A 46,902-nucleotide genomic window follows, 5' to 3' on the forward strand; every position below is an offset into this window, starting at 1 on the left:
CCCTGGGCCGCATGGCGTCGGCGTCGAGAGCGGCGATGAGGCGCTCGCGGAGGTCGGGCGGGGTGGTCACCGGCCGGCCCCGGCGACGACGATCGCGTCGAGGATCTGCTCGCGGGTCGCGGCGATCGGCTCGCCGTACTGGGCGGGGGGCAGGGCGGCGACGCGGGCGTGCGCCTCGGCGAGCACCTCGGCCCGGTAGGCGTCGAGCAGCTGGGTGGCGTTGGCGCGGTGTTCGAGCTGGGACTCAAGGTCCTGGCGGGCGGTTGCCATGGCGGGGCTCCTGGGGGTCGTGGGCGGGTCGTGGCGGGTGTGCGTGGCCGTCGGCCGGGTCGGTCGCTGCGGGGCGCGTGGTGGGCCGGTTCTGGCGCGCGGCCGGTGCCGGACCGGTCCGCGCGCCTGGGCCGTCGTGGGCTACAGGCGGCCGGGGACGGACGGAATGCCGAGCGGGTTGCGGCCGCCCGGCTCGGCGTCGGCCTCGGCCATCGTCTGGAGCTGGAAGTCGACCGGGGCGGTGACGCCGGCGGTCTGGGCGATCAGGTCCGACAGGGCGATGTTGATCAGCAGCCGCATCGGCTCGGTGAAGACCACCGCGTCGTCGTCGGCGAGGATGAGCCGCAGGTCGATGTCCCTGTAGGCGGCCGTCCGCAGGGCTGAGCCGACGAGGTACACCGGGCGGCCGAACGCGGCGGCGACAGGGCGGCAGGCCCAGTCGAGGCGATGGAAGTCGGGCGGGCTGAGGTAGCTCATCACGACTCCTGGTCGGTGGGCTCGTAGCGGGTGATGGTCGGGTAGAGGTCCGAGAAGGCGATGCAGGCGTCCACGACGGTGATCAGGGCCTGCCGGTCGCCGGGGTACTCGGTGTCGTGGTGTCGCATGCCCTGCACCCAGCCCATGACGGCCGCCTCGCGGACGAGCAGACGTTCGCGCTCGGTGAGACGGGCGAGGAGTTCGGCGACGGCGTCGAGGCGGGCGGTCTCCCGCTGGGCGTAGTAGGCGGCCAGTGCGTCGGGGAGGTCGACGTCGTCGGGCTGGGGCTGGCTCATCGGGTGGTCTCCTCGGCGGGCTGGTTGGCGAGTTCGAGCAGGACGTCGGCGTGGCACGGCTGGCCGATCGCGCACCGGCACACCAGGTCGAGGCCGGCGAGTTCGGTGCGGGCGTCGGCGAGGGTCAGCCGCGGGCTGCACCACGACCGCAGCGAGACGTTGGCGGTCGGCGCGACCAGGGCCTGCCGGTACAGGTCGACGGTCTCCTGCCGGGTCATGTACCGGATCTCGTGGTGGGTGATCCGGCCGTCCGCGTGGTGGTAGGGGTGGCTTCGGTCGGCGGAGCTGATGCGGGTCTCCAGCTCCCATGCGGAGCCGTCGAGGGCGGGGACGCGGGCGAGGGCGGTGCGGGTGCGCCAGCGCCAGGGGGTGGCCCAGCGGCTGCTGGGGCCGACGTAGAGGGCCCCTTCGGGGGTGCGCCAGCCGCGGACGGCGGGGCGGTGCAGGCGGACGGGATTCATCGGGCACCCGCCGTCGCGCCGAAGGGGCTGAGCGCGCTGTTCGACAGCGGGTAGGCGTGCCCGTAGTCGGCCGACAACTTCGGGCCCGACAGGCCGTAGTGGTGCTCGCAGACCGCGATCCGCAGGCTCTCCGTGGCGGAGAACAGGGCGAGGGCCGCGAGCTGGAGGTAGAGCACCTGGTCGTCGGGCAGGCCGCCGGCGACGACGTGAGCGCGGAGCTCGCTGTCGAGCTCGTCGAGGGCGTCGTGCCACGTGTCGAGCATCCCGAAGTGCCCGGTGATGAACTTGGCGGCCTCGCTGGCGGGGGTGGTCCAGGGGCGGTCCTGGGCTGCGGTCTGGGCGCACTCGGAGATCTGGGTGGCGGTGAGGTGGTCGAAGCAGTCGGGGATGCCGTTGGTGGCCTTCTCGTAGGTGGCGATCGCGGGGTGCTGGGTGAGGGGCTGGTTCATGGGGTGCTCCTGGTGGTGGTCAGTGGGCGTGGGGTTCGATGAGGACGTCGACCTCGAAGCGGTGGCCGGCCGGGCAGGTGGCGTACATGCGGGGGCCGGTGGTGCCGTAGCGGGTGGTGATCTGGATGTTGTCCATCGCGGCGTCGCAGTCGGGGTGCGGGTAGGCGATCACGGCGGGCTCCTGGTGGGTGGTCAGGCGGTGGTGAGGGCGTTGATGAGGTCGGTGAGGTAGCTGTCGTCGAGGGGCTCGGCCTCGCGGGCCGGCACGTGCAGGGCGCGGGCGAGGCCGCACTCCGCCGCGACGCGGCTGGCGCGGGCCTGCCAGTGCTCGCGGCTGCCCCACTCGGCGGCGGCCTCCAAGGTGGCGGCCGTGTCCCGGTCGTCGAGGAGCTGCTGGATCCGGTGGGGCCAGCCGGTCTGCGGGCCGGGGGTGAGCAGGTGCAGGAGGCCGGCGGCGAGGATCTGGGTGGCGGTCACGGCGATGGTCTCCTCAGGCGGCGGGGCGGGTGGTCTGGTGAACGAGCCAGGCGTCGAGGCGGCTGGCGTGGCTGCCCGCGGTGAGGCGGCGGCCGGTGGGGGTGTGGCAGGTGGTGCCGGGTTTGGCGCGGCAGGTGGGGACGGGGCAGGGGATGGCCCACTCGGGCGGCCGGTCGCGGTGGGGGCGGAGGCCGGGCGGCATCGGGGCGCCCATCACGCGGCCCTGCGACGGTCCGGGCCGGCCATGGCGACGACGTCGGTCATCTCCATGAGGCGGGAGACGATTCGCTCGCCGAGGATGATGTCGAGGCCGGGGCCAAGGGCGCGACCCTGGTCGTCGCGGGGCGCCTGCCCGGGGTAGTTCGACGTGAAGACGGTCGGTCGGCAAGCGTTGTAGCGCTCGTTGATGATTCGGTAGGTGATCTCCTCGACCCACTCGCTCGCCTTGGCGGAGCCGAGGTCGTCGAGGAGGAGGAGCGGGATGCGGGTGAGCCGCCGGAGTTCGTGCTCGGGGCCCGCGTCGGAACCGCCGGGCCGGAGACGGCCGTACATGTCGGCGGCGGTGGTGGCGATCAGCTCGTACCGGGCCGGCCCGGCCTCGGCGATCATCCGCAAGGCGGCCCACGCCTGGTGGGTCTTGCCGGTGCCGGTGGTGCCGGTGAGGAGGAGGGAGCGGGCGTCGGCGGGGGTGGTGGCGACCTGGCGGGCCCAGGCGGCGACGGTGGGGTCGGTGACGATGCGGGCGTTGGTGTAGCGGCGGGGGACGGCGGCCTCCCAGCGGGTGAGGGCGAACTCGGCGCGGGCCTGCCGGTGGTACTCGGGGTGGCCGGGCTGGTCGGGGCTGGGGCCGTCGTCGATGGGGCCGCGGTCGGGGAGGGTGAGGCCGCGGGCGTTGAGGCGGGCCTGGACGGCGGCCATGGACGCGTCGCTGCTGAGGCGCAGGGGCTCGGGCATCGGGTTACCAGCCGTTCTTGTACACGGACGGGTCGGTGGGGTTGGTGTAGGGCTGCCAGCCCGGGGTGCCGCCGGAGACGGCGCGGAGCGGGGGGCGCTCGGCGTCGGCGGCGGGCAGGGGCGACAGCTCACACCAGCCGTTGAGGAAGTACCGGGCGGAGTCGATGTCTCCGCGCTTCCGGTCCCACACGCGCCGGGCGTAATCGACGAGCGCGGGGACGCCGGACTTGTTGATCGCGGCGGAGAGCTTGAACCACTCGGTCTCGTTGAAGGGCCAGCGGACGCTGACTCCGGCGAGGGTGAGTTGGTCGGTGAGAGGTCGGGCGAAGTCGGGAACGCCGCCGCTCTCGTCGATCGCTCTCTCCCCCTTGGGGAGAGTGGGTTGGTAGAGGGGTCCGGTTTCCGGACCCATAGGGGTCCGGTTTCCGTACCCCTGGGGTCCGGTTTCCGGACCAAGAGCCTCATCCGTCTTGGTCCGGTTTCCGGACCGAGAGTCATCGCTAGGGGTCCGGTTTCCGGACCAAGAGGAATCCCCTGTTGGTCCGGTTTCCGGACCAAGAGAGCCGCGCTGAGGCCGCTTGAAACCCACCGCGAACGGCAGCACGTACTCCGCCGCGCGGCTCCCCGCCGCCGGACGAACGATCCTCAACTCGCCCGAATCCAACAGCTTGTCGACCGCAGCCACGACCGACGACTTCGCCGCGTTCGACCACTGGACGAACTCAGCCGTGCTGACCGCCGCCGTGCAGCCCTCGTCGACCACCTTGTTGGCGACCGCGAGCATGCAGTGCCGGCCGGTCCCCTTCGACTGGGAGTGCAGCCACACCCAGTACATGGCGTCGAGGGTCACGAGCGGCCTTTCGTAGTGCGGGTGAGGGTGGTTGGTGGCCTGGGGCGGAGGGAGATGCCACCCCGCCCCAGGCGGTCAGGTGGGTCAGACCTCGGAGCGGGTGAGCGGCCCGTACTCGGCGATGACCTGGCTGAGCAGCCACGGGTCGTCGTCAATGCCGACGAGGTCCATCAGCGGCTCACCGTGCTGGCCGTCCCGGCCGGAGTACTGCCAGGGGTCGCCGTGGCGGTCCCTCCAGATGGCCGTCAGGTCGTAGCGGGCGCCCATCACCATCGCGTCCGTTCGACGGAGCGAGCCGATCCACTTCTCGACGACCTGGTCGCGGTTTTTCTGCTCGCTGTGGGCCGGCATCACGAAGCCGATGAAGCCGCCGCCGTCCTCGGCCAGCACCAGCGGCGAGCGGGGGCCGTTCTGCCACGCGTGCAACGTCGGGCCGACGCCCTTGAACCGGGCCAGGTAGCCGCTGTTGTAGCCGGTGAAGCCTGCGTCCGCCGGGGCCTTCTGGAGGATGTCGCGGGCCAGCTTCCGCCAGTCGGGGAAGTGACGACGATTCGCCGTCTCGTCGTGCATGCGCAGGGACCCGGCCAGCGACTGGAACACGATGATGGTGTCGTCGTTGACGGCCTCGACGCCGAGCTCGACGATGGCGTCGGGGTTGAGGCGCTCCAGCCAGGCCACAACGACGGGGACATCGTCGCGGCGGAGGTGGGCTGCCCACGGGCCGTGGTCGACGGTGTCGGCCCGGCTGATGGCGAAGGTGTACCGGTCGGTGCCGACGGTGAACAGGTAGTTGCCATTGGCCTCGATGCGAATGGCGTTGATGGCGGCGAGCTCGGTGTCCCGCCCGACGTGAGGGCGGACGCGGGTAAGGCTCGCCGCGAGCTCGGCGGCACGGATCGGGGTGCTCATCGTTGGCGCTCCAGGGGTGTGGTGGGTGGTTCGGGGTGGCCGGCCTGCCGGGCCGGGGTGTGGCGCTCGCACCGGGCGCCGCAGGCGTAGGGCCGGGCGGGCTGCCCGCAGTACTCGCGCACCGCGGGCAGCCACTGCCGGCAGGTCACGGCGCCGGCTGGTCGAGGCCGAACGCGGCCAGCAGCAGGGCGGCGTCCTCGGCCTGCTCGACCTGCCGCCTGTGCAACTCGTGACGCTCCGCGGGCGTCAGCCCGCCGAAGACACCCGAGCGGGACTTCGCCGGCGCCGAGCCCTCCGCCCGCAGCGCGAACTGCAGGCACGCCCCCGCCACCGGGCACCGCGCGCACACCTTGATCGCCTCGCGGTACACCGACCGGGCCGCCGTCCCGACGTCTCCGGCCGGAAAGAAGTCGTCCGACTGGAGCTGGCGGCAGAGCGCCCGGTCCTCCCACCTGTCCTTCATGTCGCCACCTCCGGGCGTGTTGTCGATGCGGGCCTGGTCGGTCCGGGTCTGGCCGTTGCGCCAGCGGCACACCGTGCGGTCGGTGATGCCGAGCAGCTCGGCGACGGGCCGGTCCGGGGCCTCGCCCTGGGGGCTGGTGATCAGCTGCCACGCGAGGAAGGCCTCGTCGATCTGGAGCTTCGGCCGGGGCATCTCCCCGCCGAGGGACCGTTCGACGGCGACCATGTCGAGGCCGTTGTCGCTGGTCGGTGCGGCGGTCAGAGCGAAGGGCGACCGGAACCGCAGCGGGATGTCGATCCGCTCGGCGCCCTCGCGCACGGTGATGATCACCGGGTCACCTCCTGTCGGGGGATGAGCGGCCACGAGCCGTCGACGACCGCGGTCGGGTCGGTCTTGCGCAGGCGCCGCTCCCGGGCCGCGGCCCGCTCCAGCGCCCAGCCGACCTGCCGGTCGTGCACCTCCTGGAGGGACATCTGCCGCAACTCCGGGAACCTGCCGACGATCTGGAAGGCCACCGCGGCCGCAGCGGCCGCGTCAGCGTCCGCCCGGTGCGGGCCCTCGTGCTCCACCTCGTAGTGCTCGCACAGGTCGACCAGGCGGCGCCGGCCCTCCCGGTACGGGTCGAGCACCCGGTCCAGCAGCAGCGGGTCCAGGACCCGCAGCGGCGAATGGCCGGAGGACACGGCGAGCGACCACCTACCGTCACGCTCCAGCTCGCGGTCGTGAAGGGTCAGGTCGTACGGGGCGTTCGCCACGACGATCGGCAGGCCGTCGATGACGGCACCGGCCAGCGCCTGCGCCACCATCTCCGCGACGAGACCGGCCGGGCGGCCGTAGCGGTGCGCGTGCCGCTCCGGGATCTTGTGCAGCTTGGTTGCCTCGGCGGGGACCGGCTGCTGGCCGGCGTCCGCCAGCCACGTCCGCTCCTCGACCACCACACCGCAGTTGGTCCACACCAGCGCGGCCTGCACGATCCGGTCCGACTCCACGTCCAGGCCCGTCGTCTCCAGGTCCAGCGCCGCCCACTCGGACAGCCACCACTGGCCGCTCACTCCGCACCCCCGGCCCAGGTGTCGTCGACGAGCTCGCCCTCGATGGCGTCGTCGTCCTCGTCGCCGAGGTCGACGTGCTGCTCGGCCGGCTGCGGCATCGGCTCGGCACCGACCGCCGACTCGGGCTGCTCGGCGGCGACTTCGGCGGCGGCCCGCAGACGCTCCCGCATGTACTCGGCGCTGGTCGGCACCCACTTGGCGAGCCGCCGGGCCCCGGTCTTCAACCACATCGCCTCCTCGCTGGTCTTCCAGGGGGAGTAGTCCGAGTGCGCGCCGTCCGACTTGGCCTTCGCCGCCATGACCTGCGCCCGGTTGAGGACGACGACCTTCGACGTGGCGCCGTCCTTCATCACCGCGTAGGCGTACACGCCGACCAGCGCGCCGCGGTCCTCGGCGAACCAGTCGACCTCGTGGACCGGCCGCTCGTCCCGGCCCGGGTGGTAGCGGAAGACGTCCCGCTCACGGACGGTCTCGACGATCACCGAGGACACGGCGCCGGCCCGGTAGATCAGCTCGACAAGCCCCTGGTAGCCGACGATGCCCTTGATGATGAGCTGGCCGCGGTGGGCCTTGCTCTTGCGCGGGGTGAGGTAGAACTGCTCGGTCCCGGGCTCCAGGCCGAGGCGGGCCGCGGTCCGCAACTCGCGCAGGAACACGCCGACGTCGGTGGTCGCGGCCCGCATCAGCTTCTCGTCGCCGCGGATCGCGCCGACCGCCAGCCGGACCCACTGGTCGGCGTTGACGTGCGACGGCATGAGGGTGGCGTACTCGTCGCGGTACTGCTCGACCATGGCGGCCGGGCTGGTGTCGCGCACGGCGACGGCCTGGCCGATCGTGGTGGTGCTCATCGGGTCCTCCGGGTACGTGCGGGGAGAAGCTGGTAGGTGTGGCCGCCGCGGACGGTGCGGGTGGCGACCCGCTCGCCGGCGGCGAACGCGCGCCGACCGGTGCCGATGGCGTCGAGCAGGCGGGACTTGCACTCCGTCAGCTCGTCCTCGGCGGCCCAGAAGCCGTCCTGCGCCGCGTGGAAGCGGTCCCGCAAGTCCGGCGTGATGTCGATGTTGACGTCCTCCAGGCCCTCCGGGAGAGCCCGAACCGCCTGGTAGGTGGCGGTGTGGCCGTCGATGGCCGGCCGCTCACCATCCCGGACCGACTGCATGAACTCCCGGCCGGCCCGGCGCATCAGCTCGGCGTCCACCGGGTCGTACTCGACGACGTACTCGCGGTAGTCCGAGCCGCCGATCAACACCGCGATCCGGCAGCGACGCAGGCTGAGCGTGTCCAGGTACCAGATGCACTGCGCCCGGTAGTGGACCGGCACCTCGTCGGTACCCTCCTTGCCCCAGCCTTCGTCGTCCCGCGCGGTTTTGACCTCGACCAGCTCCGCCACCGAGGCTGCGGCGGAAGGGCAGGTCGGGCAGGCCGGGCAGCAGGGCCCGCAGTCCGCGAGCCTGCCGGTACCGCGCCCCTCGCAGCACGGGTCACCGTGGAGGCCGCAGCCGCAAGCCGGCACGAGCTCGCCGTCCGGGTTCGCGATCTGCCACGGCCGGCCCGGTCCCGCGTACGTCGGCGCCCGCCGCACCACCCACTCCGGGTGCCGCTCCGCGAACTCCGCCAGGACCACCGGCTCCAGCCGGTTCCCCCAGTACATCTGCGGGTTCTCCTCGACCGGGGCCAGCAGGCCCTGCTTGCGGTGCCACAGGGAGAACCGGGACTCGAACGGGCTCAGGCCCATCACGGCCGCGATCTCGCTGCCGCCGACCCCGTCTGCCCGGGCCGTGTGCCACTCCGGCGAGCCGGGGGCGAAGTAGCCGAGCACCGCTGGCCCGGCGGCCGGGGCGACGCGCCCCGGCAACTCGGTGATCGTCATCGGTCGTACTCCTGGAGGTTCAGGGCGAGGGGGAGGAGGAGCCAGCCCGAGCCGTCCGGGCGCTGGAGCTCCAACGCGCGGTAGGGCCACGTGATGCGGCGGACCCGCAAGGCGGCGGGTCACCGGTCGGCCCCGTCCCGCTGACGCGGCAGACGAAGCGCCAGCACCTGCCCGGCGGGCAACTCCTCGGCCCGGACCGACCGCACCCGGCGACGGGACCGCACCTCACCCACCACCAGCAGCACAGCCAGCACGGCACTCGCGGTCAGGAAGAACAGGTTCATCGGACCGCCTCCGTGGTCACGTTCACCGAGGCGGTCGCGTACCAGGCCTCGTAGTCGGCCAGGCCCATACCGTCCTCCTGGGACGAGCTGAGGGCGGTGGCGGCGGCGAGCGCGAGCGTCGCGTGCGCCTGAGCGGTGACCAGCGCCGGCATCGGGTCGTCACCCCGCAAGAAGTTGCGGCTCGCCTCCGACAGCAGCGCCTCCGCCTCGCGGTAGTGCTCCGGGCCGGTCACAGCGCACCGCCCTCGGCCGGCGCGTCGACCGGCAGGTAGGCGGTGGCGTACACCGGCGCGCCCGCGATCACGGTCGAGTGGCGCAGCGACACCACCAACAGCCGCTGGCCGGCGTTGCTGGTGATCTCCGACTCGTCCGTGTCGACACCAAGCACCGCCGCCAGGGACCGCACCGCGTCCCGGCCCTCCGGGCTCCGGTCGATGAGGTCCACGTGCAGGGCCCCGTTCGGTTCGACCCGCCACGTGACCGGCAGGTCCGCGAGCTCGATGTGCGTGGCCATCAGGACGTGCAGCGCGGTGATCGTCGTCAGGGCGGAGGGCATCATCGGGCACCCCGCACCGGCGAGTGCCTCCGCCAGTCCCCGTTGCAGCCACACGAGCACACCGAGCCGGCCTCCGGCTCCAGCAGCCGCCGGTACCCCTCCGCCTGCACGCTGACGGACTTCAGCTCGCGCACCAGGCCACCGATCACCCCGCGCATCTCACCGATCAACGCGGTCCGCTTCTCCCCGTCCGTCGGCGTCGGCTTCGCGCACACTGCCTCAGCCCGCGCCACGTGCCAGCCCAGCAGGCCCTCCGCCGCCGCATCCTGCAGCGGCATCACCACCGGCGCGCTCACAGGGCACCGCCCCTCCATCGGCCGCACAGCTCCGCACGGAACATCTCCGCGTGGGCTCGCCGCTCGAAGGTCCGCGACAGCTGCTTACCGTCCGCCCGCCAGCGCACCGCCCACTTCCCCGACGTCGTCCGGGAGATCGACGCCGACGGCGCCTTCGGCTCCACCAGCCCACGCAACCGGGCCACCTCGACCCGGCCCTCCGCGAGCTGGGCCTGCAGCGACTCCACCTCGTTCTCCGAGGCGTGAAGCGCGTCGTCCATGGCGTCGACCTCGCCGAGCAACGCGACGATCGCCTTGGCCTCCGGCGAGTCGATGCCCGCGTACGTGGCCCGCAGCTCGTCGAGGTGCTCCTCGCTCAGCGCGCTCACGCCGCACCGCCGATCGCGTTGCGCTCGGTCTGCCGCCGGGCGATCCGCTTCTGGATCAGGTCCACACCCGCCGGCCGCACGTGCAGCGTGTAGTGCGAGCACAGCCCGATCGACCGGTGCTCCACCACGTGCTCCGCCGACCGGAAGTGCCGCTCGTGCCCCGCGTAGAAGTCCCACTGCGTCGACCCGCAGTCCGCCTGCCGCGCGAAGACCAGCCGCTCCGCGATGAGGAACTGCCGCAAGTCCTGCTGCCGCCAGCCGAGGAGCTTCGCCACCTCACGCACCAACCGGTCACCCGAACCGGCGGACAGATACAGGTCGTGCGCGGCCGCCTTCGGCGTCAGCTCGGCCACCCGAGCCTCCGCCGCGTCCGCCCGGTCCGCCTCCGCGATCACCAACGCCGCCAGCTCGCGGGGCGTCGGTACCGCCGGCGTCGACGGCGCCACCGAGAATGCGCCAGTCCGGCGGATCGACGGCAGCACCTCGTGGGTGATCCAGCGCTTGAACCGCTGAGCACCCTCCACCCTGCTCCGGAGGATCGCGCTGTACAGGCCGGGCTCGTTGATGACGGTGAACTGCTGCTCGCCGCCGGGGGTGTGCAGACTCTGCACACCCTTCTCGTCGTCCGCGAGCGTCCTGGTCATCGCCGAGGCGGCGGAGTAGCCGAGGACGGTGGCGACGTCGGCCGCGACGAACCACGGTTCGTCGTCGGTCATCGCGACCCGGACCGGGGTATCGGTCTCCGGGAAGCGGTAGGGCATGATGGACACAGGTCCACCTCTCCTTCTTGGGTAGTTCAGTGCTGGTGGGCCGAGGGCTCTCGTGCGGGCGGCATCCCGGCGGGGGCCCGACCCATGTCAGGGGGAGGCTCAGGCGGCGACGGCGGGCCGCGGCAGGCGGCGCGGGACCGGCTGGGCCGCGACCGCGAGCGCCTCGAAGTAGGCGTCGATGCTGTCCGTGGCGTACATCAGTCGGCCCGCGTGGCGAACCGCGGTCGGGCCGACCTTGCGGTACCGCCACTTGTGGAGCGTGCCGACCTGCACTCCGAGCTGCTTTGCGGCCTCCTCGATCCACAGGAAGCCGGGCGGCGGCGGGGGCGGTGTCTTGGCGGGCATATGCCACTTCCTCTGGCTTGATCGAGCTATCCGGTCGGTTCGTCGAGATTCGTAGACGACGGGAGCAGGAAGAGAACGGCCGGCTCGCAGCCGAGCGCCCTCGCGATGCGCCGAGCAGTCTCCTCCTCGGTCCGCCGATAGCGCCCGGACAGCAGGTGTCCGATCGTTGCCGGTTTGCACCCCGCCTCGACGGCTAGAGCGCGGACCGAGAAGGGGGCTCCGCGTCCGGGATGCCTCATGACCCACCGGAGTGTGGCTGGGGCGTGAAGCGGTACGCGGCTCGACAATGGTCGTCTCCAGACTTGGACGTTCCGTCTCTCGATGTCTCCATGCTTGCACATACTGAGACGTGTCGTCTACCAATCTGGACGATCCCTTGAGAGTGATTTCAGGCCTACCTAGGGGGGTGGTCTCGCTGTATAGCCGGTACGTCTCTAGACTGGGACGCCGAAACGTCCATGGCCTGCGACGATCCAGATCGAACGCGCGAGCCAGAGGCATACAGGAGAGGTGGCCGTGGCTGGCATCGAAGCCAAGGGGCAAGCACTGACCGGCAAGCTGTCTGACATGGTCGCGGCAGTGCAGCGGGCCGGCACGTCCTACGGCAAGATGGCCATCGACTCAATCGGCCCCGCAGGCGAGCCCGGCATGTCCAAGGCGTTCTTTCAGCGCCTGGCCACAGGCGGCGTGATGTCTGCCCCCAAGCCGCAGGAGCTCGAAGCTATCGCCCGGGGCATCCGCAGGCCCATCCGCCTCGTCAAGGAAGCGGCGGCCAGTCAGTGGCTGGCGTGGGAATCGGTCGAACTCAGCGGCTACGACGACGACATGCGCCACATCATCATCCGCACGGCCGCAATGGACCCGCAGGAGCGCAGGCGCTGGCGTGCCATGCTGGATGCTGCCGTCGAGGCGGATCGTGACCACCCAGAGGCCAGCTAGATAGCTGCCCGCCGTATCCATTTTTACGTTGCTTTGTTGACTTTTCGTACAACCCTTGTACCGGTTTCGCGGTGTGACTAATGTGCCTCTCTCCGCACGAGAACCGAAGCACGGGGAGTGGCACGTGATCACGGTCCAGTACGAGCTGGTCGAGCCGGAAGAGATCGACGGAGAGATCGACATCGAGGAGGACAGGGGTAGCCTCCTCCTCAAGATCAGCCGAGCCCTCACTCCCGACGAGATCGTGAGCGCGCTCAACGAGGCATCGCGGGCGGTCTTGGCCGGTGGCCACTGGTTCCAGGAGTGGAAGGGCGACATCATCGGCGTCGACCCCCGCGAAGGCCTCGGTGACGTCGGCCGCCGCATTCCCACTCCGCGACCTACGCTGTACGACGTCAACAAGCCGCAGAGCGGCGCCGCCTGAGGCCTAAGGGGGCCAGATGCCGGGGTACATCGAAGACCGGTGGATGACAAAGCGGCCCGACCCGGCGACAGGCCAGAAGAAGCGCACCAGCCGGTACGGCCAGGGCAAGCGCTACAGGGTCTGCGGGATCCCGGGTGTCAAGGACGAGAGCTTCCACAAGCAGCAGGACGCCAAGGACTGGCTGGCCAGCGCTCAGACCGACAGTCGCCGTGGCAACTACATCGACCCTCGGCTGGGCGCAATCACCCTACGGGTCTACGTTGAGACGATCTGGTGGCCCGCCCGCCGCGATCCCGTGGGCACCTCGGCACCCATGAGGTCGAAGATCTGGAACCACATCCTGCCGCACCTTGGCGAGATCCCCCTCACCTCCCTCGACGCCGAGCACCTCCGTGCCTGGCTGGCGATCCTACGAGACAAGCCGAACCTCAGCGAGTCCACGATTGAGGTCATCTGGATCCACCTCACCTCAATCCTCAAGACGGCAGTCGGCAAGCGCATTGCGAAGAATCCGTGCAGCGAGATGGCCGACGAACGACCCTCCGGATCCGGTGAGATCAAAGCACGCGCGTGGACTCCGGACGAGGCACGAGCGATCCGGATGGGGCTGCCCGACTGGTATCGGGTTTCCACGGATCTCGGCATCCGCGGGGGACTCCGGCAAGGCGAGGCCTTCGGGTGGAGCATGGACGACCTTGACCTGGAAGCGGGGGAGTTCACAGTGGCGCGGCAGCTCCGCTGGGATGGAAAGACGGCCTACTTCAAACTGCCCAAGGGGAACAAGGAGCGCCGGGTCCCTCTCTCTGAGGGCCTGCATAAGGCGCTGAAAGCCCACGCTCGGGACTTCCCTTCGCAGGAGGTGACGCTGCCGTGGTTCGGCCCGGGGAACGGTGGCCGGGCCACGGCAACCGTCAGGCTGCTGCTGACCACGTGGTTCTACAACCCCATCAACCCGAACAGCTTCAACCCGAAGGCCTGGAAGCCGGCCCTCGTCGAGGCCGGGCTGCTGTCACCTCAGGACACCGACGCCGACGGGAGTGGCTGGGAGCCGTCCCGGGAGTTGATGTTCCATCGCTGCAGGCACACGTACGCGAGTGTTCAGCTGCGTGCTGGCGAGGACCCGGTGTCGCTGTCACACTGGATGGGACACGCCTCGCCGGACATCACGTTCAAGACCTACGCGCACTTCATGCCCGAGCGGGGGCGGCGCGGGCGATTGGCAGTCGACTCCTGGCTCGACGCATAGAAGAAGTGGATCTCTACGTAGACTCTACGGCGGGTCCCTGAAGCCCAGTCAGGCGGCCCGGTCAACGAGCTTTCAGCTCGGACCGGGCCGCTCTGCTGTCGCCGGCCGACGGGCCGCCTCGGAGGATTAGTGCAGGTCAGGCGGTCGCGGTGTAGTCGTAGAAGCCGCGGCCGGACTTGCGGCCCAGCAGGCCCGCGTCGACCATCCGGGACAGCAGCGGGGGAGCGGCGTACAGCGGCTCCTTGTACTCGTCGTACATCGACTCGGCGATCGAGACGACGGTGTCCAGGCCGATCAGGTCGCACAGCCGCAGCGGGCCCATCGGGTGGGCGCAGCCGGCCTCCATGCCCTTGTCGATGTCGGAGGCGGTCGCCACGCCCGACTCGAACATCCGCACCGCCGACAGCAGGTACGGCACCAGCAGCGCGTTCACCACGAAGCCGGCCCGGTCGCGGGCGCGGATCGGGGCCTTCTGCAGCACCTCGGTGGCGAACGCCTCCACCCGGTCGGTGGTGGCGGCCGAGGTGGTCAGGGTCGGGATCACCTCGACCAGCTTCTGCACCGGTGCGGGGTTGAAGAAGTGCAGGCCGATCACCTGCTCCGGGCGGGAGGTGGCGGCGGCCAGCTTCACGATCGGGATCGAGGAGGTGTTCGAGGCGAGGATCGCGTCCCGCCGCTCGACCACCCGGTCGAGCGTCTCGAAGATCTTCACCTTGACGTCCGCGCGCTCGGCGACCGCCTCGACCACCAGGTCGCGGTCCGCGAAGTCCGCCAGGTCGACGGTGAACGCCAGCCGGGACAGCGCCTCGTCCCGCTGCTCCTGCGTCAGCTTGCCGCGCTTCACGGCGGTGTCCAGCGAGTTGGTCAGCCGGGCGCGCCCGAACTCCAACGCCTCCCCACTGGCCTCGGCGACCAGGACGTCCAGTCCCGCCCGGGCGAAGACCTCCGCGATGCCCGACCCCATGAGTCCGCAGCCGATCACTCCGACGCGCGCGATGTCACTCACTCAGTTGCCCTTCGACGGTGCTGGGGGTCTCCCAGCGACATGTGGCCCAGCGGCTGCTGTCCGGCGGTCCGGGATCACCGGTATGTGCGGACCGGTGCACCGCCCCGACGACGTTACTACTCCCTACCGGCCGGTAGGTCATCCCCTCCCCGGTGGACCCTCCGGTCGGCGGCTTCCCCCGAACGGGTGAGCCCGCCCGCGTCGCGGGTGCGCTCGCCCACCGCCCCGGCCCGCCGGACGACAGAATGCGGGCCCGGACCGCGGGTGGTCACGGACGGACGGAGGGAGCACGGGCATGCCGACGGGATCGCTCACGGGACAGGTCGCCCTGGTCACCGGCGCCGGTCGCGGCATCGGCCGGGAGATCGCCATCGGCCTCGCCGCCGAGGGCATGGCGGTCGGCCTCGTCGGCCGCACCCAGGAGACGCTCACCGACACCCTCAAGGAGTGCGTGCGGCACGGCTCGCGCGGCGTCGCCGTCGCCGCCGACGTCACCCGCCCGGGCTCGGTCCGCGAAGCCGTCCGCCTCGTCGAGCGCGACCTCGGCCCCGTCGACCTGCTGGTCAACAACGCCGGTGCGATCGACCGCGCCGAGGTCCCGCTCTGGGAGACCGACGTCACCCAGTGGTGGCAGGTCGTCGAGGTCAACCTGCGTGGCCCCTACAACCTTTTGCGCTGCGTCCTGCCCGGCATGGTCCGCCGCCGCCGCGGCCGCGTCGTCAACCTCAACTCCGGCTTCGCGCTGCGCCCCGACGGCCACTACACCGCGTACGCCACCTCCAAGGGCGCGCTGCTGAAGCTCTCCGACAACCTCGCCGACTCGCTCGCCGAGCACCAGGTGGTGATCCTCGACATCAGCCCCGGCGCGGTCGCCACCGACATGACCGCCGCCATGCCGATGTTCCACGACACCACGGAGTGGGGCTCCATCCCGTACATGGTCGCCGTCACCGTGGACGCCGCCCGCGGGCGGTTCGACGCCCTGCACGGGCGCTTCCTGCACGCCGGCCGGGACGACCTGGAGGAGCTCGTCCGCCGGGCCGAGGAGATCCGCACGGCGGACGCCCGCACGCTGCGGCTGCGCCCGTACGGGCCCGACGACCCGATGGGCTGAGCGTTCACGGCGCGCACGGTGCGCACGGCGCGCGGAGCGCCGCCAGCTGCGCTCCGGGGCGACCAGGACCGCCTCGTGCCCGCCCTCGTGCAGCCGGGCACCGGTCCTGCCGCCCACCGCACCCGCCCCGGTGATGACGGACCGCGTTCCCGCAGCGCCCCACCGGGCCGTCGGCGGGCCCGCGGGGGTGGTCACGCGCAGAGGCGGCTCGCGGTCACCGGGGTGAGGCCGGCCCTGCCGAGGCCGTCGAGGATGCCGGGCAGCGCGTCGACCGTGCAGCGGTGGCCCAGGTGCAGGGCGACCACCGAGCCGCCGCGCACCGAGCCGAGCACCCGGCGCTGGAGCTCGCCGGCGCTCGGGTCGGCGTAGTCGCGCGGGTCCACGTCGAAGGAGAGCACGCGCTCGTACCCGACCGCCTTCGCCTGCTCCCGCACCATCGGCGTCGCGTACTGGGCGGCCGAGGGGCGGAACCAGCGGCCGATCGAGCCGGTGAGCCGCTGCAGCCGCTCCGCGCACTGGGCGATCTCGGCGCGCGCCCGGTCCGGGGCCATGGTGGAGATGTTCTGGTGGTTCTGGGTGTGGTTGCCCAGCTCGTGGCCGCCGTCCAGGATCCGCCGGGCCATCTGCGGCTGCTGGTCGAGCCAGCTGCCGACGACCATCACGGTGAGTCCGACCCCGCGCCGCTCGGCGATCTCCAGCAGGGCGGTGGCGAGCGCCGGGTCGCCGCTGCCGTGGAAGGTCAGGGCGACGTTGCGGCCGGCGCGCGGCCCGTACGCGACCTCGACCGGGGTGCCGGGCGCCAGCGGCGGCAGCACCGGCGGGGCGGGCGGCGCGGTGGCGGCGGGCGGGGGCGTCACGGCGGCCGTGGCGGTCGCGGCGGGCCCGGAGGAGGCGGGCCCCTCGCCGCCGGCCCAGGCCGGGTCCACGGTGCCCGACGGGTCCACGGTGCCCGGGCGCACCGCGAACGCGCCCGGGTCGGCCCGGCGGCGGCCGGTGTCGCCGCAGGCGGTGAGCAGGCCGCCGGCCGCGGTGAGAGCGGCCAGTTTGACGGTGGTGCGCAGGACGGTGCGCCGGTCGGCAGTCATCGGCAGCCAGCATAGAGACGGCGCCATCCGGCGGCGACCACCGGCCGCGGCCGCTCCGGAGGGCTTGGAAGAGCGGCGTTGACGTGCACACACACCATGGTTCGGATGCTGCGGAAACCTGAACTACCGCTGTTTCGGAGGCGTTTCGTCGGCTACGATCACGGCGCACCGTGCGGTGGGGGCCGCCGTCGGCCGCCGGCCGGTCGCGGGGCACGGGGACGTAATTCGTCCGGCAGTCGACACTCCGGACACGACGAACACCAGGGGGCGGCAGATGAGCGAGGACCGGACGGTGGAGCGCGGCGTCACCGGCACCGACTGGGAGTGGGCGCGCGCCGAGGACTGGCAGCCGCCGACCGAACTCGACACCGGGGTCCCGCACACCGCGCGGATGTACGACTACTACCTCGGCGGCAAGGACAACTTCGAGGCCGACCGCAAGGCCGCCGAGGCCGCCATCGCCGCCTACCCGGCGCTGCCGCTGCTGGCCCGCACCAACCGCGAGTTCCTCGGCCGCGCCGTCGAGTTCGCGGCCGGCCGGGGCATCCGGCAGTTCCTCGACATCGGCACCGGCATCCCCGCCGTCGGCTCCACCAGCGAGGTCGCCCGCCGGGCCGCCCCGGACGCCCGGGTCGTCTACGTCGACAACGACCCGATCGTCGCCACCCACGCGCGCGCCCTGCTGGCCGGCCACCCGGCCGGGCACACCTCGGTCATCGAGGCGGACCTGCGCGAGCCCGAGGCGATCCTCGACCACCCCGCGCTGCGCGACGCCGTCGACCTCGCCGAACCGGTCGCCCTGATGCTGGTCGCCGTCCTGCACTTCATCCGCGACGAGGACGGCGCGGAGCGGATCGTGCGCACCCTGCGCGAGGCCCTCGCGCCCGGCAGCGCGCTGATCCTCTCGCACGGCAGCCCGGACTTCGCCTCCCGGGAGAGCGCCGCCGAGGGCACCCGGGTCTACCGCAGCGCCAGCGCGCCGCTGGTGCTGCGCCCCCGCGCGGCCGTCGAACCCTTCTTCGGCGACTTCGAGTTCGCCGGCCCCGGCCTGGTCCAGCTCCCGCTCTGGCGCCCCGAGGCCGGCCACATCCGCACCGCCGACCTCCCCGCGGGCTGGCAGGACGTCTCGGCCTACGCCGGCGTCGCGTTCAAGCGCGGATGACCGCCGACGCCCCGCCGCTGCCCCCGGCGGCGGCCGCGCTGCTCGCGGCCGTCGACGCCCCGCCGCGGCTCACCGCCCACCTCGGGCTGGTCCACGAGGTGGCCGTGACCATCCTCGACTGGTGGGACGGCCACGGGGTGCCGGTGGACCGGGAGGCGGTGCTGTTCGGCGCGGCCACCCACGACATCGGCAAGACCGTCCACCGCGAGGAACTCTCCGTCCGCGGCTCGCTGCACGAGCGGGCCGGGTACGAGCTGCTGCTGGCCCGCGGCGTGCCGGAGCGCCTGGCCCGGTTCGCCGGCACCCACGGCAGCTGGGGCGCCACCGGTGCCACCGTGGAGGACCTGCTGGTCAGCCTGGCCGACAAGGCGTGGAAGGACAGCCGGGTCCGCGACCTGGAGGACCTGGTGGCGGCCCGGCTGGCGAAGGCGTCCGGGCGCGAGCCCTGGGAGGTGTTCCTCGCCCTCGACGACCTGCTCGCCGGGATCGGCGCCGACGCCCCGCGGCGGCTCGCCGTCCAGGCCTCCCACCCGGTGGTCTGACCTGCCCCGACCGGGGAGGGGCGGGCCCCGGCGCGCGGAAAAAATCGGGCGACGCGCACCGCCGGGCGGTGTTAGCTTGCCGGGCATGCGAGCGCTGACCGATCCCGAGATCCGTGCGTCCTTCGTCAACTGCTCCAAGGGCGAGGCGCGGCGGCTCAACCTGCCCCGGGGGTTGGCCGAACTCCCCTGGGACGACCTCGACTTCCTCGGCTGGCGGGACCAGGGCGCGCCCGACCGCGGCTACCTGGTCGCCGAGCACCGCGGTGAGCTGGTCGGCGTCACCCTGCGGGTGCCCTCGTTCCGGCGGAGCCTGACCAAGACCAATGTCTGCTCGCTGTGCGTCACCGCCCACGCGGGCTCCGGCGTGGCGCTGCTCACCGCCCGCCGGGCCGGTGCGGCGGGGCGGGAGGGCAACACCGTGGGCACCTACATCTGTGCCGACCTCGCCTGCTCGCTCTATGTGCGCGGGCGCAAGAACTCCGCGTCGGTCACCCGCCCCAACGAGTCGCTCCCGCTGGAGGAGCAGATCGCCCGCACGGTGGCCAACCTGGACGCCTTCCTGGACCAGGTCCGCACCGACACCCTGGCGGTCTGAGCCTGAGCCGGGGCAGCCTGCCGCGGCTGTCGGACGGCCCCGGCGGCGGGAGGCGCCGCCGGGGCCGTCCGCCGTGCGATCAGACCCAGATGGTCAGGCGGGCCGTGTACGGCGGGAAGTCGAGGACGTCGCAGAAGTAGTTGTACGCCTGGCCCCGGGCCACGAGGGCCTTGCCCGCGGCGTGGCAGGCCTCACCGCTCGGGTAGATGCCGACGTAGACGACGGCGGTCGTCTTGGAGGTGGTCGCCTGGGCGGCCGGGGCGGCCATCAGCCCGCCCGCCGCGAGGATGCCAGCCAGGGCCATGGTGGAAACAGCCTTGCGCAGTGCCATGCCGGTGCCTTCCTTCTTCGGACACGAGCGCCGGACTGCCCGCCCGGCGCTTCGGAGTGAGCCTCCTCCGCTTCCCGGATCCGGGGCAATGGTCGAGACCAATTCGGCAGGAACCTGCCGTGGCCTTGCGTGACGTCCCGCCGGACGGTTCACCGGCCGCGCAGCCCGTCCATCTCCCGGCGGTCGCGCTTGGTCGGCCGCCCGGCGCCCCGGTCCCGCACACCGGGCGCGGCGACGAACTCGCGCGCCGGGCGCGGCGGGCTGTTGTCCACCAGGCACTCCGCCGCGACCCCCGCGCCGACCCGCTTGCGGATCAGCTTCGTCACCACGACGACCCGCTCCCAGCCCTCCACCCGAACCCGGACCTCGTCGCCCGGCTTCAGCGCCTGCGCCGGCTTCGCCCGCTCGCCGTTGACCCGCACGTGCCCGGCCTTGCAGGCGGCCGCCGCGGCCGACCGCGTCTTGGCCAGCCGCACCGACCAGATCCAGCTGTCCACCCGGACGCTTCCCTCGTCTTCGACCATCCTCCGAGCCTAAGCCCCGGCCGGCGCCGCCCGGCCCCGCTCACCGACGCTCAGCGCCGGCCGGGCGCCTCCTGGACGGCCCAGCCGTTGCCGTCCGGATCGCTGAAGAAGACGAACGAGTTCCACAGCTCGCCCCGCCCGTCCACCCGGTCCCCGTCCTCGAAGTGCTGCACCGGGCTCACCTCCACGCCCCGCGCCACCAGCTCCGCGTGCGCCCGGTCGATGTCCGGCACCACCAGCTGCAGGCCCTTCAACGAGCCGGCCGGCGCGTCCGTCAGCCCCGTGCCCACCACGATCGAGCAGCGGGAGCCGGGCGGTGTCAGCTGCACCACCCGCACGCCGTCCCGGATCCGGCTGTCGTGGTCGACGGTGAAACCGGCCTGCTCCTCGTAGAAGACCTTCGCCCGGTCGACGTCCGTCACCGGGACCACCACCACTTCGAGCTTCCAGTCCATGGCTGTGCCCCTTCCGTCGGGCCCTCCCAGTATCGGCCGCCACCCCGGCCCGCGCTCGGCCGCCGAACAGGGCCGCCGACCGGGGCCGCCGACGGGGGCGCGGCCGCCAGTCGGCGCCCGGGTGCCGGTCGGCTAGCCTGGGCGGCGATGAACGACCTCGCCACCACCGCCGCCGCGACCCCCTTCCCGACCCCGTGGGGCGCCCTCGTCCTCACCCGCCACCCCGAGGACCCGCGCGAGCGGCTGCGCGCCTGGGACGCCGCCGACGAGTACCTGCTGAGGCACCTGTCCGGCGAGGCCGACTCCGCCGACGGCCGGGCCACCGCCCTGGCCGGCCGCGCCGTCACCGTCCTCGGCGACCGCTGGGGCGCGCTGACCACCGCCCTCGCCACCGCGCCCGCCGAGCACGCGCCCGCCCGGATCGCCCAGATCAGCGACTCGCACCTGGCCCAGCGCGCCACGGAGGCCAACCTCGCCCGGGCCGGCGCCGACCCCGCCGCCGCTCGCCTGATCACCACCCGCGACACCCCGCCCGAGCGGACCGACGTCCTGCTGGTGCGCGTCCCCAAGAGCCTCGCCCTGCTGGAGGACCAGCTGCACCGGCTCGCCCCGGCGCTCCACCCGGACACCGTCGTCCTCGGCACCGGCATGACCACCGAGATCCACACCTCCACCCTCCAGCTCTTCGAGCGGATCCTCGGCCCCACCCGCACCTCGCTCGCCGTCCGCAAGGCCCGGCTGATCCTCTGCACCCCCGACCGGGCGCTCGACCCCGGCCCCAACCCCTGGCCGCACCGCTACGCCCTGCCCGGCGACATCGGCCCCGCCTCGGGCCGCACCGTGGTCAACCACGCGGGCACCTTCTGCGCCGACCGCCTCGACATCGGCACCCGCTTCCTGCTCGCCCACCTGCCCACCGCCGCCCCCGGCACCCGGATCGTCGACCTCGGCTGCGGCAACGGCGTGGTCGGCACCGCCGCCGCCCTGGCCGCCCCCGGCGCCGAGCTGGTCTTCGTCGACGAGTCCCACCAGGCGGTCGCCTCCGCCGAGGAGACCTTCCGCGCCAACCTCGGCCCGGACGCCCCCGCCGAGTTCCGCACCGCCGACGCGCTCGCCGACGCGGGCGTGCCGGCCGGTTCGGTGGACCTCGTCCTCAACAACCCGCCGTTCCACTCCCACCAGGCCACCACCGACGCCACCGCCTGGCGGATGTTCACCGGCGCCCGCCGCGCGCTGCGCCCCGGCGGCGAACTGTGGGTGGTCGGCAACCGCCACCTCGGCTACCACGTCAAGCTCCGCCGGCTGTTCGGCAACTGCCGGACGGTCGCGGGCAATCCGAAGTTCGTGGTGCTCAAGGCCGTCAAGCGCTGAGCGCCCCGGCGGGTCGGCTCCCGGCGGGCGGCCCTTCGCATACTCCTTGCATGAATGTTCCGTGCTGCGTATATTCATGCCAAGACGAAGGAGGAACGCCATGGCATTGCGAGTCGCCGTCGCCGGCGCGAGCGGATACGCGGGCGGTGAGGTGCTGCGCCTGCTGCTCGGCCACCCGGAGGTGGAGATCGGGGCGCTGACCGGCGGCTCGAACGCGGGCACCCGACTGGGGCTGCTGCAGCCGCACCTGCTGCCGCTGGCCGAGCGGGTCCTGGAGCCGACCACGCCGGAGGTGCTGGCCGACCACGACGTGGTGTTCCTCGCGCTGCCGCACGGCCAGTCCGCCGCCGTCGCCGAGGCGCTCGGCGAGAACGTGCTGGTCGTCGACTGCGGCGCCGACTTCCGGCTCAAGGCCGCCGCCGACTGGGAGCAGTTCTACGGCTCCCCGCACGCCGGCACCTGGCCCTACGGCCTGCCCGAGCTGCCCGGCCACCGCGCCGCGCTCAAGGGCGGCAACCGGATCGCCGTCCCCGGCTGCTACCCGACGGCCGTCTCGCTCGCGCTGTTCCCCGCCTACGCGGCGGGCCTGGCCGAGCCCGAGGCGGTGGTGGTGGCCGCCTCCGGCACCTCCGGCGCCGGCAAGGCCGCCAGGACCCACCTGCTCGGCAGCGAGGTGATGGGCAGCGTCAGCGCCTACGGCGTCGGCGGCGTCCACCGGCACACCCCGGAGATGTCCCAGAACCTCACCCCGCTCGCGGGCGAGCCGGTCACCGTCTCCTTCACCCCCACCCTGGTCCCGATGCCGCGCGGCATCCTCGCCACCTGCTCCGCCAAGGCGAAGCCCGGGGTGGGCGCCGAGGAGCTGCGGGCCGCCTACGCCGAGGCGTTCGCCGACGAGCCGTTCGTGCACCTGCTGCCCGAGGGCCAGTGGCCGCAGACCAGCAGCGTCTACGGCTCCAACGCCGCCCTGGTGCAGGTCGCCCTGGACGCGGCCGCCGGGCGGATCGTGGCGATCAGCGCGATCGACAACCTGGTCAAGGGCACCGCCGGCGGCGCGGTGCAGAGCATGAACATCGCCCTCGGCCTGCCCGAGGAGCTGGGCCTTCCCGTGAACGGAGTCGCACCGTGACCGACCACCAGAACGTCGGCGTCACCGCCGCCCGGGGCTTCCGGGCCGCCGGCGTCACCGCCGGCATCAAGGCCTCCGGGACCCCGGACCTCGCGCTCGTGGTCAACGACGGGCCCTCGCTGGCCGCCGCCGGCGTCTTCACCGCCAACCGGGTCAAGGCCGCGCCCGTGCTCTGGTCCGAGCAGGTCCTCAAGGGCGGCGCGGTCTCCGCCGTCGTCCTCAACTCCGGCGGGGCCAACGCCTGCACCGGCCCGCTCGGCTTCCAGGACACCCACGCCACCGCCGAGAAGGTCGCCGAGGAGCTGAAGCTCAACGCCGGCGAGGTCGCCGTCGCCTCCACCGGCCTGATCGGCGTGCGGCTGCCGATGGACATCCTGCTGCCCGGCGTCACCACCGCCGCCGCCGCGCTCAGCGCCACCGGCGGCGAGCAGGCCGCGATCGCCATCAAGACCACCGACACCGTGCACAAGACCGCGCAGGTCACCAGCCCGGCCGGCTGGACGGTCGGCGGCATGGCCAAGGGCGCCGGCATGCTCGCCCCGAGCCTGGCCACCATGCTGGTCGTGCTCACCACCGACGCCGACGCGGACGCCGCCGCCCTGGACGCCGCGCTGCGCGGCGCCACCCGCACCACCTTCGACCGGATCGACTCCGACGGCTGCATGTCCACCAACGACACCGTGCTGCTGCTCGCCTCCGGCGCCTCCGGCACCGTCCCGGACCGGGCCGAGTTCGACGAGGCCGTGCGCACCGTCTGCGCCGACCTGGCCCGCCAGCTGATCGGCGACGCCGAGGGCGCGAGCAAGGACATCCGGATCGACGTCACCGCCGCCGCCACCGAGGAGGAGGCCGTCGAGGTCGCCCGGGTGATCGGCCGCAACAACCTGCTCAAGTGCGCCATCCACGGCGAGGACCCCAACTGGGGCCGGGTGCTGGCCGCGATCGGCACCACCGGCGCCGCCTTCGACCCCGACCGCCTGGACGTCGCCATCAACGGCGTCTGGGTCTGCCGGGACGGCAGCGTGGGGGAGGACCGCGACCTGGTCGACATGACCGGCCGCGAGGTCGTCATCACCGCGCGGCTCAACGCCGGAGAGGCCGCCGCCAGCCTGTGGACCAACGACCTCACCGCCGACTACGTGCACGAGAACAGCGCCTACTCCACCTGACAGCCGCCATCGAGCCGGGAAGCAGAACAGTGCAGATCGCACCCAAGGGCGAACAGGCCCGGAACAACACCGCGTTGCCCAAGGCCATGACGCTCATCGAGGCCCTGCCGTGGCTGGAGCGCTTCCACGGCAAGACCGTCGTGATCAAGTTCGGCGGCAACGCCATGGTCGACGAGGAGCTCAAGGCCGCCTTTGCCAAGGACGTCGTCTTCCTGCGCTTCGCCGGCCTGCACCCCGTCGTGGTGCACGGCGGCGGCCCGCAGATCAGCGCCCAGCTCGACCGGCTCGGCCTGGAGTCCTCGTTCACCAACGGCCTGCGGGTCACCACCCCCGAGACCATGGACGTGGTCCGGATGGTGCTCGCCGGCCAGGTGCAGCGCGAACTCGTCGGCCTGCTCAACGAGCACGGTCCGTTCGCGGTGGGCCTGACCGGCGAGGACGCCCACACCATGACCGCCGTCAAGCGGTACGCGGTGGTCGACGGCGAGCAGGTCGACATCGGCCTGGTCGGCGACATCGTCAACATCGAGGCCGGCGCGGTGAAGGGGCTCATCGCCGACGGCCGCATCCCGGTGGTCTCCTCGATCGCCCGCGGCACCGACGGCCACGTCTACAACATCAACGCCGACACCGCCGCCGCCGCCCTCGCGGTGGCGCTCGGCGCCGAGATGCTCGTCGTCCTCACCGACGTCGAGGGCCTCTACAAGAACTGGCCGGACTCCGACGACGTGATCAGCCAGCTCAACGCCTCCGAGCTGGACGAGCTGCTGCCCACCCTGGCCAGCGGGATGCTGCCCAAGATGGAGGGCTGCCTGCGCGCCGTGCGCTCCGGCGTCGGCACCGCCCGCGTGCTGGACGGCCGGGTGCCGCACAGCCTGCTGCTGGAGATCTTCACCGACGAGGGCATCGGCACGATGGTCGTGCCCGACGACGAACCGACCGTGACCGGGGGACTCGCATGACTTCCAACGCCCAGCTCACCGAGCGGTGGCAGCACTCCTTCACCGACAACTACGGCACCCCGCGGATCCCGCTGGTCCGCGGCGAGGGCAGCACGCTCTGGGACGCCGACGGCAAGGCGTACACCGACCTGCTCGGCGGCATCGCCGTCAACGCCCTCGGCACCGCGCACCCGGCGGTCGTCGAGGCCGTCAGCCGGCAGATCGCCACCCTCGGCCACGTCTCCAACCTGTTCATCGCCGAGCCCACCGTCGCCCTCGCCGAGCGGCTGCTGCGGCTGGACGGCCGCGCGGGGCGGGTGTTCTTCTGCAACTCCGGCGCCGAGGCCAACGAGGCCGCCTTCAAGATCAGCCGCCGCACCGGCCGCACCCACCTGGTCGCCCTGGAGGGCGGCTTCCACGGCCGCACCATGGGCGCCCTCGCGCTCACCGGCCAGCCCGCCAAGCAGGAGCCGTTCCGCCCGCTGCCCGGCGACGTCACGCACGTCCCGTTCGGCGACGTCGAGGCGCTGCGCGCGGCCGTCACGACCGGGACCGCCGCCGTCTTCCTGGAGCCGATCCAGGGCGAGAACGGCGCGATCCCGCTGCCCGACGGCTACCTGGCCGCCGCCCGCGAGATCACCCGCGCCACCGGCACCCTGCTGGTCCTGGACGAGATCCAGACCGGCGTCGGCCGCACCGGCCACTGGTTCGCCCACCAGGCGTTCGAGGGCATCGAGCCGGACGTCGTCACCCTCGCCAAGGCGCTCGGCGGCGGCCTGCCGATGGGTGCGGTGCTGGCCTTCGGCCCGGCCGCCGAGCTGCTCACCCCGGGCCAGCACGGCACCACCTTCGGCGGCAACCCGGTGGCCGCGGCGGCCGGTCTCGCGGTGCTCGACACCATCGAGTCGCAGGGCCTGCTGGAGCACGCCCGCAAGATCGGCGAGCGGCTGCGGCACGGTGTGGAGGCGCTGGAGGACCCGCTGGTCTCGCACGTGCGCGGGGCCGGGATGCTGCTGGGCATCGTGCTCACCGCGCCGGTGTCGGCGAAGGTCCAGGCGGGCCTGCAGGAGGCCGGCTTCCTGGTGAACGCCGCCGTGCCGGACGCGGTGCGGCTCGCGCCGCCGCTGGTGCTCACCGAGCAGGAGGCCGACGCGTTCCTGGCGGCGCTGCCGGCCGTGCTGCGGGCCGTCCGCGAGGACGCCCCGGACGATGCGAACCGCGCGTAGTCCGGGAGAATCATCACATGACCGTACCCAACTCCGGGCAGCCCGCCGCCGGCCCGACGCCGCAGGTCCCGCAGACCCGCACCGCGCGCCACCGGCGGATCGTGGACCTGCTCACCCGCCAGCCCGTGCGCTCGCAGAGCCAGCTCGCCAAGCTGCTCGCCGACGACGGACTCGTGGTCACCCAGGCCACCCTCTCCCGGGACCTGGACGAGCTGGGCGCGGTGAAGATCCGCAACCGGGACGGCGCGCTCATCTACGCCGTCCCGGCCGAGGGCGGCGACCGCACCCCGCGCGCGCCGATGGGGGAGTCCGCCACCGAGGGCCGGATGGCCCGGCTGGCCGGCGAGCTCATGGTCTCCGCCACCGCCTCCGGCAACCTGGTCGTGCTGCGCACGCCGCCGGGCGCGGCGCAGTTCCTGGCCTCGGCGATCGACCAGGCGGAGGTGTTCGAGATCATCGGCACCATCGCCGGGGACGACACCGTCCTGCTGATCAGCCGCGACCCCTCCGGCGGCCAGGCCCTCGCCGACCACCTCATGCAGCTCGCCCAGGCCAAGGCGCAGTAGCCCCCGCTCCACCCCTGTGGGCCCGGTTCCGACCGGGCCCACAGGCGTATCCGGAACCCGCCCGGCCGGCGCGTTTTGAGTTTCATACGGAGTAGTGCATACTTATGCCTATCGCCGTAAGCCTGTTCGCACAGTTGTGAAGGAGAAAGCCGTGACCGAGCGCGTCGTACTCGCCTACTCGGGCGGTCTGGACACGTCCGTCTGCATCGGCTGGATCGCCGAGGAGACGGGCGCCGAGGTCATCGCCGTCGCCGTCGACGTCGGCCAGGGCGGCGAGGACCTGGACGTCATCCGCCAGCGGGCGCTGGACTGCGGTGCCGTCGAGGCCGAGGTCGCCGACGCCCGCGACGAGTTCGCCGACGAGTACTGCCTGCCGGCCCTCAAGGCCAACGCCCTCTACCAGGGCGAGTACCCGCTGGTGTCCGCCCTCTCGCGGCCCGTCATCGTCAAGCACCTGGTCGCCGCCGCGCAGAAGCACGGCGCCACCACCGTCGCCCACGGCTGCACCGGCAAGGGCAACGACCAGGTCCGCTTCGAGGTCGGCATCAACTCCCTCGCCCCGGGCCTCAAGTGCATCGCCCCGGTCCGCGACTACGCGATGACCCGCGACAAGGCCATCGCCTTCGCGGAGGCCAAGGGCCTGCCGATCGCCACCACCAAGAAGTCCCCGTACTCGATCGACCAGAACGTCTTCGGGCGGGCCGTCGAGACCGGCTTCCTGGAGGACATCTGGAACGCCCCGATCGAGGACGTCTACGAGTACACCCAGAACCCCGCCACCCCGCGCGAGGCCGACGAGGTGGTCATCACCTTCGACGCCGGCGTCCCGGTCGCCATCGACGGCCGCAAGGTCACCGTCCTGCAGGCCATCGAGGAGCTCAACCGGCGGGCCGGCGCCCACGGCATCGGCCGCCTCGACATGGTCGAGGACCGGCTGGTCGGCATCAAGTCCCGGGAGATCTACGAGGCCCCCGGCGCGATCGCGCTGATCACCGCCCACCAGGCGCTGGAGAACGTCACCGTCGAGCGCGAGCTCGCCCGCTACAAGCGGCAGGTCGAGCAGCGCTGGGCCGAGCTGGTCTACGACGGCCTGTGGTTCTCCCCGCTCAAGCGCGCCCTGGACGGCTTCGTCAACGAGGCCAACCAGCACGTCTCCGGCGACATCCGGATGGTCCTCCAGGGCGGCCGGGCCGTCGTCAACGGCCGCAAGTCCGACCAGTCGCTGTACGACTTCAACCTCGCCACCTACGACACCGGCGACACCTTCGACCAGTCGATGTCCAAGGGCTTCATCGAGATCTTCGGCCTCTCCTCGAAGATCGCCGCCCGGCGCGACCTGGGCTGATCGGCCCCCGGCCCCGGCCGCACCCCCCCGCGGGGCCGGCCGGGGCCACCCCCTCCCTCTTCCCGCACGTCAGCAAGGAGCCAGCGATGTCCGCCGACCAGACCGCCTCCGGTGGCGACGTCCGCCTCTGGGGCGCCCGCTTCGCCGACGGCCCGTCCGAGGCCCTCGCCAGGCTCTCGGCCTCGGTGCACTTCGACTGGCGCCTCGCCCCCTACGACATCGCCGGATCCAAGGCCCACGCCCGCGTCCTGCACAAGGCCGGCCTGCTCACCGACGACGAGCTCGCCGCCATGCACGACGGACTCGACCGGCTGCTCGCCGACGTCGAGGCCGGCACCTTCACCGGCACCATCGCCGACGAGGACGTCCACACCGCCCTGGAGCGCGGCCTGCTGGAGCGCCTCGGCCCGGACCTCGGCGGCAAGCTGCGGGCCGGCCGCTCCCGCAACGACCAGATCGCCACCCTCTTCCGGATGTACCTGCGGGACCACGCGAAGACCATCGGCACCCTGCTGCTCGACCTCCAGCACGCCCTGGTCGGCCTCGCCGAGGCCCACCCGGACACCGCCATGCCGGGCCGCACCCACCTCCAGCACGCCCAGCCCGTGCTCTTCGCCCACCACGTCCTCGCGCACGTGCAGGCCCTCGGCCGGGACGCCGAGCGGCTGCGCCAGTGGGACGCCCGCACCGCCGTCTCCCCCTACGGCTCCGGGGCCCTGGCCGGCTCCTCGCTCGGCCTCGACCCGCAGGCCGTCGCCGCCGACCTCGGCTTCGAGGGCGGCTCAGTCGGCAACTCCATCGACGGCACCGCCTCGCGCGACTTCGTCGCCGAATTCGCCTTCGTCACCGCGATGATCGGGATCAACCTCTCCCGCATCGCGGAGGAGGTGATCATCTGGAACACCAAGGAGTTCGGCTTCATCACGCTGCACGACGCGTTCTCCACCGGCTCGTCGATCATGCCGCAGAAGAAGAACCCCGACATCGCCGAACTCGCCCGCGGCAAGTCCGGCCGGCTCATCGGCAACCTCACCGGCCTGCTCGCCACCCTCAAGGCCCTCCCGCTCGCCTACAACCGCGACCTGCAGGAGGACAAGGAGCCGGTCTTCGACTCCTGCGACACCCTTGAGGTCCTGCTGCCCGCCTTCACCGGCATGATGGCCACCCTCACCGTCCACCGCGAGCGCCTCGAGGAGCTCGCCCCGGCCGGCTTCTCCCTCGCCACCGACATCGCCGAGTGGCTCGTCAAGCAGGGCGTGCCGTTCCGCGTCGCCCACGAGGTCGCCGGTGCCTGCGTCAAGGAGTGCGAGGCCCACGGCATCGAACTCGCCGACCTGACGGACGCCCAGTTCGCCGCCATCTCCGAGCACCTCACCCCCGAGGTCCGGACCGTGCTCAGCGTCCACGGCGCCATCGCCTCCCGCAACGGCCGCGGCGGCACCGCCCCCGACGCCGTCGCCGTCCAGCTCGCCGAGGTCAAGGCCGACCTCGCCGTCCAGCAGGAGTGGGCGACCGGCTGACCGGAGCCCACCACCCGGGGGAGGGGCGCGGCGGGAACACCGTCGCGCCCCTCCCGCGCGCACGCCACCGCACGGCCGTAACCGGCACCGCCCCCGCCCGGTCAACCACGGTATGCGCACCGACCTCCCGCCCCTGCCGTCCCACCCGTCCGCCGAGGACGAGGTCCTCGCCGGCCTGCGCCGCCGCCACCTGCGCGAGGCCGTCGCCGCCCTGCCCGGACGCTGCCCGCAACTGGTCGCCGCCCTCGCCGAGGACCCGCCGCCGACCTACCGCGAGCTCTCCCACCGCCTCGGCATGCCGCGCGGCTCGATCGGCCCCACCCGAGCCCGCTGCCTGGCCTGCCTGCGCGCCCTGCTGCGCACCGAGCGCTACGCCTGAGCCGCTCCGCCGTGCCGCTGCCCGCCCGCGCCCCGCCGCCGAGCCGCCCCTCACCCGGTCGGACGTGACGCTCGCCACGTCGGCCCCCGGCGCCGCCCGGCCGCCGGGCGTGACCCTCGCCACGTCCGGCGGCCGCGAGGTTGAGAGCAGCTGACGCGCGGGTAAGGCGCTGGCGAACGCCGCTCTTGACGGTGACGCGCACGCCCCGATACTGACCGTGAGCGCGCCGCCGCCGACACGGCCCCACCGGGCCGTGCGGGCCGGTACGTTCGTGCGCCACCCCGGTCTGGGCGGATCCCCGGCCGGGACCAGACACCTCCGGCAGGGAATCCGGTGCGACACCCTCACGTTCGCGCGCCGGCACAAGGATGGGGAGGCCCCCGCACATGGGCATGAGCGTCATCATTTCTACCGCCGACACGAACGACACGGAGCAGATCCTCAAGCTCCAGTACCTCGGCTACCAGAGCGAGGCCGAGCTCTACGGGGACTGGGCCATCGAGCCGCTGACCCAGACCCTGCAGAGCCTGCTCACCGAGCTCACCGAGCAGCACGTCCTGGTCGCCCGCCTCGGCGAGGAGATCGTCGGCACCGTCCGCGGCCAGGTCGGCCCCGACGGCGTCGGCCGGATAGGGCGGCTGGTCGTCCACCCCCGGATGCAGCGCCACGGCCTCGGCGGCCGCCTGCTGGAAGCCCTCGAACGGCGCCTCGCCGAGGACGGCGCAGTGACCTCCTACCGGCTCTTCACCGGCCACCGCAGCCTCGGCAACCTGCGCCTCTACGCCCGCCAGGGCTACCGGGAGACCACCGTCGAGCAGGTCAGCGGCCGGCTCACCCTGGTGCACCTGGAGAAGCCCGCCGCCGCCCCGCTCGCCGCCACCGCCTGAACGCCCGACCGAACGCCCGACCGTCCCGGTCCTCGTCGGCGCCGCCACCATCCGGACCACGGTGGCGGCGCCGAGCCGTATCACCGCAGGTGAGAGAGACCGCTGTCCGTATTCCGGACAGCCCTGCGAAATAATTGGGGTTCGCCCGGCGCATCTGTTTTACTGGCTCACATGACTGCGACGACGAAATGGACCCCCACCGGCACCCTGCCGGCAGGTGAGCGTGCCATGTGCCGTCGAATGTGTCACCGCTGAGGGCCACCGCCCCCGGCACCCGCTGAGAGTGCCCTCCCCTCGCGCCCCGAAGCGAGGAACCCGCCGCCGCTCCCGTCCGTGTGAGCGCGCCCACTCTGCCGTCCCCCTCCTCCGGCCCGTCCGCCCGCCCGCGGATCCGGTGACCCGTCAGGGCCGTGCCCGCGCACGGCCCGGCCGCCCCGCGGCGACGACCGGGGTACGACAGCGACGGAATCCCCAGGCGTGACCCCGTCCGTGTCGCCGACCGCACCGCGGTCCGGCGGCCGCACGCCGCCCGCCCCCGACGTACGGAAGCAGTTGTGATCACCACCACGGACCTCACCAAGGTCTACCGATCCCGCGGCCGCGAGGTGACCGCCCTCACGGGCGTCGACCTCCACGTCCGCCCCGGCGAGGTCTACGGAGTCGTCGGCACCAGCGGCGCCGGCAAGTCCACCCTCATCCGCTGCGTGAACATGCTGGAGCGGCCGACCTCCGGCACCGTCACCGTGGACGGCCTCGAACTCACCGCCCTCGCCGGCGGCGAGAACCGGGCCGGCAAGGAGCTGCGCGAGGCCCGCCGCCGGATCGGCATGGTCTTCCAGCACTTCAACCTGCTCTCCTCGCGGACCGTCCAGCAGAACGTCGAACTCCCGCTGGAGATCATCGGCCTCGACCGCACCGAGCGCCGCCGCAAGGCCGCCGAACTGCTCGACCTCGTCGGCCTCGCCGACAAGGCCCGCAGCTACCCCGGCCAGCTCTCCGGCGGCCAGAAGCAGCGCGTCGGCATCGCCCGCGCCCTCGCCGGCGACCCCAAGGTGCTGCTCTCCGACGAGGCCACCTCGGCGCTCGACCCCGAGACCACCCGCTCCATCCTCAAGCTGCTGCGCGAGCTCAACCAGCAGCTCGGCCTCACCGTCCTGCTCATCACCCACGAGATGGACGTCATCAAGTCGGTCTGCGACTCCGCCGCCCTGATGCGCGGCGGCCGGGTCGTCGAGTCCGGCGCACTCACCGACCTGCTCGCCCGGCCCGACTCCGAGCTCGCCCGCGAGCTCTTCCCGCTCGGCGAGTTCGGCACCGGCCGGCCCGGCGCCACCGTGCTGGAGATCACCTTCCAGGGCGACGCCCCCGCCCACCCCTTCGTCTCCCAGCTCGCCCGCACCTACCAGATCGACATCAACATCCTCGGTGCCGCCGTCGAGACCATCGCCGGACGCATGGTCGGCCGGATGCGGGTCGAGCTGCCCGGCAGCCACCAGGACAACGTGGTGCCCATCGGCTACCTGCGCGAGCAGGGCCTCCAGGTCGACGTCCTCGACACGGCCCGCACCGCGACGACGAACGGAGCGGCCGCATGACCTGGGACCAGATGCAGGAACTGATGGGCCCCGCCACCTGGGAGACCCTCCAGATGGTCGGCGCCGCCGCCGTCGGCACCGTCCTGGTCGGACTGCCGCTCGGCGTGCTGCTGGTGCTCACCGACAAGGGCGGCCTGCTGCAGAACCGGCCCGTCAACAAGGTGCTCGGCGCCGTCGTCAACATCGCCCGCTCGGTGCCGTTCATCATCCTGATGATCGCGCTGATCTCCTTCACCCGCTGGCTGGTCGGCACCTCCATCGGCTGGCAGGCCGCGACCGTGCCGCTCACCATCGGCGCGATCCCCTTCTTCGCCCGCCTCGTCGAGACCTCCGTGCGCGAGGTCGACCGCGGCCTGGTCGAGGCCGTCCAGGCCATGGGCGGCTCCACCTGGACCATCGTCCGCAAGACGCTGATCCCCGAGGCCCTGCCCGGCCTCGTCGCCTCCGTCACCACCACGATCATCACGCTGATCAGCTACTCCGCCATGGCCGGCGCGGTCGGCGGCGGCGGCCTCGGCACCCTCGCCATCAACTACGGCTACTTCCGCTTCGAGACCGCCTTCATGTGGATCATCGTCGCGGAACTGGTGATCATCGTCACCCTGGTGCAGCTGCTCGGCGACTGGGCCGTCCGCTCCCTCGCCCACCGCGGCCGCGGCGGCGGCCGGACCCGCCTGCTGCGCCCGCGCGGCAGCGTCCCCGCCGCCCGCACCGCCGCCGACGAGAACGAACTCGTCGCCCCCTAGACCTCCCGGCGTCCGAACCCGGACCCGGCTCCCCGGTACCACGCAGAAAGGCACTTTTCGTGCGCAACGCCCTGAAGTTCACCAGCGTCCTCGCCACCGCCGGCATCGCCCTCTCCCTCGCGGCCTGCGGCAGCAACGGCGACTCGAAGTCCGCCTCGGACCCGAACGCGCCGCTCACCGTCGTCGCCAGCCCCACCCCGCACGGCCAGATCCTCAAGTACGTCAAGGACAACCTCGCGGACAAGGCCGGCCTCAAGCTCACCATCAAGGAGGTCACCGACTACGTGACCCCCAACACCGCGGTGCAGGACGGCTCGGCCGACGCCAACTACTTCCAGCACGTGCCGTACCTGGAGGACTTCAACAAGAAGCACAACACCCAGATCGTCTCCGTCGGGACGGTCCACCTGGAGCCCCTCGGCCTCTACTCCAAGAAGGCCAAGGCCATCGGCGACATCAAGGACGGCGCCACCATCGGCCTGCCCAACGACGCCACCAACGAGGGCCGCGCGCTCAAGCTGCTCGCCGACAACAACCTCATCACCCTCAAGGACGGCGTCGGCACCGCCGCCACCCCGGGCGACGTCACCGGCAACCCGAAGAACCTCAAGTGGAAGGAGCTGGAGGCCGCCCAGCTGCCCCGCTCCGTCGAGGACCTCGACGCCGCCGTCATCAACGGCAACTACGCCATCGACGCCGGCCTCAAGCCCACCAGCGACTCCCTGATCCTGGAGAAGGCCGACGGCAACCCGTACGCCAACATCCTCGCCGTCAAGCAGGGCAAGGAGAACGACCCCCGGGTCAAGAAGCTGGCCGAGCTGCTCCACTCGCCCGAGGTGAAGAAGTACATCGACGACACCTTCAAGGGCGCCGTCATCCCGGCGTTCTGATCCGCGCCACCCGCGCCGCCGACCCGTCCCGCCGGACACCACCGGGCCCCCGCCGCAACCAGGCGGGGGCCCGGTCGGGCAGTATGCACCAGTGACGGTCCGACAGACCCACATCTGACGTACTGTCGTCCGGTCCGTGCACCGCGTGACCACCCGGCACCGGTGAGGCGTACGGTGTGTCCACGACCCGGCGAGGAGAGACGGCATGGCAGCGAGCTTCCCCGAGACCGCGATCAGCACCGAACGGCTGCTGCTGCGCCCGCTTGCGGAGGACGACGCCCCCGGTCTGGCCGCCATGATGGCCGACGAACTCGTCCTGGCCTGGACCGACCGGCCCCACCCCTTCACCGAGGCCCACGGCGTCGAACTGGCCCGCACCCTCGCCCCCGCCCACCGCGCCGCAGGCCACGGCATCGTCCTCGCCGTCACCGAACACCTCACCCAGCGCCTGGTCGGCCTCGTCGAACTCCGCCACACCGACTGGCGGCTGCGCTCCACCGAGATCTCCTTCATCACCGCCGCCTGGGCCCGCGGCGAGGGCTACGCCCCCGAAGCCGTCCTCGGCGTCGCCCAGTGGCTCTTCGAGGACCGCGGCTTCCAGCGCCTGGAACTGCGCACCGCCGCCGGCAACACCGCCGCCCAGCAGGTCGCCCAGAAGATCGGCGGCATCAGCGAGGGCGTGCTGCGCAGCGCCTGGATAGTCCGGGGCGACACCGGCGAGGTGGTCGAGGAGAGCCGCAGCGACCTCATCCTGTGGAGCCTGCTGCCCGAGGACCTGGAAGCCCCCGAGGCCCCCGCCCCCGCGTGGGCCGGCGGCCACCGCTACGTCCTGCGCGACTGAACCCGGCGCCCGCCGCCCCGCGCCCCGCCGGGCACAGGTGTACGAGATGTCCGCGCCGAAGGGATCACACCCGGTAGCCTCTGACCGGCGCCGCACAACGGCGCCGCCTGTCGGCGCACGGATGGCGAGGGAGACGGCCGCAGATGGCTGACCGGATCACGGTCATCGGGTGGGACGGCACACCGCTGACCGAGGCCGCCGCCGCGGCCCTCGCCGCGGCCACCCTGGTGGCCGGCGCCCCCTACCAGCTCAAGGCCCTCCCGGTGCCGCCCGCCGCCGAACGCATCGCGCTCGGCAGCATCCAGCTCGCAGCCCGCCGGATCGCCGAGCACCGCGGCGCCGCCGTCGTCATCGCCGAGGGCGACCCCGGCTTCTTCGGCGTCGTCCGGACCCTGCGCCGCCCCGAGTACGGACTCGAACTCGAAGTCCTGCCCGCCGTCTCCTCGGTCGCCGCCGCCTTCGCCCGGGCCGGCATGCCCTGGGAGGACGCCCAGGTCGTCAGCGCCCACGGCGGCCGGCTGCGGCGCGCCGCCAACGTCTGCCGTGCCCACCCCAAGGTCGCCGTCCTCACCGCCCCCGGCGCCGGACCCAGCGAACTCGCCCTGATGCTCCGCGGCGTCCACCGCACCTTCGTGGTCTGCGAGGCCCTCGGCACCCCTGACGAGGACGTCACCGTCCTCACCTCCGACCGGGTCGCCGACCACATCTGGCGCGACCCCAACGTCGTCCTGGTGATCGGCGGCAGCAGCGCCGGGGGCCCCGGCGGCGGACCGCAGAGCGGCGCCGCCGGCGAAGCGGCCGGCTGGCTCGCCGGACGCCCCGTCGGCTACCCCGGTGCCGACCGCGGCTGGGCCCTGCCCACCGACACCTATACAGGCACGGGGCGCGCGCCCGGCGCGACCGACGCGCTCCCGGCGCACGTCCGCGCGCTCGTGCTCGCCCGCCTCGGCGCGCGCCCCGGCGACCTCGTCTGGTCCGTCGGCGCCGGCAGCGGCGCGCTCGCCGTCGAGGCCGCCCGCTTCGGCGCCGCCGTGGTCGCCGTCGAGGCCGACCGCGCCGCCTGCGCCCGCCTCGCCGTCAACGCCCGCCGCTACGGCGTCGAGGTCGAGACCGTCCACGGCCACGGCCCCGACGTCCTCGGCGAACTCCCCGAACCCGACGCCGCCGTGGTCGAGACCGGCGGCCCCGACGTGGTGCGCGCCGTACTCTCGCGCCGCCCCGAACGGATCGTCGCCGTCGCCCGCACCCTCGCCGAGGCCGAGGAGGTCCGCCGCGCCATCGCCGACGCCGGCTACCGTGCCGACGGCGCACTGCTCCAGTGCGCGCCGCTGCTCGCGCCTGCCCCCGGCACCCCGGCCGGCGGCGGCGACCAGGGCGCCCACGGACTGCGCCTCGGCGTCGGCGACCCCGGCACCTTCCTGCTCTGGGGTGAGCAGAAAGTGTGAAGGCCCGGTGTCGATTCCGGTCGGCGGGCCGTCGGTGGCGGCCCCGGCCCGTCCGGACGGCCCGTCCGGCCGGGCCCGCACACCGGGACTTGCCGCGGCTCCGCACGGTGATCCAGGTCGCATCCGGACACCGATTCGAGAGGCGGCCCCGCCGGGCCGGTAATGTGGCGTCCGGGACGGCTGCGGCCTCCACCGGCCCGCCCGATCCGGTCGGTTCGGCACCGTTCCGACGCGGTACGGACCGGTACGGCTCGAAGTGTGGGCAATTCGACGGGCCGCCCGCCGGACCTGGAGAATGCCGTAGGGTCCGGTGCGGTCGTGCCGGTTGCCCCGGCTTGTCGTTGTTTCAGATGGCGCGCCACCCCGCACGGGTGGTGCGCGGGCCGGGGTGCCGCGGCGCGCCGGAAGGACTTCGGCCGCAGCGCCTCGGCGCGGCGGCCGTGTGTGGTTGAGGGGCGGGCCGGTGCAGGCCCGGCCCGTGCGGATGGGCGCTGCGGTCGGTGATCGCGTCGCCGAGGGCGCGGCAGCGGCCTGGAAGGAGCTTTGACATGACCGATGGCGGCCACGTCCCGAACGAGGGACTGCCGGAGCACCTGCTCGCCGGGCCCGACCCGCTCGGCGGCCCCGAGGGCGCCGCGGCCGTCGCACCCGGGCAGGGCGTCCCCGCCCAGGGTGTCCCGCACGGCGCGCCCGGATTCGCCGCGCCCGCCCCCGGCATGCCCGGCGGCGTCGGCGACGGCTGGACCGTCGACCCGGGCGCCCACCGCCCCGCCTTCCACTTCGTCGACCAGCCCGACGGCCTCGACGACGAGGACGACGTCCTGCTGATGCCCGGCCCGCAGGGCTCCTGGGGCGAAGCGGCCGGCGAGCAGCAGTCCCCGCCCGGCACCCCCGTCGAGCCGTCCTGGCCGCCGCTGGACCCGCCCGTGCTCGGCGCCGCCCAGGCCCAGCACCTTCCTCCGCACGCCCAGCCGGCACCCGGCGCCCAGACCGTCCCGGTCCAGGGCCAGGGCCCCGAGGCGATGACGGCCGCTCAGCAGCCGCGCCGCCCGCTGCACGCCGGCCCGCCGATCCCGGACCCGTCCCTGATGACCGGCCAGGTCCCGGTGCGCTCGCTCGCCGACCGCGGCCCGTCCACCGGCAGCACGCCCGCCCACGGCATCCCGGTCGTGACGGCCGCCGTCCAGCCGGAGCCGCAGGCCGTCCCGGTCGTGGCGCCCGTCGCGGCCGCCGCGCCCGTCGCCCAGCCGGTGCCGGTCGCCCAGCCGGTCGAGGCCGCCGCCGCGCAGGCGGCCGCGCCCGCCGAGGCCCCGGCGCCCGTGGAGACCGCCGCTCCCGCCGTGCAGGTCGCGCCCGCCGAGGCCGTCGAGGCCGTCGCCGCACCCGTGGCGCCGGCCGTCGTCGGCCCCGAGGCGGTCGCACCCGCCGAGGCCGCCGTCGCGCAGCCGGTCGCCCCCGTCGCGCCCGAGACCGCAGAGCCGACCGCCGTCCCCACCGCCGGGGCTCCGGTTGAGGTCCCGGTGGAGGCCGCCGTCGCCGAGCAGCCCGCGCAGCCCGCCGAGGCCGTCGTCGAGTCGGCCGAGCCGGTGGCCCAGGCCGCCGCCGACCAGGCCGCGCAGGCCGGCCCGCCGCGTCGCATCTCCGCCTTCCTCGCCGCGCCGACCCCGCACGGTCTGCCGCAGGTCGAGGCCGTCGACCAGACCGCGCCCGCCGCCGTCGAGACGGAGGCGGAGCAGTCCGCCCCCATAGCGCCCGCCGCCGAGGCCCCGGCCGAGGTTCAGGTCGAGGTCCGGGCCGAGGTCCCGGTGGAGGCGGCCGCCGCACCCGTCGCGGCCGAGCAGCCGGTGGTCGAGCCGGTCGCCGAGCCGACCGAACCGGTGGCCCAGGCCGTCGAGCAGCCCGCCGCCGAGCAGGTTGCCGCCGAGCAGCCCGCCGTCGAGCCGGCCGTCATCGAGCAGCCCGCCGTCGAGGCCCCGGCCGCCGAGCAGCAGCCCGTTGCCGAGGCCGCAGCCGAGACCGCCGTCGGCACCGGTGAGATGCCCTCGGGCCAGCCCGTCGCCGCCCCGCCGGCCGCCGAGGGGGCCGCCGCGCCCGTGGACGCTCCGGCCGCCGTCGAGCAGGCCGCCGCCGAGCCGACCCCGGCCGAGGCCCCCGGGGCCGCGCCCGAGACCGCGGCCCCGGCCGACGCCGTCGAGGCCGAAGCCGTCGTCGGGCCCACCGAGGCCGCCGAGCCCACCGAGGCCGCCGAGCCCACCGAGGCCGCCGAGCCCACCGAGGCCGCCGAGCCCACCGAGGCCGCCGAGGCCATCGAGACCGCCGCCCCGACCGAGGCCGCCGAATCCGCCGAAGCCGACACCGTCGAGGCCGAAGCCGCCCCCGAGCCCGCCGAGCCGCGCGGCCCCGCCGCCCCCGGCTACGACGACGCCGGCCGCGAGGCCGTCCACCAGGTCATCCGCGAGCGCCGCGACATCCGCAACGGCTTCCGCCCCGACCCGATCCCGCACGAGGTGCTGATCCGCGTCCTGGAGGCGGCCCACACCGCCCCCAGCGTCGGCTACTCCCAGCCCTGGGACTTCGTGGTCATCCGCTCCGCCAAGACCCGCCGCAAGATGCACGAACTGGCCGAGCGCCAGCGCGAGGCGTACGCGGACTCGCTCCCCAAGGGCCGCGCGAAGCAGTTCAAGGAAATCAAGATCGAGGCGATCCTCGAAACGCCCGTCAACATCGTGGTCACCGCCGACCGCACCCGCGGCGGCCGCCACACCCTGGGCCGCCACACCCAGCCGCAGATGGCCCCGTACTCGGCCGCCCTCGCCGTCGAGAACCTCTGGCTGGCCGCCCGCGCCGAGGGCCTCGGCGTCGGCTGGGTGAGCTTCTTCGACGAGGAGGAGCTGGTCCGCGAGCTCGGCCTGCCCGAGCACCTGGAGGTCGTCGCCTACCTGTGCGTCGGCTTCGTCGACGCCTTCCCGGACGAGCCCGAGCTGCAGCAGCAGGGCTGGGCCAAGAAGCGCCCGCTGTCCTGGGTCGTCCACGAGGAGCAGTACGGCAACCGCGCCCTGCCGGGCGAGGACCCGCACAACGTGCTCTCCGAGACCCTGCGCGGCATCCGCCCGCTGGACGCCAAGGCGCTCGGCGAGGCCTGGGACCGCCAGAAGCGGATGACCAAGCCGGCCGGCTCGCTCGGCATGCTGGAGATCATCTCCGCCCAGCTGTGCGGCCTGTCGCGCAAGTGCCCGCCGCCGATCCCGGAGCCCGCCTGCGTCGCGGTCTTCGCCGGCGACCACGGCGTGCACGCCCAGGGCGTCAGCCCGTGGCCGCAGGAGGTCACCGCCCAGATGGTCGGCAACTTCCTGGCCGGGGGAGCGGTGGTCAACGCCTTCGCCAAGCAGATCGGCACCGAGGTCTGCGTGGTCGACGTCGGCGTGGCCGCCGAGCTGCCGGAGGCGATCCAGCAGGGCCGCACCACCGGTCTGCTGCCGCGCAAGGTCAAGCCCGGCACCGACGACATGACCCAGGGCCCGGCGATGACCCGCGAGGAGGCCCTCAAGGCCCTCGAAGTCGGCATCGAGACCGCCCGCGACCTCGTCGCGGCCGGGAACAAGGCCCTGGTCACCGGCGACATGGGCATCGCCAACACCACCGCCTCCGCCGCCCTGATCTCGGTGTTCACCGGCCTGGACCCGGCCGAGGTCACCGGACGCGGCACCGGCATCGACGACGAGACGCACGCCCGCAAGGTCGAGGTGATCCGGACCGCCCTGGCCCTGCACCAGCCGGACCCGGCCGACCCGATCGGCGTCCTCGCCGCCGTCGGCGGCCTGGAGCACGCGGCCCTCGCCGGCTTCCTGCTCGGCGCGGCCAGCCTGCGCACCCCGGTCATCCTGGACGGCGTGATCGCCGGCTCGGCCGCGCTCGTCGCCAAGGCGATCGCCCCCGAGGTGCTGGCCGCCTGCATCGCCGGCCACCGCTCGGCCGAGCCCGGCCACCAGGCCGCGCTCACCAAGCTCGGCCTGCGCCCGCTGATCGACCTCGACCTGAGGCTCGGCGAGGGCACCGGCGCCCTGCTGGCCCTGCCGCTGGTGCAGAGTGCGGCCCGCGCGATGCACGATGTAGCCACCTTCGACTCCGCCGGGGTCACCGAGAAGGCCTGAGGCTCGTCCGAACCGCTCCGCACACCGGCCCGAGGGCGCGCCGGTGCGCGGAGCGGCGCCGCACCCCGCACCCTCACCGACCCAGGAGCACCACCGATGACCGCGCCCACCCCGCACCCCAGCACCGAGGGCCGCACCCCCTACCCCGTCGGCCTGCTGCTGGCCGGCCGCCGCGTCGTGGTGGTCGGCGGCGGGCACGTCGCCCAGCGACGGCTGCCCGCCCTGCTCGCCACCGGTGCCGAGGTGCACCTGATATCGCCGGCCACCACCCCGGCCGTCCAGGCGATGGCCGACGCCGGGGAGCTGACCTGGCACCGGCGGCCCTACCAGGAGGGCGACCTCGCCGACACCTGGTACGCGCTGGTGGCCACTGACGACGCGGCGGTGAACGCCGCCGTCAGCGCGGAGGCGGAGCGCGGGCGGGTGTTCTGCGCCCGCAGCGACGACGCCTCCGCCGCCACCGCGTGGACGCCGGCCAGCGGCCGCGACGCCGGGGCGACGGTCGCCGTCCTCACCGGCGACCCGCGGCACTCGGCCGCACTGCGCGACTCGATCGTCGAGGGGCTGCGGGACGGCTCGCTCGCCGCCCGGCAGTACCGTGCGCGCGGCGCGGGGGTGGCGCTGGTCGGCGGCGGCCCGGGCGACCCGGACCTGATCACGGTGCGCGGCCGGCGGCTGCTGGCGGACGCGGACGTGGTGGTGGCCGACCGGCTGGCGCCGCGCGAGCTGCTGGCGGAGCTGCCGGAGCACGTCGAGGTGATCGACGCGTCGAAGATCCCGTACGGGCGCTTCATGGCGCAGGAGGCGATCAACCGGACGCTGGTCGAGCACGCCAAGGCCGGCAAGTTCGTGGTGCGGCTGAAGGGCGGCGACCCGTACGTGTTCGGGCGCGGCGGCGAGGAGCTGCTGGCCTGCGCCGAGGCCGGGCTGCCGGTCACGGTGGTGCCGGGCATCTCCAGCTCGATCAGCGTGCCGGCGGCGGTCGGCGTGCCGGTCACCCACCGGGGGATGACCCACGAGTTCACGGTGGTCTCGGGCCACGTGGGACCGGACGACGAGCGGTCGCTGACCGACTGGGGGGCGCTCGCCCGGATGACGGGCACGGTGGTGCTGCTGATGGCCGTCGACAAGATCGGCGCGATCGCGGCCCGGCTGATCGCGGAGGGGCGTGCCGCCGACACCCCGGTGGCCGTCGTCCAGGAGGGCACCACCGCCGCCCAGCGCCGCGTCGACGCCACCCTGGCCACCGTCGCCGCCACCGTCGAGGCCGAGGGCATCAGGCCCCCGGCGGTCATCGTCATCGGCGACGTCGTCAACGTCCTGGCCCCCGCCACGGCCCCCGACGCCTGACCTCTCGCGTTCCTCCCCGTCCGCGCTTCGCCGGCAGCACCTGTCGGCGAAGCGCGGACGGGGCACCGTGCACGCCCCGGTACCCGGCTACTCCAGCGGCTGCTCCGTCCAGATCACCTTCCCGGTGGCCGTGTACCGCGTCCCCCACCGGTCCGCGAACTGGGCGACCAGGAACAGCCCGCGCCCGCCCTCGTCCGTGGTGGCCGCGTACCGCAGGTGCGGCGAGGTGCTGCTGCCGTCCGACACCTCGCAGATCAGTGCCCGGTCGAGCAGCAGCCGCACCGTGATCGGCCCCGTGCCGTACCGGATCGCGTTGGTCACCAGCTCGCTCAGGATCAGCTCGGTGACGAACGCCGCCTCCGCAAGCCCCCACTCCTCCAGCCGCTCGGCGACCGCCGCCCGCACCCCCGCGACCGCCGCCGGATCGGACGGCACCTCCCACTGCGCCACCTGCGCCGCGGGCAGCCCCCGGGTCCGCGCCACCAGCAGCGCGATGTCGTCCTGCGGCCGCGCCGGCAGCAGGGCCTCCAGGACGTCCGCACACGTCTGCTCCGGCGTCCGCGGCGGCCCCGTCAGCGCCGCCCGCAACAGCTCCAGCCCCTCGTCGATGTCCCGCTCGCGGTCCTCCACCAGCCCGTCCGTGTAGAGCACCAGCCGGCTGCCCTCCGCCACCTCCAGCTCCACCGTCTCGAACGGCAGCACCGCCAGCCCCAGCGGCGGCCCCGTCGGCAGCTCCGGGAACACCACCGACCCGTCCGGCCGCACCAGCGCCGGCGGCGGATGCCCCGCACTCGCCACCGTGCACCGCCGTGCCACCGGGTCGTAGATCAGATAGAGGCAGGTCGCCCCCGTCACCGCCGCCGAACCCCCGGTCGCCGACTCCTCCAGGTCGATCCGGTTCACCAGCTCGTCCAGGTGCCCCAGCAGCTCGTCCGGCGGCAGGTCCAGCGTCGAGAAGTTGTGGATCGCCGTCCGCAGCCGCCCCATCGTCGCCGCCGCGTGCAGCCCGTGCCCGACCACGTCCCCCACCACCAGCGCCACCCGGGCCCCCGGCAGCGGGATCAGGTCGAACCAGTCCCCGCCCACCCCCGCCTGCGCCGGCAGGTACCGGTGCGCCACCTCCAGCGCGTTCTGCCCCGGCAGGCTGCGCGGCAGCAGACTGTGCTGCAGGGTCACCGCCATCGCGTGCTCCCGGGTGTACCGGCGCGCGTTGTCGATGCACACGGCCGCGTGCGAGACCAGCTCCTCGGCCAGCGCCAGATCCTCCTCCTCGAAGGGCTCCGCCCCCTCCGAGCGCCAGAACCGGGCGATCCCCAGCAGCACCCCGCGCGCCTTCAGCGGCACCCGCACCAGCGAGTGCACCCCGTACGCCAGCACCCGCGCCGCGGCCTCCGGATCCTGCTCGCGCCACCCCGGCGCCTGCGCCAGCCTCGGCTCCAGCCCCGGCAGCCCGCTGCTCAGCGCCCCCGCCAGCGGCGTCGACGGCGTCACCTCCTGCACCGTGCCCACCGGGTAGAACGGCGCGTCGTCCCGCACCGCCGCCAGTGCCGCCCGCCGCATCCGCATCGGCCCCGCACCGGACGGCGGCTCGTCGCCCTCCAGCACCTGGTCCGCCAGGTCCACCGTGACGATGTCGGCGAACCGGCCCACCGTCACCTGCGCCAGCTCCTCCGCCGTCCGCGTCACGTCCAGCGTGCTGCCCACCGTCACCCCGGCGTCGTAGAGCAGTCGCAGCCGCCGCTGCGCCACCTCGGCCCGCCCGGTCAGCGCCAGCAGCTCCGTGGAGTCACGCAGCGTCGCCACCGAACCCGGCGGCCCGCCGTCCCGGTCCGTGGGCCGCACGTTCACCGCCAGCAGCCGCTCGCCGGCCAGCACCACCTCGTCGCTCACCGGCCGCCCGTCGGCCAGCAGCTCCAGCGGCGCCGGCTCCAGGCCCAGCTCGGTCAGCGGACGGCCCTCGGCGTCCGGCGGCAGGTCCAGCAGCCGCCGCGCCTCGTCGTTGCAGAGCAGCAGCCGCCCGTCGCCGCCGACGATCAGCACGCCCTCGCGCACCGCGTGCAGCACCGCCGCGTGGTGCTCGTACATGCGGGTCATCTCGGCCGGCCCCAGCCCCCGGGTCTGCCGCTTCAGCCGCCGGCTGATCAGGGCCGTGCCGCCGGTCGCCAGCGCCAGCGCGACGGCCGCCGCGCCGAGCACCACCGGCAGCTGCCGCTCGCTGGCGCTGCTCACATTGGCGATCGTGATGCCCGCCGACACCGCCCCGACCACCTGCCCGTCCGGCGCGTGCACCGGCACGATCGCCTGCACCAGCGGCCCGAACGTGCCGGTGACCTGCTCGGTCACCACCTGTCCGGCCAGCGCGGGCTGGTAGGTGCCGATGACCTTCTGGCCGATCCGGGCCGGGTTGGGGTGGGCGAGGCGGATGCCGTCGGTGTTGATCACGACGATGAAGTCCACGCCCGCGTTGATCCGCGCCGACTGCGCCGAGGGCTGCAGGATCGCGGTCGGGTTCGGCGAGCGCAGCGCGGCGGCGGTGCCCGGCGCGTTGGCGAAGGTCTGCGCGACCGCCACCGAGCGGTTGGTGGCCTCCTGCCGGGCGTCGTTGCGGGACTGCACCAGCAGCGCCACCACGGCCGCCACCACCAGCAACAGTACGACCACGACCTGTAGCGCGAAGACCTGTCCGGCCACCGACCGGACCCGGGCCGGTGCGGTCCGGGCCGTTCGTGATCGCAGGTGCCGACCGTGGGGGCGCCCACCGGGCGAGCCGGCGACGGTACCCGTGGATCGGGAGGCGGACGTGGAACCGGCCGCACCGGGGTCCGACGGAGCCCAAGATCGGCCCGGAAAACGGGCCATACGTCATATTTGCACTCCGCGTGGCGGCGGGCCAAGGGCGGCCACCCCGTTCATTGGGCCGGTTGGCCTTCCCCGGCCCGTCTTGGCAAGATCGCAGGGTGTCCGAACCCAGCACCATCACCGACCCCGCCGACCCGCGCCTCGCCGACTACACCGGCCTGACCGACGTCGAACTCCGCCGCCGCCGCGAACCCGCCGAGGGCCTGTTCATCGCCGAGGGCGAGAAGGTTGTGCGCCGCGCCCTGGCGGCGGGCTACCGGATGCGGTCGATGCTGCTGACCCCCAAGTGGCTGGACGTGATGGCCGACGTCATCGCTGAGGCCGACGCCCCCGTCCACGTCGTCGAACCCGCGCTGGCCGAGGCCGTCACCGGCTACCACGTCCACCGCGGCGCCCTCGCCTCGATGGAACGGCAGCCCCTGCCGGACGCCGCCGACATCCTGGCCGGCGCCCGCCGGGTGGCCGTCCTGGAGGGCCTGGTCGACCACACCAACCTGGGCGCGATCTTCCGCAGCGCCGCCGCCCTGGGCATGGACGCCGTCCTGCTCTCGCCCGACTGCGCCGACCCGCTGTACCGGCGCGCGGTGAAGGTCTCGATGGGCGCCGTCTTCGCCGTCCCGTACGCCCGGCTCGACCCCTGGCCGACCGCCCTGGACACGGTGCGCGCCGCCGGCTTCAGCCTGCTCGCCCTCACCCCGGCCGACACCGCCGTCGACCTGGCCGGGCTCGCCCCGCACCGCCTCCCCAAGGCGGCCCTGATGCTCGGCGCCGAGGGCGACGGCCTCACCCCCCGCGCCCTGGCCGCCGCCGACCACGCGGTCCGCATCCCGATGGCCCACGGCGTCGACTCCCTCAACGTCGGCGCCGCCGCGGCCGTGGCCTTCTACGCCGTCACCACCACCGCCTGACCCCCAACGCCGCAGGAAGTCGGCCCTGCCGACTTCCTGCTCCGGCGTGTCTCGGCCTGCGCCTGTTCGTGCGGCGCGCCGTGCTGTGGTGGGGGAGTCCGGACCCGCGGTCGTTCCGCTCCGGTCGCCTCTCGTCCGTGCCGTGCGCGGGAAGTCGGGCCAGCCGACTTCCTGCTCCCGGGGTCAGCCCGCCGGGGCGGTCGGGGGTGCGGGGGCGGCGGCGGGGGGCGGGGTGGTGGCCGGGGGAGTCATGGTGGGGGAGCCGGGCCAGGACTCCTCCAGGGTGCCGTCGGCGCGCAGCGTGTAGCGGGTGGAGGTGGCGGCCCCGGTCTGGGCGACCCGCTCCTCCCGTACCAGCGCACCGCCCTCCAGCCGCCAGGCCGCCGTCGCCTGCGGATCCGCCGCCGAGGAGCGCGAGGTCAGGGCGACCGGGCTGTCCCCGCTGAAGGAGAACAGCTGCACCAGGTCGACCGGCACCGAGCCCTCCGAGCGCCGCAGCACGACCAGCGCCGCCGGTGCGCCCTTGTACCGGGCCGGGAGCACCGCGCTCAGCACGACCTGCGGGCCCGCGCCCGCCGAGCGGCCGTCCCGCAGGGAGATCGCCGGACCGCCGGCCGGATCGGCGTAGGAGCGGTTCGGCCAGTCGACCGCCGGACCGGCGCCCTGCGCCGGAAGCAGCGCGGTCTCCGCGCCGCCGCCCGCCGGGGCACCGTGCGCCGCGGCCGCCAGCGGGGTGGTCGACGCGGCGAGGCCGTCCGCCGAGAGCCCCGCACCGGCCGAGGCCTCCGGGGCGGGGGCGGGGGCGGCGGCGGACGCGGTTCCCGGCGCGGCCGGCGCGGTCGCGGCGTTCGAGGGCGCCCGCAGCCCCTGCTTGTCCCGGTTCTCGCACCCCTGCGCCGCAGCGATGGCCAGCGCGACCCCCACCGTCACCGTCACGAACACCACCAGCCGCTGCCGCAGCAGCCGCTGCCGCGCCGTCCCGGGGCGCCCGCCGGGTACGGGCGTGTGCTGCCG

At 73.7% G+C, this 46,902-nt stretch carries 57 protein-coding genes and 1 pseudogene (1 of these 58 running past the window's edge); 26 read left to right on the forward strand and 32 right to left on the reverse strand.

Going from position 1 to position 46,902, the window contains the following annotated elements:
* The 11 genes from ACFVFS_RS17485 to ACFVFS_RS17535 all read right to left on the reverse strand — a co-directional run.
* Positions 1-70 carry the 5' portion of a hypothetical protein gene (locus ACFVFS_RS17485; protein ID WP_380624987.1) on the reverse strand. The gene continues 269 nt to the left of window position 1, outside the view, so only the first 70 of its 339 coding nucleotides appear in the window; the start codon lies at positions 68-70; its stop codon lies beyond the left edge, outside the window.
* Complete coding sequence (locus ACFVFS_RS17490; RefSeq protein WP_380624989.1) at positions 67-270, reverse strand: hypothetical protein; 204 nt, start codon at positions 268-270, stop codon at positions 67-69. The genes ACFVFS_RS17485 and ACFVFS_RS17490 overlap by 4 nt, the downstream gene beginning before the upstream one ends.
* Before the next feature lie 141 nt (positions 271-411).
* The gene (locus ACFVFS_RS17495; RefSeq protein ID WP_380624991.1) at positions 412-747 is read right to left on the reverse strand and encodes a hypothetical protein; all 336 of its coding nucleotides are present in this window, start codon (positions 745-747) and stop codon (positions 412-414) included.
* Entirely contained in the window at positions 747-1,043 is a 297-nt protein-coding gene (locus tag ACFVFS_RS17500) for a hypothetical protein (protein ID WP_380624993.1), read from the reverse strand. Before ACFVFS_RS17500 ends, ACFVFS_RS17495 begins: the two co-directional genes overlap by 1 nt.
* Positions 1,040-1,504 (reverse strand): DUF4326 domain-containing protein, encoded by a 465-nt coding sequence (locus tag ACFVFS_RS17505; RefSeq protein ID WP_380624995.1) that lies wholly within the window; start codon positions 1,502-1,504, stop codon positions 1,040-1,042. Before ACFVFS_RS17505 ends, ACFVFS_RS17500 begins: the two co-directional genes overlap by 4 nt.
* On the reverse strand, positions 1,501-1,953 hold the full coding sequence (locus ACFVFS_RS17510; RefSeq protein ID WP_380624997.1) for a hypothetical protein: 453 nt from the start codon (positions 1,951-1,953) through the stop codon (positions 1,501-1,503). The genes ACFVFS_RS17505 and ACFVFS_RS17510 overlap by 4 nt, the downstream gene beginning before the upstream one ends.
* A 19-nt stretch (positions 1,954-1,972) precedes the next feature.
* Entirely contained in the window at positions 1,973-2,125 is a 153-nt protein-coding gene (locus ACFVFS_RS17515) for a hypothetical protein (RefSeq protein WP_380624999.1), read from the reverse strand.
* A 20-nt stretch (positions 2,126-2,145) separates the two neighbouring features.
* Positions 2,146-2,430 carry a hypothetical protein gene (locus tag ACFVFS_RS17520; RefSeq protein WP_380625001.1) on the reverse strand — a complete coding sequence of 95 codons (285 nt, stop codon included), beginning with the start codon at positions 2,428-2,430 and terminating at the stop codon, positions 2,146-2,148.
* A gap of 13 nt (positions 2,431-2,443) precedes the next feature.
* Complete coding sequence (locus tag ACFVFS_RS17525; RefSeq protein ID WP_380625003.1) at positions 2,444-2,644, reverse strand: hypothetical protein; 201 nt, start codon at positions 2,642-2,644, stop codon at positions 2,444-2,446.
* Complete coding sequence (locus ACFVFS_RS17530; RefSeq protein ID WP_380625005.1) at positions 2,644-3,384, reverse strand: ATP-binding protein; 741 nt, start codon at positions 3,382-3,384, stop codon at positions 2,644-2,646. The genes ACFVFS_RS17525 and ACFVFS_RS17530 overlap by 1 nt, the downstream gene beginning before the upstream one ends.
* A 4-nt stretch (positions 3,385-3,388) precedes the next feature.
* Positions 3,389-3,796 carry a hypothetical protein gene (locus ACFVFS_RS17535; protein ID WP_380625007.1) on the reverse strand — a complete coding sequence of 136 codons (408 nt, stop codon included), beginning with the start codon at positions 3,794-3,796 and terminating at the stop codon, positions 3,389-3,391.
* 256 nt (positions 3,797-4,052) lie between these two features.
* Between ACFVFS_RS17535 and ACFVFS_RS17540 the strand changes: the two genes are divergently transcribed.
* Entirely contained in the window at positions 4,053-4,250 is a 198-nt protein-coding gene (locus ACFVFS_RS17540) for a hypothetical protein (RefSeq protein ID WP_380625009.1), read from the forward strand.
* Positions 4,251-4,318: 68 nt separating this feature from the next.
* Here the strand turns inward: ACFVFS_RS17540 and ACFVFS_RS17545 are convergent, their stop codons facing one another.
* The 14 genes from ACFVFS_RS17545 to ACFVFS_RS17610 all read right to left on the reverse strand — a co-directional run bounded on the left by ACFVFS_RS17545 (position 4,319) and on the right by ACFVFS_RS17610 (position 11,488).
* Positions 4,319-5,143 (reverse strand): phiSA1p31-related protein, encoded by an 825-nt coding sequence (locus ACFVFS_RS17545; protein WP_380625011.1) that lies wholly within the window; start codon positions 5,141-5,143, stop codon positions 4,319-4,321.
* The gene (locus ACFVFS_RS17550; protein WP_380625013.1) at positions 5,140-5,292 is read right to left on the reverse strand and encodes a hypothetical protein; all 153 of its coding nucleotides are present in this window, start codon (positions 5,290-5,292) and stop codon (positions 5,140-5,142) included. Before ACFVFS_RS17550 ends, ACFVFS_RS17545 begins: the two co-directional genes overlap by 4 nt.
* Positions 5,289-5,936 (reverse strand): WhiB family transcriptional regulator, encoded by a 648-nt coding sequence (locus ACFVFS_RS17555; protein WP_380625015.1) that lies wholly within the window; start codon positions 5,934-5,936, stop codon positions 5,289-5,291. The genes ACFVFS_RS17550 and ACFVFS_RS17555 overlap by 4 nt, the downstream gene beginning before the upstream one ends.
* Positions 5,933-6,658, reverse strand: coding sequence for an exonuclease domain-containing protein (locus tag ACFVFS_RS17560; RefSeq protein WP_380625017.1), 726 nt, complete (start codon positions 6,656-6,658; stop codon positions 5,933-5,935). Before ACFVFS_RS17560 ends, ACFVFS_RS17555 begins: the two co-directional genes overlap by 4 nt.
* Positions 6,655-7,506, reverse strand: a complete 852-nt coding sequence (locus tag ACFVFS_RS17565) for a recombinase RecT (RefSeq protein ID WP_380625019.1) — start codon at positions 7,504-7,506, stop codon at positions 6,655-6,657. The genes ACFVFS_RS17560 and ACFVFS_RS17565 overlap by 4 nt, the downstream gene beginning before the upstream one ends.
* Positions 7,503-8,528, reverse strand: a complete 1,026-nt coding sequence (locus ACFVFS_RS17570; RefSeq protein WP_380625021.1) for a YqaJ viral recombinase family protein — start codon at positions 8,526-8,528, stop codon at positions 7,503-7,505. Before ACFVFS_RS17570 ends, ACFVFS_RS17565 begins: the two co-directional genes overlap by 4 nt.
* Before the next feature lie 119 nt (positions 8,529-8,647).
* Entirely contained in the window at positions 8,648-8,812 is a 165-nt protein-coding gene (locus ACFVFS_RS17575) for a hypothetical protein (RefSeq protein ID WP_380625023.1), read from the reverse strand.
* On the reverse strand, positions 8,809-9,045 hold the full coding sequence (locus ACFVFS_RS17580; RefSeq protein WP_380625025.1) for a hypothetical protein: 237 nt from the start codon (positions 9,043-9,045) through the stop codon (positions 8,809-8,811). The genes ACFVFS_RS17575 and ACFVFS_RS17580 overlap by 4 nt, the downstream gene beginning before the upstream one ends.
* Positions 9,042-9,368, reverse strand: coding sequence for a hypothetical protein (locus tag ACFVFS_RS17585; protein ID WP_380625027.1), 327 nt, complete (start codon positions 9,366-9,368; stop codon positions 9,042-9,044). Before ACFVFS_RS17585 ends, ACFVFS_RS17580 begins: the two co-directional genes overlap by 4 nt.
* Positions 9,368-9,664, reverse strand: coding sequence for a hypothetical protein (locus ACFVFS_RS17590; RefSeq protein ID WP_380625029.1), 297 nt, complete (start codon positions 9,662-9,664; stop codon positions 9,368-9,370). The genes ACFVFS_RS17585 and ACFVFS_RS17590 overlap by 1 nt, the downstream gene beginning before the upstream one ends.
* The gene (locus ACFVFS_RS17595; RefSeq protein ID WP_380625031.1) at positions 9,661-10,032 is read right to left on the reverse strand and encodes a hypothetical protein; all 372 of its coding nucleotides are present in this window, start codon (positions 10,030-10,032) and stop codon (positions 9,661-9,663) included. The genes ACFVFS_RS17590 and ACFVFS_RS17595 overlap by 4 nt, the downstream gene beginning before the upstream one ends.
* Positions 10,029-10,793: a phage antirepressor gene (locus ACFVFS_RS17600; protein ID WP_380625096.1), complete on the reverse strand. Its 765-nt coding sequence runs from the start codon at positions 10,791-10,793 to the stop codon at positions 10,029-10,031. The genes ACFVFS_RS17595 and ACFVFS_RS17600 overlap by 4 nt, the downstream gene beginning before the upstream one ends.
* Before the next feature lie 108 nt (positions 10,794-10,901).
* A complete protein-coding gene (locus tag ACFVFS_RS17605; protein WP_380625033.1) occupies positions 10,902-11,147 on the reverse strand; it encodes a helix-turn-helix domain-containing protein in 246 nt (81 codons plus the stop codon).
* Positions 11,148-11,173: 26 nt separating this feature from the next.
* Positions 11,174-11,488, reverse strand: coding sequence for a helix-turn-helix domain-containing protein (locus ACFVFS_RS17610; RefSeq protein ID WP_380625035.1), 315 nt, complete (start codon positions 11,486-11,488; stop codon positions 11,174-11,176).
* Positions 11,489-11,663: 175 nt separating this feature from the next.
* On the opposite strand from ACFVFS_RS17610, the gene ACFVFS_RS17615 reads away from it, so the two are divergent.
* The 3 genes from ACFVFS_RS17615 to ACFVFS_RS17625 all read left to right on the forward strand — a co-directional run bounded on the left by ACFVFS_RS17615 (position 11,664) and on the right by ACFVFS_RS17625 (position 13,756).
* Positions 11,664-12,086, forward strand: coding sequence for a hypothetical protein (locus ACFVFS_RS17615; protein WP_380625037.1), 423 nt, complete (start codon positions 11,664-11,666; stop codon positions 12,084-12,086).
* Positions 12,087-12,210: 124 nt separating this feature from the next.
* Positions 12,211-12,510 carry a hypothetical protein gene (locus ACFVFS_RS17620; protein WP_380625039.1) on the forward strand — a complete coding sequence of 100 codons (300 nt, stop codon included), beginning with the start codon at positions 12,211-12,213 and terminating at the stop codon, positions 12,508-12,510.
* Positions 12,511-12,526: 16 nt separating this feature from the next.
* Entirely contained in the window at positions 12,527-13,756 is a 1,230-nt protein-coding gene (locus tag ACFVFS_RS17625) for a tyrosine-type recombinase/integrase (protein WP_380625040.1), read from the forward strand.
* A 136-nt stretch (positions 13,757-13,892) separates the two neighbouring features.
* Here the strand turns inward: ACFVFS_RS17625 and ACFVFS_RS17630 are convergent, their stop codons facing one another.
* Positions 13,893-14,762, reverse strand: coding sequence for a 3-hydroxybutyryl-CoA dehydrogenase (locus ACFVFS_RS17630; RefSeq protein ID WP_380625042.1), 870 nt, complete (start codon positions 14,760-14,762; stop codon positions 13,893-13,895).
* Positions 14,763-15,057: 295 nt separating this feature from the next.
* Between ACFVFS_RS17630 and ACFVFS_RS17635 the strand changes: the two genes are divergently transcribed.
* On the forward strand, positions 15,058-15,876 hold the full coding sequence (locus ACFVFS_RS17635) for an SDR family NAD(P)-dependent oxidoreductase (RefSeq protein WP_380625044.1): 819 nt from the start codon (positions 15,058-15,060) through the stop codon (positions 15,874-15,876).
* A gap of 191 nt (positions 15,877-16,067) precedes the next feature.
* Here the strand turns inward: ACFVFS_RS17635 and ACFVFS_RS17640 are convergent, their stop codons facing one another.
* Positions 16,068-16,961: a polysaccharide deacetylase family protein gene (locus ACFVFS_RS17640; protein ID WP_380625046.1), complete on the reverse strand. Its 894-nt coding sequence runs from the start codon at positions 16,959-16,961 to the stop codon at positions 16,068-16,070.
* A 274-nt stretch (positions 16,962-17,235) separates the two neighbouring features.
* Here ACFVFS_RS17640 and ACFVFS_RS17645 point away from each other — a divergent pair, with 274 nt between their 5' ends.
* The 3 genes from ACFVFS_RS17645 to ACFVFS_RS17655 all read left to right on the forward strand — a co-directional run bounded on the left by ACFVFS_RS17645 (position 17,236) and on the right by ACFVFS_RS17655 (position 19,260).
* On the forward strand, positions 17,236-18,123 hold the full coding sequence (locus ACFVFS_RS17645; RefSeq protein ID WP_380625048.1) for an SAM-dependent methyltransferase: 888 nt from the start codon (positions 17,236-17,238) through the stop codon (positions 18,121-18,123).
* On the forward strand, positions 18,120-18,665 hold the full coding sequence (locus tag ACFVFS_RS17650; protein WP_380625050.1) for an HD domain-containing protein: 546 nt from the start codon (positions 18,120-18,122) through the stop codon (positions 18,663-18,665). Before ACFVFS_RS17645 ends, ACFVFS_RS17650 begins: the two co-directional genes overlap by 4 nt.
* An 85-nt stretch (positions 18,666-18,750) precedes the next feature.
* Positions 18,751-19,260: an FBP domain-containing protein gene (locus tag ACFVFS_RS17655; protein ID WP_380625052.1), complete on the forward strand. Its 510-nt coding sequence runs from the start codon at positions 18,751-18,753 to the stop codon at positions 19,258-19,260.
* Positions 19,261-19,339: 79 nt separating this feature from the next.
* On the opposite strand, the gene ACFVFS_RS17660 is transcribed toward ACFVFS_RS17655, so the two are convergent.
* From ACFVFS_RS17660 to ACFVFS_RS17670, 3 genes are all read right to left on the reverse strand, one after another.
* On the reverse strand, positions 19,340-19,591 hold the full coding sequence (locus tag ACFVFS_RS17660) for a hypothetical protein (protein WP_380625054.1): 252 nt from the start codon (positions 19,589-19,591) through the stop codon (positions 19,340-19,342).
* A 149-nt stretch (positions 19,592-19,740) separates the two neighbouring features.
* Entirely contained in the window at positions 19,741-20,115 is a 375-nt protein-coding gene (locus tag ACFVFS_RS17665) for an RNA-binding S4 domain-containing protein (protein ID WP_380625056.1), read from the reverse strand.
* A 50-nt stretch (positions 20,116-20,165) separates the two neighbouring features.
* Complete coding sequence (locus ACFVFS_RS17670; RefSeq protein ID WP_380625058.1) at positions 20,166-20,570, reverse strand: VOC family protein; 405 nt, start codon at positions 20,568-20,570, stop codon at positions 20,166-20,168.
* Positions 20,571-20,717: 147 nt separating this feature from the next.
* Between ACFVFS_RS17670 and ACFVFS_RS17675 the strand changes: the two genes are divergently transcribed.
* From ACFVFS_RS17675 to cobA, 17 genes are all read left to right on the forward strand, one after another.
* Positions 20,718-21,941: a methyltransferase gene (locus tag ACFVFS_RS17675; RefSeq protein ID WP_380625060.1), complete on the forward strand. Its 1,224-nt coding sequence runs from the start codon at positions 20,718-20,720 to the stop codon at positions 21,939-21,941.
* 100 nt (positions 21,942-22,041) lie between these two features.
* The gene (gene argC / locus ACFVFS_RS17680; RefSeq protein ID WP_380625062.1) at positions 22,042-23,070 is read left to right on the forward strand and encodes an N-acetyl-gamma-glutamyl-phosphate reductase; all 1,029 of its coding nucleotides are present in this window, start codon (positions 22,042-22,044) and stop codon (positions 23,068-23,070) included.
* Positions 23,067-24,239 (forward strand): bifunctional glutamate N-acetyltransferase/amino-acid acetyltransferase ArgJ, encoded by a 1,173-nt coding sequence (argJ, locus tag ACFVFS_RS17685; protein ID WP_380625064.1) that lies wholly within the window; start codon positions 23,067-23,069, stop codon positions 24,237-24,239. Before argC ends, argJ begins: the two co-directional genes overlap by 4 nt.
* Before the next feature lie 86 nt (positions 24,240-24,325).
* Positions 24,326-25,201, forward strand: coding sequence for an acetylglutamate kinase (argB, locus tag ACFVFS_RS17690; RefSeq protein ID WP_380625098.1), 876 nt, complete (start codon positions 24,326-24,328; stop codon positions 25,199-25,201).
* Complete coding sequence (locus tag ACFVFS_RS17695; RefSeq protein WP_380625066.1) at positions 25,198-26,406, forward strand: acetylornithine transaminase; 1,209 nt, start codon at positions 25,198-25,200, stop codon at positions 26,404-26,406. Before argB ends, ACFVFS_RS17695 begins: the two co-directional genes overlap by 4 nt.
* Positions 26,407-26,423: 17 nt before the next feature.
* Positions 26,424-26,972: an arginine repressor gene (locus ACFVFS_RS17700; RefSeq protein ID WP_363558711.1), complete on the forward strand. Its 549-nt coding sequence runs from the start codon at positions 26,424-26,426 to the stop codon at positions 26,970-26,972.
* A 151-nt stretch (positions 26,973-27,123) separates the two neighbouring features.
* Positions 27,124-28,317 carry an argininosuccinate synthase gene (locus ACFVFS_RS17705; protein ID WP_380625069.1) on the forward strand — a complete coding sequence of 398 codons (1,194 nt, stop codon included), beginning with the start codon at positions 27,124-27,126 and terminating at the stop codon, positions 28,315-28,317.
* A gap of 86 nt (positions 28,318-28,403) precedes the next feature.
* Positions 28,404-29,837, forward strand: a complete 1,434-nt coding sequence (gene argH / locus ACFVFS_RS17710) for an argininosuccinate lyase (RefSeq protein ID WP_380625071.1) — start codon at positions 28,404-28,406, stop codon at positions 29,835-29,837.
* Between the two features lie 112 nt (positions 29,838-29,949).
* Positions 29,950-30,216: a hypothetical protein gene (locus ACFVFS_RS17715; RefSeq protein ID WP_380625073.1), complete on the forward strand. Its 267-nt coding sequence runs from the start codon at positions 29,950-29,952 to the stop codon at positions 30,214-30,216.
* Positions 30,217-30,602: 386 nt separating this feature from the next.
* Positions 30,603-31,103 carry a GNAT family N-acetyltransferase gene (locus ACFVFS_RS17720; protein ID WP_380625075.1) on the forward strand — a complete coding sequence of 167 codons (501 nt, stop codon included), beginning with the start codon at positions 30,603-30,605 and terminating at the stop codon, positions 31,101-31,103.
* Positions 31,104-31,657: 554 nt separating this feature from the next.
* On the forward strand, positions 31,658-32,698 hold the full coding sequence (locus ACFVFS_RS17725) for a methionine ABC transporter ATP-binding protein (RefSeq protein WP_380625076.1): 1,041 nt from the start codon (positions 31,658-31,660) through the stop codon (positions 32,696-32,698).
* Positions 32,695-33,444, forward strand: a complete 750-nt coding sequence (locus ACFVFS_RS17730; protein WP_380625078.1) for a methionine ABC transporter permease — start codon at positions 32,695-32,697, stop codon at positions 33,442-33,444. The genes ACFVFS_RS17725 and ACFVFS_RS17730 overlap by 4 nt, the downstream gene beginning before the upstream one ends.
* A gap of 59 nt (positions 33,445-33,503) precedes the next feature.
* Positions 33,504-34,334: a MetQ/NlpA family ABC transporter substrate-binding protein gene (locus ACFVFS_RS17735; protein ID WP_380625080.1), complete on the forward strand. Its 831-nt coding sequence runs from the start codon at positions 33,504-33,506 to the stop codon at positions 34,332-34,334.
* A gap of 205 nt (positions 34,335-34,539) precedes the next feature.
* Positions 34,540-35,175 (forward strand): GNAT family N-acetyltransferase, encoded by a 636-nt coding sequence (locus ACFVFS_RS17740; RefSeq protein ID WP_380625082.1) that lies wholly within the window; start codon positions 34,540-34,542, stop codon positions 35,173-35,175.
* A 143-nt stretch (positions 35,176-35,318) separates the two neighbouring features.
* Positions 35,319-36,620 carry a precorrin-6y C5,15-methyltransferase (decarboxylating) subunit CbiE gene (gene cbiE / locus ACFVFS_RS17745; protein WP_380625084.1) on the forward strand — a complete coding sequence of 434 codons (1,302 nt, stop codon included), beginning with the start codon at positions 35,319-35,321 and terminating at the stop codon, positions 36,618-36,620.
* A 716-nt stretch (positions 36,621-37,336) separates the two neighbouring features.
* Positions 37,337-40,771 carry a nicotinate-nucleotide--dimethylbenzimidazole phosphoribosyltransferase gene (gene cobT / locus ACFVFS_RS17750; RefSeq protein ID WP_380625100.1) on the forward strand — a complete coding sequence of 1,145 codons (3,435 nt, stop codon included), beginning with the start codon at positions 37,337-37,339 and terminating at the stop codon, positions 40,769-40,771.
* Between the two features lie 96 nt (positions 40,772-40,867).
* Positions 40,868-42,121: a uroporphyrinogen-III C-methyltransferase gene (cobA, locus tag ACFVFS_RS17755; RefSeq protein WP_380625086.1), complete on the forward strand. Its 1,254-nt coding sequence runs from the start codon at positions 40,868-40,870 to the stop codon at positions 42,119-42,121.
* 87 nt (positions 42,122-42,208) lie between these two features.
* On the opposite strand, the gene ACFVFS_RS17760 is transcribed toward cobA, so the two are convergent.
* Positions 42,209-44,980 (reverse strand): SpoIIE family protein phosphatase, encoded by a 2,772-nt coding sequence (locus tag ACFVFS_RS17760; RefSeq protein ID WP_380625088.1) that lies wholly within the window; start codon positions 44,978-44,980, stop codon positions 42,209-42,211.
* 98 nt (positions 44,981-45,078) lie between these two features.
* Between ACFVFS_RS17760 and ACFVFS_RS17765 the strand changes: the two genes are divergently transcribed.
* Positions 45,079-45,888: a TrmH family RNA methyltransferase gene (locus ACFVFS_RS17765; RefSeq protein WP_380625090.1), complete on the forward strand. Its 810-nt coding sequence runs from the start codon at positions 45,079-45,081 to the stop codon at positions 45,886-45,888.
* A gap of 183 nt (positions 45,889-46,071) precedes the next feature.
* Here ACFVFS_RS17765 and ACFVFS_RS17770 read toward each other — a convergent pair.
* Positions 46,072-46,902 (reverse strand): annotated as a pseudogene (locus ACFVFS_RS17770) (hypothetical protein); the annotation flags it as partial.

It is taken from the genome of Kitasatospora sp. NPDC057692 (assembly GCF_042799475.1).
Taxonomy (GTDB): domain Bacteria; phylum Actinomycetota; class Actinomycetes; order Streptomycetales; family Streptomycetaceae; genus Kitasatospora.

Coding starts and splice junctions, on each gene's coding strand:
- ACFVFS_RS17490 (WP_380624989.1), bottom strand. CDS start 270: ATGGCAACCGCCCGCCAGGACCTTGAGTCCCAGCTCGAACACCGCGCC.
- ACFVFS_RS17495 (WP_380624991.1), bottom strand. CDS start 747: ATGAGCTACCTCAGCCCGCCCGACTTCCATCGCCTCGACTGGGCCTGC.
- ACFVFS_RS17500 (WP_380624993.1), bottom strand. CDS start 1,043: ATGAGCCAGCCCCAGCCCGACGACGTCGACCTCCCCGACGCACTGGCC.
- ACFVFS_RS17505 (WP_380624995.1), bottom strand. CDS start 1,504: ATGAATCCCGTCCGCCTGCACCGCCCCGCCGTCCGCGGCTGGCGCACC.
- ACFVFS_RS17510 (WP_380624997.1), bottom strand. CDS start 1,953: ATGAACCAGCCCCTCACCCAGCACCCCGCGATCGCCACCTACGAGAAG.
- ACFVFS_RS17525 (WP_380625003.1), bottom strand. CDS start 2,644: ATGGGCGCCCCGATGCCGCCCGGCCTCCGCCCCCACCGCGACCGGCCG.
- ACFVFS_RS17530 (WP_380625005.1), bottom strand. CDS start 3,384: ATGCCCGAGCCCCTGCGCCTCAGCAGCGACGCGTCCATGGCCGCCGTC.
- ACFVFS_RS17535 (WP_380625007.1), bottom strand. CDS start 3,796: ATGGGTCCGGAAACCGGACCCCTCTACCAACCCACTCTCCCCAAGGGG.
- ACFVFS_RS17545 (WP_380625011.1), bottom strand. CDS start 5,143: ATGAGCACCCCGATCCGTGCCGCCGAGCTCGCGGCGAGCCTTACCCGC.
- ACFVFS_RS17565 (WP_380625019.1), bottom strand. CDS start 7,506: ATGAGCACCACCACGATCGGCCAGGCCGTCGCCGTGCGCGACACCAGC.
- ACFVFS_RS17570 (WP_380625021.1), bottom strand. CDS start 8,528: ATGACGATCACCGAGTTGCCGGGGCGCGTCGCCCCGGCCGCCGGGCCA.
- ACFVFS_RS17575 (WP_380625023.1), bottom strand. CDS start 8,812: ATGAACCTGTTCTTCCTGACCGCGAGTGCCGTGCTGGCTGTGCTGCTG.
- ACFVFS_RS17585 (WP_380625027.1), bottom strand. CDS start 9,368: ATGCCCTCCGCCCTGACGACGATCACCGCGCTGCACGTCCTGATGGCC.
- ACFVFS_RS17600 (WP_380625096.1), bottom strand. CDS start 10,793: ATGCCCTACCGCTTCCCGGAGACCGATACCCCGGTCCGGGTCGCGATG.
- ACFVFS_RS17605 (WP_380625033.1), bottom strand. CDS start 11,147: ATGCCCGCCAAGACACCGCCCCCGCCGCCGCCCGGCTTCCTGTGGATC.
- ACFVFS_RS17610 (WP_380625035.1), bottom strand. CDS start 11,488: ATGTGCAAGCATGGAGACATCGAGAGACGGAACGTCCAAGTCTGGAGA.
- ACFVFS_RS17625 (WP_380625040.1), top strand. CDS start 12,527: ATGCCGGGGTACATCGAAGACCGGTGGATGACAAAGCGGCCCGACCCG.
- ACFVFS_RS17635 (WP_380625044.1), top strand. CDS start 15,058: ATGCCGACGGGATCGCTCACGGGACAGGTCGCCCTGGTCACCGGCGCC.
- ACFVFS_RS17640 (WP_380625046.1), bottom strand. CDS start 16,961: ATGACTGCCGACCGGCGCACCGTCCTGCGCACCACCGTCAAACTGGCC.
- ACFVFS_RS17645 (WP_380625048.1), top strand. CDS start 17,236: ATGAGCGAGGACCGGACGGTGGAGCGCGGCGTCACCGGCACCGACTGG.
- ACFVFS_RS17650 (WP_380625050.1), top strand. CDS start 18,120: ATGACCGCCGACGCCCCGCCGCTGCCCCCGGCGGCGGCCGCGCTGCTC.
- ACFVFS_RS17655 (WP_380625052.1), top strand. CDS start 18,751: ATGCGAGCGCTGACCGATCCCGAGATCCGTGCGTCCTTCGTCAACTGC.
- ACFVFS_RS17660 (WP_380625054.1), bottom strand. CDS start 19,591: ATGGCACTGCGCAAGGCTGTTTCCACCATGGCCCTGGCTGGCATCCTC.
- ACFVFS_RS17665 (WP_380625056.1), bottom strand. CDS start 20,115: ATGGTCGAAGACGAGGGAAGCGTCCGGGTGGACAGCTGGATCTGGTCG.
- ACFVFS_RS17670 (WP_380625058.1), bottom strand. CDS start 20,570: ATGGACTGGAAGCTCGAAGTGGTGGTGGTCCCGGTGACGGACGTCGAC.
- ACFVFS_RS17675 (WP_380625060.1), top strand. CDS start 20,718: ATGAACGACCTCGCCACCACCGCCGCCGCGACCCCCTTCCCGACCCCG.
- argC (WP_380625062.1), top strand. CDS start 22,042: ATGGCATTGCGAGTCGCCGTCGCCGGCGCGAGCGGATACGCGGGCGGT.
- argB (WP_380625098.1), top strand. CDS start 24,326: ATGACGCTCATCGAGGCCCTGCCGTGGCTGGAGCGCTTCCACGGCAAG.
- ACFVFS_RS17695 (WP_380625066.1), top strand. CDS start 25,198: ATGACTTCCAACGCCCAGCTCACCGAGCGGTGGCAGCACTCCTTCACC.
- ACFVFS_RS17700 (WP_363558711.1), top strand. CDS start 26,424: ATGACCGTACCCAACTCCGGGCAGCCCGCCGCCGGCCCGACGCCGCAG.
- argH (WP_380625071.1), top strand. CDS start 28,404: ATGTCCGCCGACCAGACCGCCTCCGGTGGCGACGTCCGCCTCTGGGGC.
- ACFVFS_RS17715 (WP_380625073.1), top strand. CDS start 29,950: ATGCGCACCGACCTCCCGCCCCTGCCGTCCCACCCGTCCGCCGAGGAC.
- ACFVFS_RS17720 (WP_380625075.1), top strand. CDS start 30,603: ATGGGCATGAGCGTCATCATTTCTACCGCCGACACGAACGACACGGAG.
- ACFVFS_RS17730 (WP_380625078.1), top strand. CDS start 32,695: ATGACCTGGGACCAGATGCAGGAACTGATGGGCCCCGCCACCTGGGAG.
- ACFVFS_RS17740 (WP_380625082.1), top strand. CDS start 34,540: ATGGCAGCGAGCTTCCCCGAGACCGCGATCAGCACCGAACGGCTGCTG.
- cbiE (WP_380625084.1), top strand. CDS start 35,319: ATGGCTGACCGGATCACGGTCATCGGGTGGGACGGCACACCGCTGACC.
- cobT (WP_380625100.1), top strand. CDS start 37,337: ATGCCCGGCGGCGTCGGCGACGGCTGGACCGTCGACCCGGGCGCCCAC.
- cobA (WP_380625086.1), top strand. CDS start 40,868: ATGACCGCGCCCACCCCGCACCCCAGCACCGAGGGCCGCACCCCCTAC.
- ACFVFS_RS17760 (WP_380625088.1), bottom strand. CDS start 44,980: ATGGCCCGTTTTCCGGGCCGATCTTGGGCTCCGTCGGACCCCGGTGCG.